Consider the following 54624-nt stretch of genomic DNA (forward strand, 5'->3'; position numbering starts at 1 on the left):
CGCTGAGTTTCTTGATATTTTGGATAACCTAAACGATTTACCAATCGTATATATTGATGAAACAGGAATCGACCGTTACCTCTATCGTCCTTATGCAGGGGCTCCTAGAGGGGAGAAAGTCTATGAAAAGATTAGCGGACGTCGTTTTGAGCGAACTTCAATTGTTGCAGGACAAGTAGACGGAGAGTTTATAGCTCCCATGATTTACAAGAACAGCAGGACAAGCGATTTCTTTGGGGAGTGATTCAAAACGCAACTTCTACCTGCTTTGAAGACACCTCGTGTTATTATCATGGACAATGCTAGTTTTGATCCCAAGAACATTTTGGATGAACTCTGCATCCAAGATAAACACTTTTTCTTACCTCTACCGCCTTATTCACCAGATTTGAATCCTATTGAGCAAGCTTGGGCTATCTTGAAAAAAGAAAGTAACAGATTTATTAAGGGAAGTCCCAACTATTTTTGAATGTTTGGAACGCTTTTTAAAACTAAATGACTATAACAGCTATTGCCCAAGGAAAGAAAACAAAGAAACAAGCCTGTGTCGAACTTAATCTTTCTGAAAGACAAATCAATCGTCTGCTACTAGTCTATCAACAGAAAGGAAAAGAAACCTTCAGACACGGAAACAGAGAATTGGAAGATTTTTTATTTGTGTCTTAAATCAGGTCTTGCGTGACATTTTCTGCTCTCCACATACCATTGTTGATTAACAGAACACCAGAATTAAAATTATGTGTATAAAAATCATCTCTAACTGCAGCTAAGGGTATATCCGTCAAGTCCAAATCCCACAGCTCATCTATCGATTTTCTTACAACAATATCTAAATCCAAATACAGTACACGAGACTCGCTTACATACTTTGGAATAAAATACCTAAAAAAGCCGCATATGAAAGTCCCTCAAAGGGGAGACGATAACCTTTCAGAATACTACTGTCAATCTAAACATTCACAATCTCACTATTCAAAGTCTCTAGTCTTTTTTCCATCAATTGGAACCATTCTCGCGGAAGGTCATCATTAAAAACATAAAACTTAAGATTATAATAGATGAACACAAAGAGATTTTATTGTTGTTTCAACTTTATCCATATAAGCATTATCTGCACCTAAGACAATCGCTTTTTTCTCTTCTTTCACTCTTTATCTCATTTCTTTTTATTCCCATCATATGTTTCTACGTAACCATTATTTTCGCCTATTCGTTCGTAAAACCATACCAGTGGAGATTTTAGATGAAGTCCCATTACGGTTTACAATTTTTACATTACGACACGGAGTTTTACAAATCGATTTCATTTGCCAAACGTAGTTAGTAAGGCAGTTAGCTAGGCTACCTACTTTCTGCTACAACGGAAAAATCCACGAATCAATATTATTCGTGGATTTTTCCTAGTGAAGCGTTTAGGTAAGCCGATTGTTATACTACGACACGTAGTTTGACCAATCGATTCTATTTGCCAAACGTAGTTAGTGAGGCAGTTAGCTAGACCGCTCACTACCAGTTACGACGTAAAGTTTTACGAATCGATATTATTCGTAAAACTTTACTAGTGGAGCGCCTAGAGTCTGGGACAAAAAGATTTTGATTTTATGAATTCTTTATTATAAGTTTTTAAAATCGATAGATTAGACAAAAAAGCAAACAAAACAGAATTCTGAGTGTCAGATAACTTGTTTTGTTCGCTTTTTATATTTAAGGTTAGACTTTTGTCCCAGACTCGTTAGTTACTTAGATTGTTACACAATCAAATAAATTTACTGAACTACGACACTGAGTTTTACAAATCAATTCCATTTGTAAAACTCAGTTAGTGAGGCAATTAGCTAGTTCGCCAAATAGCGACTAGCGTCCAACAATTAGGAACTTTAGTTCCAATTGTTGGTACTGAGTCACATCTTCTCTTCCAACTCTACATCTGGATACTTGTCCGCAAACCAACGGAGAGCAAAGTCATTTTCAAAGAGAAAGACTGATTGGTCGAAACGGTCTTTAGCCAAGATATTGCGGCTTGATGACATGCGTTCATCCAAGTCCTCAGGTTTAATCCAACGAACGGTCTTTTTACCCATTGGGCTCATGACCACTTCTGCATTGTACTCGCCTTCCATACGGTGCTTAAAGACTTCAAACTGAAGTTGACCAACAGCTCCCAGCATGTACTCGCCTGTTTGGTAATTCTTATAAAGCTGAATAGCTCCTTCTTGCACCAATTGCTCGATTCCCTTGTGGAAAGATTTTTGTTTCATAACGTTCTTAGCAGATACTTTCATGAAAATTTCAGGAGTAAAGGTTGGCAGCGGTTCAAACTCAAACTTGTTTTTTCCAACTGTCAAAGTGTCACCAACCTGATAAGTACCTGTATCGTAAACCCCGATGATATCACCTGCCACGGCATTGGTTACATTCTCACGACTTTCCGCCATAAACTGAGTCACATTCGACAGTTTAGCCCCCTTACCAGTACGAGGCAGGTTAACACTCATACCGCGCTCAAATTCACCAGATACGATACGGACAAAGGCAATGCGGTCACGGTGACGAGGGTCCATATTGGCTTGGATTTTAAAGACAAATCCTGAAAAATCCTTGTCGTAAGGATCCACAATTTCGCCATCTGTTTTCTTGTGTCCATGTGGTTCTGGAGCAAACTTAAGGAAAGTCTCAAGGAAGGTCTGCACACCAAAATTTGTCAAAGCCGAACCGAAGAAGACAGGTGTCAATTCTCCAGCAAGGATAGCTTCCTCTGAAAACTCATTTCCAGCTTCATTTAAAAGTTCAATATCATCTTTTACCTGCTCGTAGAAAGGATTGCTGCTAAAAAGCTTGTCCCCATCTTCTAAACTGGCAAAACGCTCATCCCCCTTGTAAAGTTCCAAGCGTTGGTTATAGAGGTCATAGAGCCCTTCAAAAGCTTTCCCCATCCCGATTGGCCAGTTCATCGGATAGCTCGCAATACCCAAGACTTCTTCCAATTCTTGCAAGAGGTCCAGTGGCTCACGACCGTCACGGTCTAGCTTGTTCATAAAGGTAAAGACTGGAATACCACGGTGTTTGACAACTTCAAACAATTTCTTTGTCTGCGCCTCGATACCCTTGGCAGAGTCCACGACCATGACCGCAGCATCCACCGCCATCAAGGTACGATAGGTATCTTCTGAGAAATCCTCATGCCCTGGTGTGTCAAGGATATTCACGCGCTTGCCATCGTAGTCAAACTGCATCACAGATGAAGTAACCGAAATCCCACGTTGCTTCTCGATATCCATCCAGTCAGACTTGGCAAAAGTCCCTGTTTTCTTTCCTTTTACGGTACCAGCCTCACGAATCTCGCCCCCAAAGTAGAGCAACTGCTCAGTGATGGTTGTTTTCCCCGCGTCTGGGTGAGAGATGATGGCAAAGGTACGACGTTTCTTAATTTCTTCTTGAATATTCATAAGTTCTCTTTCTTTGATTCTCTATTTTTCTTGTTTCAATAGCTAAGAATGATTTTTACATTGGATTTTACCATTCCTTTCAACACTCCATTATATCGGATTTTAGCATTTTTTTCAATTTCTATTTCTTTTCACTTCCCCCTCCCTTATTTATAGGAAAATATGGTAAAATAGAACAGACTAAAAATCATCATTTCACGAAAGGATGTAAGATGAAAATTACGCAAGAAGAGGTAACACACGTTGCCAATCTTTCAAAATTAAAATTCTCTGAAGAAGAAACTGCTGCCTTTGCAACGACCTTGTCTAAAATTGTTGACATGGTTGAATTGCTGGACGAAGTTGACACAACTGGTGTCGCACCTACTACGACCATGGCTGACCGCAAGACCGTACTCCGCCCTGATGTGGCTGAAGAAGGAACAGACCGTGATCGCTTGTTTAAAAACGTACCTGAAAAAGACAACTACTATATCAAGGTACCAGCTATCCTAGACGATGGAGGAGATGCCTAATGACTTTCAACAATAAAACCATTGAAGACTTGCACAATCTCCTTGTCTCTAAGGAAATTTCTGCAACAGAATTAACACAAGCTACGCTTGAAGATATCAAGTCTCGCGAGACAGCTATCAACGCTTTTGTTACCATCGCTGAAGAGCAAGCTCTTGTTCAAGCTAAAGCCATTGATGAAGCTGGAATTGACACTGATAATGTCCTTTCAGGAATTCCGCTTGCAGTAAAGGATAACATCTCTACAGACGGTATTCTCACAACCGCTGCCTCAAAAATGCTCTACAACTACGAGCCGATCTTTGATGCAACTGCGGTTGCTAATGCAAAAGCCAAGGGCATGATTGTCGTAGGAAAAACTAACATGGACGAATTTGCCATGGGTGGTTCTGGTGAGACTTCTCACTACGGAGCAACTAAAAATGCTTGGGACCACAGCAAGGTTCCTGGTGGTTCATCAAGTGGTTCAGCTGCAGCTGTAGCCTCAGGACAAGTCCCCTTGTCACTTGGTTCTGATACGGGTGGTTCCATCCGCCAACCTGCTGCCTTCAACGGGATCGTTGGTCTCAAACCAACCTACGGAACAGTTTCTCGTTTCGGTCTCATTGCCTTCGGTAGCTCATTAGACCAAATCGGACCTTTCGCACCAACTGTTAAGGAAAATGCCCTCTTGCTCAACGCTATTGCCAGCGAAGATGCTAAAGACTCTACTTCTGCTCCTGTCCGCATCGCCGACTTTACTTCAAAAATCGGCCAAGACATCAAGGGCATGAAAATTGCTTTGCCTAAGGAATACCTAGGCGAAGGAATTGATCCAGAGGTTAAGGAAACAATCTTAAACGCGGCCAAACACTTTGAAAAATTGGGTGCTATCGTCGAAGAAGTCAGCCTTCCTCACTCTAAATACGGTGTTGCCGTTTATTACATCATCGCTTCATCAGAAGCTTCATCAAACTTGCAACGTTTTGACGGTATCCGTTACGGCTACCGCGCAGAAGATGCGACTAATCTTGATGAAATCTATGTAAACAGCCGTAGCCAAGGTTTTGGTGAAGAAGTGAAGCGCCGTATCATGCTGGGTACTTTCAGTCTTTCATCAGGTTACTACGATGCCTACTACAAGAAGGCTGGACAGGTCCGTACACTTATCATTCAAGATTTCGAAAAAGTCTTCGCGGATTATGATTTGATTTTGGGTCCAACTGCTCCAAGTGTTGCCTATGACTTGAATTCTCTCAACCATGACCCAGTTGCCATGTACTTAGCCGACCTATTGACCATACCTGTAAACTTGGCAGGACTTCCTGGAATTTCGATTCCTGCTGGATTCTCTCAAGGTCTACCTGTCGGACTCCAATTGATTGGTCCCAAGTACTCTGAGGAAACCATTTACCAAGCTGCTGCTGCTTTTGAAGCAACAACAGACTACCACAAACAACAACCCGAGATTTTTGGAGGTGACAACTAATGAACTTTGAAACAGTCATCGGACTTGAAGTCCACGTAGAGCTCAACACCAATTCAAAAATCTTCTCACCTACTTCTGCCCACTTCGGAAATGATCAAAATGCCAACACTAACGTGATTGACTGGTCTTTCCCAGGAGTTCTGCCAGTTCTCAATAAAGGGGTTGTCGATGCCGGAATCAAGGCTGCTCTTGCCCTCAACATGGACATCCACAAAAAGATGCACTTTGACCGCAAGAGCTACTTCTATCCTGATAACCCCAAAGCCTACCAAATTTCTCAATTTGATGAACCAATCGGATATAATGGCTGGATTGAAGTCGAACTAGAAGACGGTACGACCAAGAAAATCGGTATCGAACGTGCCCACCTAGAGGAAGACGCTGGTAAAAACACCCATGGTACAGATGGCTACTCTTATGTTGACCTCAACCGCCAAGGGGTTCCCTTGATTGAGATTGTATCTGAGGCAGATATGCGTTCTCCTGAAGAAGCCTATGCTTATCTGACAGCCCTCAAGGAAGTTATCCAGTACGCTGGCATTTCTGACGTTAAGATGGAGGAAGGTTCGATGCGTGTGGATGCCAACATCTCCCTTCGTCCTTATGGTCAAGAGAAATTCGGTACCAAGACTGAATTGAAGAACCTCAACTCCTTCTCAAACGTTCGTAAAGGTCTTGAATACGAAGTCCAACGCCAGGCTGAAATTCTTCGCTCAGGTGGTCAAATCCGCCAAGAAACACGCCGTTACGATGAAGCGAATAAAGCAACCATCCTCATGCGTGTCAAGGAAGGGGCTGCTGACTACCGCTACTTCCCAGAACCAGACCTACCCCTCTTTGAAATTTCTGACGAGTGGATTGAGGAAATGCGGACTGAGTTGCCAGAGTTTCCAAAAGAACGTCGTGCGCGTTATGTATCTGACCTTGGTTTATCAGACTACGATGCTAGTCAGTTGACTGCTAATAAAGTCACTTCTGACTTCTTTGAAAAAGCTGTTGCCCTAGGTGGTGATGCCAAACAAGTCTCTAACTGGCTCCAAGGGGAAGTCGCTCAGTTCTTGAATGCTGAAGGTAAAACACTGGAACAAATCGAATTGACACCAGAAAACTTGGTTGAAATGATTGCCATCATCGAAGACGGTACTATTTCATCTAAGATTGCCAAGAAAGTCTTTGTCCATCTAGCTAAAAATGGCGGTGGCGCGCGTGAATACGTGGAAAAAGCAGGTATGGTTCAAATTTCAGATCCAGCTATCTTGATCCCAATCATCCACCAAGTCTTTGCCGATAACGAAGCTGCTGTTGCCGACTTCAAGTCAGGCAAACGTAACGCCGACAAGGCCTTTACAGGATTCCTTATGAAGGCAACCAAAGGCCAAGCCAACCCACAAGTTGCCCTTAAACTACTTGCACAGGAATTGGCGAAGTTGAAAGAAGATTAATATGTAAAAGAAACCAGCCTTGAGGTTGGTTTTTTCTCCCCTACCATCTCCCAATAACTATTTTGGCTTTATTTCCAGAAGATTTTATGGTAAAATGAAGAGTAATAATATTTATTAAAGAGGTAAAAACATGATTGAAGCAAGCAAATTGAAAGCTGGTATGACATTTGAAACTGCAGACGGAAAATTGATCCGCGTTTTGGAAGCTAGCCACCACAAACCAGGTAAAGGGAACACAATCATGCGTATGAAATTGCGTGATGTCCGTACTGGTTCTACATTTGATACAAGCTACCGTCCAGAAGAAAAATTCGAACAAGCTATTATCGAAACTGTTCCAGCTCAATACTTGTACAAAATGGATGAAACTGCCTACTTCATGAACACTGAAACTTACGACCAATACGAAATACCAGTCGTAAATGTTGAAAATGAGTTGCTTTACATCCTTGAAAACTCTGATGTGAAAATCCAATTCTACGGAACTGAAGTAATCGGTGTAACTGTACCAACTACTGTTGAATTGACAGTTGCTGAAACACAACCATCTATCAAAGGTGCTACTGTTACAGGTTCTGGTAAACCAGCAACTATGGAAACTGGACTTGTTGTCAACGTTCCTGACTTCATCGAAGCTGGACAAAAATTGATCATCAACACTGCAGAAGGAACTTACGTTTCTCGTGCCTAATCTCTAGAAAGAGGTCATTCTATGGGAATTGAAGAACAATTTGGCGAAATCGTTATCGCTCCACGTGTACTTGAAAAAATTATTGCCATCGCAACTGCTAAAGTTGAGGGTGTCCACTCATTTTCAAATAAATCCGTATCTGACACCCTATCAAAACTCTCTCTTGGTCGTGGTGTCTACTTAAAAGAAAGCAATGAAGAACTAACTGCTGACATCTACCTCTACCTTGAGTACGGTGTGAAAGTACCAAAAGTGGCTCTTGCTATTCAAAAAGCGGTCAAAGATGCTGTCCATGATATGGCTGATGTGGAACTTTCTGCTGTCAATATCCATGTTACAGGAATCGTTCCAGATAAAACACCAAAACCTGAGTTGAAAGATCTATTTAACGAGGACTTCCTCAATGACTAGTCCATTATTAGAATCTAGACGCGAACTTCGTAAATGCGCTTTTCAAGCTCTTATGAGCCTTGAATTCGGTACAGATATGGAAACGGCTTGTCGCTTTGCCTACACACATGACCGTGAAGATGCAGATGTGCAAATCCCAGCCTTTCTTCTAAACTTGGTTTCTGGTATCCAAGCTCAAAAAGAAGAGTTGGATAAACAAATCAACCAGCACCTCAAGTCAGGCTGGACAGTTGAACGTTTGACTTTGGTCGAAAAAAACTTACTACGCTTGGGTATCTTTGAAATCACATCATTTGATACACCTCAGCTGGTAGCAGTCAATGAAGCCATTGAACTTGCCAAGAATTTTTCAGATCAAAAATCAGCCCGTTTTATCAATGGATTGCTTAGTCAATTTGTAACTGAAGAAAATGAATAATCAAAAAGGTGTTTGGTCTTCCAGGCACCTTTTGACTTTCCCCTCTGCACAGAGTAAGAACCACATAAAAACTAGAACTGGCAGTCAGTTCTAGTTTTTGCGTATTCTAAAGAATTATACTCAATGAAAATCAAAGAGCAAACTAGGAAGCTAGCCGTAGGCTGCTCAAAACACGGTTTTGAGGTTGTGGATAGAACTGACGAAGTCAGTAACATATATACGGCAAGGCGAAGCTGACGTGGTTTGAATTTGATTTTCGAAGAGTATTAGTATTTTCTAAACCGTTGATAGCGCTCTTCCAACAACGCTTCTAACGGTTTTTGTGAAAGTAGAGCTAGCTCAGCTTGGAGTTCTTTTTTAACATTCTTAATCAGTTCTTTGCTAGAAAGTCCTGCTTCAGAAATCACCTTGTCTACTACGTCCATTTCTAACAGTTCGTGTGAAGTGATTTTCATCAGTTCTGCTGCTTCCATGGCACGACTGCCATCCTTCCATAGAATGGAAGCAAAGCCTTCTGGACTGAGAATAGCATAAATAGAATTTTCCAGCATCCAAACACGGTCTGCGACTGCTAGAGCCAAAGCCCCACCTGAACCACCTTCACCGATAATGATAGCGATAATAGGAACTCTCAGATCACTCATTTCCATGAGATTGCGAGCGATAGCTTCTCCTTGACCGCGTTCTTCCGCACCGACACCAGGATAGGCACCTGCTGTATTGATAAAGGTCACAACTGGACGGCCAAACTTTTCAGCCTGTTTCATCAACCGTAGGGCCTTGCGGTAGCCTTCTGGATGCGGTTGACCAAAATTCCGCTTGAGATTATCTTGTAAACTCTTGCCTTTTTGGATACCAACCATTGTTACAGCTTGGTCTCCAAGCCAGCCGATACCACCAACAACTGCACCATCGTCACGAAAAGAACGGTCACCGTGTAATTGGATAAATTCATCAAAAATGCCTGTCGCAAAGTCCAAGCTTGTCAAGCGACTCTGCTCACGCGCTTCTCTGACTATTTTTGCAATATTCATCTAGAACTCCCTCCATGCAATCTGACTAGGCTAGCAATGGTATCTGGCAAGTCTCTTCTTTTAACGATAGCATCCACAAAGCCATGTTCCAATAGGAATTCTGCCTTTTGGAAATCCTCAGGCAAGCTTTCACGAACCGTATTTTCAATGACACGACGCCCAGCAAAACCGACCAAGCTCTGTGGTTCAGCCAGAATGATATCACCTTCCATAGCGAAAGAAGCTGTCACACCACCTGTCGTTGGATCTGTCAAAATGGTCAAGTAAAAGAGACCAGCATTTGAATGCCGTTTAACTGCTGCAGAGATCTTGGCCATCTGCATGAGACTCATGATTCCTTCCTGCATACGGGCTCCACCAGAGGCTGTGAAGAGGACAACTGGCAATTTTTCGACAGTCGCATACTCAAACAAACGAGTGATTTTTTCACCTACAACCGTACCCATAGAAGCCATGATAAAGTTGGAATCCATAATCCCAAGAGCCACAGTCTGACCTTTTATAAGAGCTGTTCCTGTCACAACGGCTTCATCCAGACCTGTTTTTTCACGCATAGTTGCTAGTTTCTTTTGATAACCAGGGAAATGCAAGGGATCCTTGCTTTCAATCCCTGTAAACAATTCCTTGAAGGTTCCCATATCAATCGTCAAAGCCAAGCGTTCTTGGGCAGAAATACGAAAGGTGTAGCTACAATGTGGACAGATACGCTCACTTCCCAGATCCTTCTGATAGATGGTATGCTTACAGCCTGGACACTGGGAAAATAATTCATCTGGAACCTCTGGCTTAGCTTGAGGTTTTTCCCTAACCGAACGATTGGGATTGATTCGAATATACTTATCTTTTTTACTAAATAGAGCCATTGATTCCCCTTTTCGGTTTAAACTCTTGAAGTCATTTTATTCTTTTTCTTGATATTTGGGTAAGAAGGTTTCCATTAAGAAGGAAGTATCGTAATCTCCAGCAATGACATTGCGATCTGAAATGAGGTCAAGCTGGAAATCTGCATTGGTCTGCACCCCTTCAATCTCTAATTCATAGAGGGCACGTTGCATTTTCATCAAGGCATCAAAACGGTTTTCACCGTGTACGATGATTTTGGCAATCATACTATCATAATAAGGCGGAATGGTATAACCTGGATAAACTGCTGAATCCACGCGCAAGCCAACTCCACCACTTGGTAGATAGAGATTAGTAATCTTACCTGGACTTGGAGCAAAGTTAAAGGCTGGATTTTCTGCATTGATACGACACTCGATGGCATGACCGCGTAGGACAATATCTTCTTGCTTAACAGACAGAGGTTGACCTGCCGCAATGCGAATCTGTTCCTTAACGATATCCACACCTGAAACAAATTCTGTTACTGGATGTTCTACTTGTACACGAGTATTCATTTCCATGAAATAGAAATTGCCACTGGCTTCATCAAGAAGAAACTCAATGGTCCCTGCATTTTCATAGCCAACAGACTCCGCCGCTCGAACAGCAGCAGAACCGATTTCATGACGCAGCGTTTTCCCGATTGCAATCGAAGGACTTTCTTCCAAAACCTTTTGGTTGTTCCGTTGTAGAGAACAATCCCGTTCCCCCAAGTGGATTACATTTCCGTGTTCATCTCCTAGAATTTGAACCTCGATGTGACGAGCTGGATAGATAACCCGTTCTATGTACATGGCACCATTGCCATAATTGGCCTTGGCTTCACTAGAGGCAGTTTCAAAGGCTGAAACAAGGTCTTCTGGTTTTTCAACCTTACGAATCCCTTTACCACCACCACCTGCTGAAGCCTTGAGCATAACAGGATAGCCAATTTTTTCAGCAACAATCAAGGCCTCCTCAGAGTTATGCACTTCTCCACCTGAACCTGGAATAACAGGCACACCAGCCTTAATCATCTGAGCACGCGCATTGATTTTGTCCCCCATCATATCCATAACATGACCAGATGGACCGATAAATTTGATGCCCACTTCTTCACACATAGTTGCAAATTTGGAATTTTCACTGAGAAACCCAAAACCGGGGTGAATGGCTTCTGCCTCAGTCAAGACTGCAGCTGATAGAACCGCATTAATATTGAGATAAGACTCAGTTGCCTTACCAGGACCGATACAAACCGCTTCATCTGCCAAAAGCGTATGAAGGGCTTCCTTATCAGCAGTTGAATAGACTGCTACGGTCGCAATCCCCAATTCACGCGCCGCACGGATAATACGAACCGCAATTTCACCACGATTGGCAATTAAAATTTTTCGAAACATGGAGAACCTCCTTAGTTCCCAATTGCAAAGGTAAGAGTACCACTAGCTGCAAGCTTGCCATCCACTTCAGCCTTTGCTTCAACCACGGCTATGGTGCCACGACGTTTTACAAAAGTCGCTGTCATAACCAATTGGTCGCCTGGTACAACTTGCTTCTTGAATTTGACCTTATCCATACCAGCGTAAAAGACCAGTTTTCCTTTATTTTCAGGTTTTGACAACTCCAACACACCAGCTGTTTGCGCCAAGGCTTCCATGATCAGAACACCTGGCATAACTGGGTATTGAGGAAAGTGACCGTTAAAGAAAGGCTCGTTGATGGTCACATTTTTTATGGCAACGATGGTATCCTCGCTCACTTCCAAGACACGATCCACTAGGAGCATAGGATAACGGTGGGGAAGGGCTTCTTTGATTCCTTGAATATCGATCATTTGATTCGTACCAATCCTTTACCAAACTCAACCATTTCTTCGTTAGAAACGAGAATTTCCGTTACCACACCATCCTTAGGAGCTGGGATTTCATTCATGACTTTCATGGCTTCGATAATGACCAATGTTTGACCTTTTTTGACACTATCACCAACTGTAACGAAGGCAGGTTTATCTGGTCCAGCAGCCAAGTAAACCACTCCAACAAGTGGACTCTCTACAAGATTTCCCTCAGTAGCCACACTTGCTTCAGCTGGAGCTGGAACTTCTTCTGCTACAGTCTCTGCTGGAGCAGATGTAGGAGCTACTGGACTCGGTGTTGCTAGAACGGGTGCTGGAGCGACTTGAGTTGCAACTTCAGGCACAGGTCTCGCTTCATTCTTGCTAAACTGCAACTCATCCGTCCCATTTTTATAAGAAAATTCTCTCAAACTTGACTGGTCAAATTGAGTCATCAAGTCTTTAATATCGTTTAAATTCATACTTATCTATTCTCCCAACGTTTGAAAGCAAGAACTGCATTGTGGCCTCCAAAACCAAAAGTATTTGAAATAGCGTATGGAATTTCTTTCTCCAAGCCTTGTCCATAAACGACATTAGCTTCGATATAATCTGATACTTCACTTGTCCCAGCTGTCATTGGTACAAAGTTATGACGCATAGCTTCGATGGTGACGATAGCTTCTACTGCACCCGCAGCCCCCAGCAAATGTCCTGTAAAAGACTTGGTTGATGATACAGGTACTTCCTTACCAAGAACAGCTACGATAGCACCACTTTCTCCTTTTTCATTGGCAGGAGTTGACGTTCCGTGAGCATTGACATAGGCTACTTGCTCTGGAGAAATCTCAGCTTCTTCCAAGGCTAGTTTGATGGCCTTGATAGCTCCCTGACCTTCTGGATGTGGAGAAGTCATGTGGTAGGCATCACAAGTATTTCCGTAACCAACCACTTCAGCCAGGATAGTAGCTCCACGTTTTTCAGCGTGTTCAAGACTTTCTAGAACCAACATCCCTGAACCTTCACCCATAACAAACCCATTGCGATCCTTATCAAATGGGATCGAAGCACGAGTTGGATCCTCTGTAGTAGAGAGAGCTGTTAAGGCTTGGAAACCAGCGATGGCAAAAGGTGTGATAGAAGCTTCTGTTCCTCCCACCAACATCACATCTTGGAAACCAAACTTAATAGAGCGGAAGGCATCCCCAATCGCATCATTTGATGAAGAGCAGGCAGTATTGATAGATTTACAAACACCGTTTGCACCAAAACGCATGGCTACATTCCCAGAAGCCATATTTGGTAAAGCTTTTGGAAGAGTCATTGGTTTGACACGTTTGGGCCCTTTTTCATGAAGGCGAAGTACCTGATCTTCAATTTCCTTGATTCCACCAATACCAGATGCAACGATAACACCAAAACGATCCCTATTAAGAGCCTCTACATCAAGATTGGCATGATTTACAGCCTCTTGGGCTGCATACAAGGCATATAAAGAATAGTTATCAAAACGGTTGGTATCTTTTTTTACAAAGTATTTATCGAACGGAAAATCTTGGATTTCTGCCGCATTATGCACATCAAAATCACTATGATCAAATTTTGTAATGCCACCAATGCCGATTTTCCCAGTTGCTAAACTATTCCAAAATTCTTCTGGTGTATTTCCGATTGGAGATGTTACTCCATAACCTGTTACCACTACTCGATTTAGTTTCATTCTTTTCACCTCTAGCTTTCGCTACATACTTAAGCCACCATCAATGGCAACCACTTGACCAGTTAGATAATCTTGGCCTGCTAAAAATACTGTCAAATCTGCAACCTGCTCTGCCTGCCCAAATTCTTTCATCGGAATCTGAGCTAGTGTAGCTTCCTTAATCTTATCTGATAAGATAGCTGTCATATCAGACTCAATCATTCCTGGAGCAATCACATTGACTCGTATATTCCGACTAGCAACTTCACGTGCCACAGACTTGGTAAAGCCAATCAAGCCAGCCTTAGAAGCAGCATAGTTAGCTTGACCAATATTCCCCATCAAACCAACAACACTAGACATATTAATGATAGCACCTTCTCTAGCTTTCATCATCGGTTTCAAGACTGATTGTGTCATATTAAAGGCACCAGTCAGATTGACCTTGAGCACTTTTTCAAAATCTGCTTCTGTCATCTTGAGCATAAGAGTATCTTGGGTAATCCCTGCATTGTTGACCAAAACATCTACTGAACCCAGTTCTGCAATAGCTTGATCAATCATACGCTTAGCGTCTGCAAAATCTGATACATCTCCTGAAATGGGAACCACCTTGATACCATAGTTTGAAAACTCAGCGAGCAATTCTTCTGAGATTGCCCCACGACTGTTTAAGACAATGTTGGCTCCTGCTTGAGCAAACTTGTGGGCGATGGCAAGACCAATTCCACGACTCGAACCTGTAATAAAGATATTTTTATGTTCTAGTTTCATTTTTTTCCTTTCAAAACTTCTACTTATTTTAGCCTATTTCTCTAAAAGTGCTACTAAACTCGCTTGATCTTCCACATGAGCTAAGTGAGCAGTTTGATCAATTTTTTTAACAAAGCCTGACAAGACTTTCCCCGGTCCAATCTCGATAAAGTTGCTTATGCCTGCTTCTTGCATGACCCCAATACTTTCATAGAAACGAACGGGTTCCTTGACCTGACGCGTCAAGAGCTGAGCAATGTCCTCTTTTTGCATCACAGCAGCTTCTGTATTGCCGACTAGGGGACAAGTAAAATCTGAAAAACTTACCTGAGCTAGAGTTTCAGCTAGTTTCTGGCTAGCTGGCTCAAGGAGAGCGGTGTGAAAGGGACCTGACACCTTAAGAGGAATCAAGCGTTTGGCACCTGCTTCTTGCAAAAGTTCAACCGCTCGATCAACTGCAACCACTTCTCCAGCAATGACGATTTGTGCAGATGTGTTATAGTTGGCTGGAGTAACCACTCCAAGTTCAGAAGCTTTTTGACAGGCTTCTTCAATGACCTCTACTGGCGTATTGAGAACTGCTACCATCTTGCCAGAGTCAGCAGGAGCCGCATCTTCCATATAGGCTCCACGCTTAGCTACCAAGGCAACCGCATCTTCAAAATCCAAGGCGCCGCTTGCCACCAAGGCAGAGTATTCTCCAAGAGATAAACCAGCAACCATATCAGGCTGATAGCCCTTTTCTTGCAATAAACGGTAGATAGCAACCGAAGTCGCTAGAATGGCTGGTTGCGTATAGCGGGTCTGATTGAGTTTGTCTTCTTCCCTATCGATGAGATAACGCAAATCATAACCGAGCACCTGACTCGCTCGATCAATCGTTTCTTTGACAATAGGGTAGTGATCATAGAGATCCCGTCCCACCCCTAGATACTGGGCACCTTGACCAGCAAATAAAAAGGCTGTTTTAGTCATTTCTTACAACTCCTGCCCAGCGAGAGGCTTCTTCTTGAATTTTCTTAGCTGCTCCGTAATACAAATCTTTTAGGATTTCTTCAGCTGTTTCTTCTTTAGAAACAAGCCCTGCGATTTGACCTGCCATGATAGAGCCACCATCCACATCACCGTGAACAACTGCTTTGGCTAGGGCGCCTGCTCCCATTTGTTCAAAGATTTCTAAATCAGGATCTTCCTGCTTAAAGGCATCTTTTTCAGCCAGTTCAAAATCTCTAGTCAACTGATTTTTAATAGCACGAACAGCATGACCAAAGTGCTGAGCTGAAATCGTAGTATCAATATCCCTTGCTTTTAAAATTTTCTCCTTGTAGTTTGGATGGGCATTCGACTCTTTTGCAACTACAAACCGTGTCCCCACCTGTACAGCCTCTGCACCTAGCATAAAGCCAGCCGCAGCACCTTCACCATCCGCAATTCCTCCTGCAGCAATAACAGGAATAGATACAGCTGTGGCTACCTGTCGCACCAAGGTCATGGTTGTTAATTTACCGATATGCCCCCCAGCTTCCATTCCTTCTGCAATAACAGCGTCTGCACCGATTTTTTCCATGCGTTTAGCTAAAGCAACACTAGGAACGACAGGAATAACGATTATCCCAGCTTCATGGAAACGTTCCATGTATTTACCAGGATTTCCTGCACCTGTTGTCACTACCTTAACACCTTCCTCGATAACGAGATCTACAATATCTTCCACAAAGGGAGACAAGAGCATGATGTTGACACCAAAGGGTTTATCCGTCAATGATTTGATCTTATCAATATTTGCCTTGACAACTTCTTTCGGGGCATTTCCCCCACCGATAATCCCTAGTCCTCCAGCTTTAGAAACAGCCCCTGCCAAATCACCATCAGCAACCCAAGCCATTCCTCCTTGAAAGATAGGATAATCAATGTTCAATAATTCTGTAATACGCGTTTTCATAGTGCCTCCATCGTTTCTTGCTTACGTAATAGTTCGATACTGTCATAATTTGACAATCAAACTATTACCTAAACAAGAGGGAGCGGGTTTCCCTACTCCTTCTATCTATATTCTGCTTATACTCTTCGAAAATCAAATTCAAACCACGTCAGCGTCACCTTGCCGTACTCAAGTACAGCCTGCGGCTAGCTTCCTAGTTTGCTCTTTGATTTTCATTGAGTATTATTTTGTTTGCTCTTCAACGTAGGCAACCAAGTCACCAACTGTTTTCAAGTCATCTTTTGCTTCGATTTGGATATCAAAAGCATCTTCGATTTCTGAGATTACTTGGAACAAGTCCAATGAATCAGCGTCCAAATCATCAAAAGTTGATTCAAGTGTTACTTCTGATGCATCTTTTCCAAGTTCTTCAACGATAATTTCTTGTACTTTTTCAAATACTGCCATGATAGGACTCCTTTAAAATAAATAGTTTTTTATAACAATGTGTTCACCACATGATTACCTAAATTGTAAGAATGAGCGTGCCCCAGGTCAAGCCTCCACCGAAGCCTGATAGAAGAACAGTCTGGCTACCATCTAAAGGGATGAGACCTTGTTCTACACACTCTGAAAGTAAAATCGGGATACTGGCTGCACTGGTATTGCCATATTCCATCATATTGGCTGGAAGTTTGTCTCGGTCAACACCAATTTTTCTAGCCATCTTATCCAAAATACGGATATTAGCCTGATGCAATAGCAGATAATCCAAGTCTGTCGCCTCTATAGGAGATTCTTCAATAGTCTGCTTGATAGACTTGGCTACATCTCGAATGGCAAAATCAAAGACTGCGCGTCCATCCATCTTCAAAAATGAATCTGCACTTTCTTGATCTGAAAATGGAGAATGCAAACCTGAATGCCCATAAGTTAAACACTCACTGCGACTTCCATCGCTATTGAGACTCTCAGCTAAGAAATTCTCTTGCTCGCTAGCTTCTAACAAGACACCACCAGCACCATCTCCAAACAACACAGCTGTTGATCGATCCGACCAATCGACTGCCTTAGAGAGGGTTTCACTACCAATCACCAAGCCTTTTTGAAAGCGACCAGAAGCGATAAACTTTTCAGCAGTTGAAAGAGCAAATACAAATCCACTGCAAGCCGCGGTTAAGTCAAAAGCAAAGGCTTTATTAGCACCAATATTAGCTTGAACACGAGCAGCTGTAGAGGGCATCATCGAATCTGGAGTAATGGTAGCTAGGATGATAAAATCCAGTTCCTCTCCTATTATTCCAGCTTTTGCCATCAGTTTCTTAGCAACTTCCGTAGCCAAATCACTGGTAGATTCTGTTCTTGAAATATGCCTTTGTCGTATTCCCGTTCGACTTGAAATCCACTCATCATTGGTATCCATAATCTGAGCCAAGTCGTGATTTGTAACCACTTGCTCTGGCACATAATGAGCAACCTGGCTTATTTTTGCAAAAGCCATTATTTCAAATCCTCCAAAAATTGGTAAAGATTAGTCAACCCTTTGCTCATAACATCAATTTCTTCCTCGCTCATGCCATCAATAATTTTTTCTACCATGGCCTTGTGGAAGCGTTTATGCAGTCTATGGATCAAGCGCCCCTTCTTTGTCAAATGCAGATGCACCACACGACGATCCTGTTCTGACCGAACTCGCTCAATGTATCCCTTACGCTCTAAATTGTTCAAACTTGTCGTAACAGTTCCAAGAGTTACCATCAACTCTTTTGACACTTGACTTGGAGTCACATCTGGAGCCTTACCGATGACATCAATCGTATGCATTTCTTTGATGGAGATATCCTTAAAACGACTACCTCTCAAGTTCACTTCCTCAATTACAAGGACATTGTTAAATATAGATGTTAAATATTCATTGATTCGTTGGTAGTCCATTTTTCATATCCCTCCTTCTTCAAAAAAATTTTACAATCAAAACATTTGACAGAAAGAATTATATCAAAATTCAAAGAATGATGCAAGTATTTTTTATTTTCCTGTAAATTTAGGTCTTCTTCTCTCCGAATGAGCTCGCACTCCTTCTTTGAAATCCTCTGTTTGAGCTAAGGATTTCTGTAGGTTCAGTTCTAAAGTAGCGTAACCCTGCCAGTCTTTAAACTGGCTCTCCCAAACCAACTTCTTAATGGCAGCATAGGAATTACTTGAAGCACGTCTTAATTTTTTAAGAAGCTGTTCTCTCGTCTTTTCAAGTTTTTCAGCTTCAGAAACGCGGTAAACCAACCCCCATTCTAGGGCTTTTTCTGCCGTTAAAGCCTCTCCTGTCATAGCTAATTGAGCAGCACGCGTCACACCGATACTGCGGCTCAAGAGATGAATTCCCCCTGCATCTGGAGCCAAACCAACACCAACAAAGGCTTGGATAAACTTAGCCTTATCCGTCGCCAAACAGAAATCTGCCGCAACAGCCATATTCGCTGCGGCACCTGCAACAGCACCGTCAACTTCCATTAAAACAGGTTTGGCTATTTGCTTGATTTTATAAGAAATCGTATTGACCAACTCTGCGATTTTTGTCAATGATGGAATATCATCCTCATCCACTGCCCGCTTCATCTCTACCAAATCTCCCCCAACTGAGAAGACCTTTCCATTGGCATTGATTAAGATAAAATGCACAGCTGGATTTTCTTCTGCCAGAGTCAAGGCTTCTAAGATCTCCTCACACATGGGAATATGGAAACCATTAGCGACATCAGGACGGTTTAAAGTAATAATTGCCAAATCCTCTTCAAGCTGATAAATAATATGTTCCATCTGGACTCCTTTTTATTTTATAAGAAGTTTATACTCTTCGAAAATCTCTTCAAACTACGTCAACTTCCATCTGCAACCTCAAAGCAGTGCTTTGAGCTGACTACGGCTAGCTTCCTAGTTTGCTCTTTGATTTTCATTGAGTATTGAATTATTTTATTTTCAAAGTATATCTTTTTTAGGAACAGAAAGCAAGAAAAAATTGACTGAAAGTGTCTCAGCCGATTGGAAAGGCTCGCTTTATCCTATAAAGCATCTTATTTTCTTCATTGAAAAAAGGCTTTCTTTCTGCTATAATCGTATAAAATACTTACTTTAGGAGTTCTTATGAAAGTTGTTAAATTTGGAGGTAGCTCTCTTGCCTCTGCTGGTCAATTAGAAAAAGTTTTAAACATCGTTAAAAGCGATCCAGAGCGTCGTTTTGTAGTCGTCTCTGCGCCTGGTAAACGCAATGCTGAAGATACTAAGGTTACGGATGCCTTAATTAAATACTACCGCGACTATGTTGCTGGTAACGATATTAGCAAGAGCCAAAACTGGATTATCGACCGCTATGCTGCTATGGTTAGTGAACTAGGACTAAAACCAGCTGTGCTAGAAAAAATTTCCAAAAGCATTCGCGCCTTGGCCACTCTTCCTATCGAAGAAAATGAATTTCTCTACGACACTTTCCTAGCAGCCGGTGAAAACAACAATGCTAAATTGATTGCTGCCTACTTTAATCAAAACGGGATCGATGCACGCTATGTGCACCCTAGAGAAGCTGGTATTGTGGTCACAAGTGAACCTGGTCACGCTCGCATCATTCCATCAAGTTATGACAAGATTGAGGAATTGACAAATACAAATGAAGTCCTTGTCATTCCTGGTTTCTTTGGTGTTACCAAGGAAAATCAAATCTGTACCTTCTCCCGTGGAGGATCGGATATTACAGGTTCTATCATTGCTGCCGGTGTTAAGGCCGATCTCTATGAAAACTTTACAGACGTTGATGGTATCTTTGCAGCCCACCCTGGAATCATTCACCAACCACACTCAATCCCTGAGTTGACCTACCGTGAAATGCGTGAGTTGGCCTATGCAGGATTCTCAGTCCTTCATGACGAAGCCCTTCTACCTGCCTACCGTGGAAAAATTCCTCTCGTTATCAAGAATACCAACAACCCTGACCATCCAGGTACTCGTATCGTTCTAAAACACAGTAGTGATGAATTTCCAGTTGTGGGAATTGCTGGTGACTCAGGCTTTGTCAGCATTAACATGTCGAAATACCTCATGAACCGTGAGGTTGGATTCGGACGCAAGGTTCTTCAAATCCTTGAAGATCTTAACATCGGTTGGGAACATATGCCAACTGGTATCGACGATCTTTCGATTATCCTCCGTTCTCGCGAACTAACTCCTATCAAGGAAGAAGAAATCCTGCGTCAGTTGGTTCAAAAGGCTGAAGTAGACCATGCAGAAATCGAACACGACCTTTCAATCATTATGATTGTTGGAGAAAAAATGAAGAGCCATATTGGTGTCACTGCTACTGCAACTCGCGCTCTATCTGAAAACAAGATCAACATCCAGATGATGTCTCAAGGTTCTAGTGAAGTTTCTATTATGTTTGTTGTCAATAAAGACCAAGAGAAAGCAGCAATCAAAGCCCTCTACAATGCCTTTTTCGGAGAAAGTAAGGAAGATTAATCATGGCCCAATCTCTTAACAAAACAGTGCTTCTCAGCACGACAGGCACTTCCTACCTCTCTATCGCTGGAAAAGTTGGGAAATTCCTTGTCGGAGATCAGGCCTTAGAATTTTACCCAGACGTCAATGTCGAACAATTTATCCAGATTCCTTGGGGGCATATCAATCAGATTGGAGCCAATGTCACTGGACGAAAAATCAGTCGCCACTTCGAAGTCTTTACAGACAAAGGAAAATTCCTCTTTGCTTCAAAAGACTCAGGTGCTATTCTCAAAATTGCACGCGAAAAACTGGGTAATGACAAGGTCGTCAAACTTCCGACCCTGATTCAGACAATTAGCCAAAAATTTAAAAATCTATTTGCAAAAAAGTAGAAACTTTAGTATAATCATAGCAACGGATAAGTAGGTTATCTTCTTCTTTCAGAAAGTCTGCGGGTGCTGCGAGCAGATAGGAGGGATAGGTGAAATTCTACCGTTAGTAACAATTACATACACAATCAAGTGCACACCTGTGAAGTTGGATGGAACCGTGGCCCTGCCACTCCAACGCTTTGTCAGGTGTGCTTTTTTCATAAAGGAGTTCTTATGTTAGATATCAAACGTATTCGTACAGACTTTGATGCTGTCGCAGAAAAATTGGCTACACGTGGTGTAGATGCTACTGTCTTGAATGAGATGAAAGAAATCGATGCTAAACGTCGTGACATTTTGGTCAAGGTTGAAACTCTCAAAGCAGAACGCAACACAGTTTCTGCTGAGATTGCCCAAGCCAAACGCAACAAGGAAAATGCAGATGACAAGATTGCTGCCATGCAAAACCTATCTGCTGAGGTTAAAGCCTTGGATGCTGAATTGGCAGACATCGATGCTAAATTGACAGAATTTACAACGACTCTTCCTAACATCCCAGCTGACAGTGTTCCTGTTGGGGCTGATGAAGATGACAATGTGGAAGTTCGCCGTTGGGGGACTCCACGCGAGTTTGACTTCGAACCTAAAGCTCACTGGGATCTTGGTGAAGACCTTGGCATCCTTGACTGGGAACGCGGTGGTAAGGTAACAGGAGCTCGCTTCCTCTTCTATAAAGGCCTCGGTGCTCGTTTGGAACGTGCTATCTACAACTTTATGTTGGATGAGCATGGAAAGGAAGGCTATACGGAAGTCATCACGCCTTACATGGTTAACCATGACTCTATGTTTGGTACTGGTCAATATCCAAAATTCAAGGAAGACACTTTTGAACTCAGCGACAGCAATTATGTCCTTATTCCTACAGCTGAAGTTCCTCTGACAAACTACTACCGTGATGAAATTCTTGACGGTAAAGACCTGCCAATCTACTTCACTGCTATGAGCCCATCATTCCGTTCTGAGGCTGGTTCAGCTGGCCGTGATACTCGTGGCTTGATTCGTTTGCACCAATTCCACAAAGTTGAAATGGTTAAATTTGCCAAGCCAGAAGAATCTTACGAAGAATTGGAAAAAATGACAGCCAACGCTGAAAATATCCTTCAAAAACTCAACCTTCCATACCGTGTCGTTGCTCTCTCTACTGGAGATATGGGCTTCTCAGCTGCCAAAACTTACGACTTGGAAGTATGGATTCCAGCCCAAAATACCTACCGTGAAATCTCAAGCTGTTCAAACACAGAAGATTTCCAAGCCCGTCGTGCCCAAATCCGTTACCGTGATGAAGCAGATGGCAAAGTTAAATTGCTCCATACCTTGAACGGTTCTGGACTTGCAGTTGGACGTACAGTGGCTGCTATTCTTGAAAACTATCAAAATGAAGATGGATCTGTGACCATCCCTGAAGTTCTTCGTCCATACATGGGTGGAGCTGAAGTTATCAAACCATAAAAAATAAGGTTTAGCTATTTCTAGCTAGACCTTTTTTCGTAACCAAATCAGATAAGCGCCTAATACAAAGAATAAAATAGTGAGGCAAATAACGGTTTCAGCCACTACCAGATAATCCAGAAATGGAAGTTTCAAGATTCCCTGAGCCATCTTAAGCGAAGTAGCTGTGATAATGGTTGGGAAGGTGAGTGCTGAGAAGGCTGGTTGAAAACCTTGTTTTAAAATATTGGGCAGGCGAGTCAAAACAAAGAAAAAGAAAGATTGGGAAGCCAAGATCATGACAATCAAGAGCCAAGTCGGTAGACTGGCTCCTCCAACTCGAACTAGAGAAGCCAAGAGTAGAGAGAAGGGAGCGCAATAGATTCCTTCTTGTCCAAGCAAGGCTAGTGGGAGTGGATGTTTCTTTAAATCGCTATAAATAAGGGGATAGAGATAGAAGGTCAAGAGAAAACCAAAACTCAAGGTCGCATAGGCAATTTCGATGATGCCTACCAGAGGATAGGTCAAGGCAGCCACCGCTATCCCCACATAGAGAACCGTCCAGCTAGGAGTCGCATGAACCCTACGACCTGGACAGGCAAACTTGATGGTGAAATCAGCAATCAAGGCCAAATCCAAGAGAAATGAACACCACCAGAGTCCTTGCACAACCAAAGAAAGATGAGGGAAGACGCGAAAGACATAAGTCGATAAAATCATCCCAGCCATGGGAAAGGTCGCCATCCCTGACAAAAGAGGAGGCTTGGTCAACTCTTGCTTGCTTTCCTTCCAATTAAAAAGATGCAGAAGCAGAAAGTAAATCCACAAAATCAAACCTGTCAGACTAAAAAGATGTGACAGAACCGGCAACGTATCTAAAATAAGATTTCCAGATCCTGCTAAACCTAGCAAACAACCAGAAAATACCAAGGGGAGTTTTTTCATCCTAACCTCCAATAATCATGTTAGTTTCAGTATAGCATAAAAGCGCTTAAATGAGGGGATAAAAAACGAAGTCCGTTGATTTCAGACTTCATTTTTTACTCAGATATGAATTAAGCATAAGGTTGCAATTCTGGGTTAATTGGGGTATTGGCTAGGTTGTTGGCATAGTTACAGAGGCTTGCTAGGCTGACACCAAGAACCACATCCAAGGCATTTTGTTGGGTGTAGCCAGCTTCTAAAAACTCAGACAAGGCTTCATCTCCTACACGACCCTTGGTATTGATAACTGCCAAAGTAAACTTAGCTAGGGTATCCAATTTAGGATCTGTTTCAATTGGAGTACGATTGCGAAGAGCTTGAATCAAGTCATCATTCATCTGGATTTGTTTGATGGAAAAGGCTGTGTGACCTGCGACACAGAAGGCACAACCATTGGTCACGGCTGCCGTGATTTGCACCACTTCACGCTCAACGGGTGTCAGGCTGTTGCGACGGTTGATAGATGCGACAGTTCGGTATGCTTCTAAAGCAGTCGGTGCATTGGCCAAGAGACCGATTAGGTTGGGAATATAGCCATTGTTGTCTTTTTCTACTGTTTCAAGAACCTCTTTCACTTCTGCCGGTGCTGATTCTACTGTATGGATTGTAAATGTTGTCATAAGATACCTCTTTTCTTGTTATTGACACTAATATTATTGGAAAATCTTATAAAATCCTGATTCCTAAGTTTATTTAAGACAAAGGTTTATTCTCTCATAAGATTTTCGTTGTATATTATACTCTTCGAAAATCAAATTCAAACCGCGTCAGCGTCGCCTTACCGTACTCAAGTACAGCTTGCGGCTAGCTTCCTAGTTTGCTCTTTGATTTTCATTGAGTATTAGTTTATCACACTTCCAATCATTTGCATAATATATATTATATATCAGCTTGATAAAAATCATTTATAGGCAAAAAAATCACACGCCATGTGTGATTTCATTATTTGTCAAAATACTTTTTAGTTTCAGCAATAACGACTGGCGACAAGACTAAGAGGGCAATCAAGTTTGGCAGAACCATCAAGGCGTTGACGATATCTGCGATAATCCAGACCATATCCAACTCGATAAATCCTCCCAACAAGACCATGAGCACAAAGACCACACGGTAGAGCCAGATAAAACGAACACCAAAGAGGAACTCGAAACAGCGTTCTCCGTAATAGTTCCAACCTAGAATCGTTGTGAAGGCAAAAAGTACAAGGAAGATGGTCAAGAGGGCAGGCCCAAAGTGTGAAAAGACTGTTGAGAAGGCTGACTGAGTCAAGGCAACCCCATTTAAGTCACCACTCCAAACACCAGTCACCAAGATGGTCAAACCAGTCAGAGTACAGATAATGAGAGTATCAATAAAGGTTCCTGTCATAGAAATCAAACCTTGCTCTACTGGTTCATTTGTCTTAGCCGCAGCCGCTGCAATGGGAGCAGAACCTAGACCAGATTCATTTGAGAACACACCACGCGCCACACCATTTTGAATAGCCATCCGAACGCTAGCACCAGCAAATCCACCTACCGCAGCAAGGGGACTAAAAGCCGATGTCAAGATTAAAGCGATTGTAGAAGGAATTTTCCCGATATTAAAGAAAATAACTGTAAGAGTTCCTAAGATATAAATGATCGCCATAAAAGGAACAACAGTAGTTGAAACCTTAGAAATGGACTTGAGTCCACCAAAGACAGCAATCGCTACAAAGACAGACAAGACGAGAGCTGTGATGGCTGGTGAAATAGCCGTTGTATTTTGGATAGATTCTGTAATCGAGTTGACTTGGGTGAAGGTTCCGATTCCCAAGAGAGCAACCAATACTCCTGCTACTGCAAACAAAACAGCAAGTGGTCGCCACTTTTCTCCCATTCCTAGAAGGATATAGTGCATGGGACCTCCCGCTACTGCACCATGGTCGTCCTTGGTGCGGTATTTGATGGCCAAGAGTCCTTCCGCATACTTGGTAGCCATTCCAAAGAAAGCCGCCATCCACATCCAAAAGAGAGCTCCTGGTCCACCAACCTTGATAGCCGTCGCAACTCCTATAATATTCCCTGTTCCAACGGTTGATGCCAAGGCTGTACACAGAGCTGCAAAACTGGATACATCACCATGTCCCTTATCCTGGATAAAAATAAGCTGAAAGGCCTTGGGCAGACGCAAAACCTGCAAGAGTCCTAGCCGAATAGTTAGGTAAATCCCTGTTCCGACCAATAAAATCAAGAGGGGCGGTCCCCAAGCAAAAGCATCGATTGATTTAAGCAATTCTAACATTTCCTTCTCCTATCGTTTCAACCCCAAAAGAAAGAGCACATGCAAGATACATGTACTCTGGAATGCTTAGATAAATGCTAAAAAGCGGTCTATCCTAGCTCTGTCCTTTTACCTGAGAGTTTGAGCAGTTGCCTGCCTTGCCCCTTCGGTGCCTTTACGGTCTCTCCAGAGTTCCGTCCATTTACAGTCATGGAAAATCAAACGATTCCCCACTTCTATTAAACTTCATTCGGTGTTGGTATTTAATTGATTCTTATTTTACAAAAAATGTTGGCTTTTGTCAATGGATTTTGGGAAAATCTTATTTGACTCAGTATAAAAAGATTGAGCATTTCCATGTGCGTGAGGTGCTGTTAATTAAATCAATCTGTTTCACTCCTAGTCTACACGATATAAGAATTGTTCTGGTTTATTATGTACTGGAAATGAAGCGCGATAGAGAATTCTATCTTTACTAATATCCGAAGCGTCTGATATTAATCCATTGATGTCTCATCAGGTATTCTAACACCTGCTGGTATGAATTGAATAAAGACTCCAAAAGATGGACCTGAGTAGCGAGCTCGTAAAAAATCATTGACTATTTCTGATTCTGCAAGGTCAACCTTAAATTTCTCTGGCGCTATCAAGCCATCTTTACTAAAGACTAAATCTTCTCCTCCATGACCATTACTCCATTTTCCCTCAATACTAGAGAAATCTCCATTTTTTATGGCATTAATGTCCATTTTCCCAGAAGTATTTTGATTTGATGAAGATGCTGTTGCAGCAAATTTTTCTGTTACAGATTTCCAAGTCAGACTAGATAGATTCATTCGAGCACCAGGACTGACTTCATCCTCTGTCTTAGCTTCTTTAACCTTCTCTAGTTTGTCCCCACTACTATTCAATTTCCAAATGGTATGAATGGTCTGTGGATCTCCTGCGAACGGATTCCACTGGGTATAATGCTTCCCATCTTCTAGGAGATAGGCCTTAAAGCGTGTTCCAAGCATCTGCATTTTATTTTCAGCATTGGTGAGGCGAATAACTTTCTGATCTTTGAGTGTAAAAATATCTAAAATCTCACTACCATTTTTCGAAAAGACAATCAATTCATCAATGCCATTTTTATCCATATCAACCATTGCATAGGTGAAGGATTGACTGCGTTCTGCCATCCCTGCATAGATATTAGCAGTTAGATTGATGTTATCCTTAACCTCTGACTTATGGTCTAAAATAAATTCATAATCCTTCAAAATACTATTATAAGGACTGTAATCTACGGTTGATTTAGTTTTCTCTGTCCCTTTGTCTGCACTACTCCCGCTAGGAAGCTTATCTGAAACTGATTTCCAGCTTAAAGTCTCCAGAGAAATGGGAGAACCGACCCCAAGATCCGCTAGTTCTTGAGCTTCCTTAGCCTTTACCAAAGACTGCCCATCTTCACTAAATTGGTAGTGAGCATAGATGTGACTCGTTGCTGTACCAGCTCCACGATAGAGCAGAGAATTATCTGGCAAGATACCGACTGTCATTCTCTCACCAATCTGGTCTAAACGATTTTCTTGATTAGTCAAACGAATCACCTTTTCGTCTTTCAGCGTACGAATATCAAGTAAACTCTTTTCGCCACTCTTCATTTCAAGAGCAAGCAAGAGTTCATCGACTCCATCATTATTCAAATCCGTCTTGTGGTAAACCACATCTGTATAAAATCCTTGAGAAGATTTCACTTGACTAGCTAGGGGATTGACATCCATACCTTTCGGCAAGGTTCCTTTCGCTACTTTTTCATAGTCATCCAAAACTTTATTATAGTAACTGTAGTCTATTTCTGGACTTGCTACTTCCTCGGATGCTGGTTCCGCGCTTTTATTCCAAGGTAGATACTGACAACCTCCTAGAACTAATGTCAGTGAAAGTGTTGTGGCTAATAATAACTTTTTCATATTATTCCCTTATCTAAGTGAAAGGAATCAGCCTGTGCTAATTCCTTTCACTATTTTTATTCTATTTAACCCACTTACCTGAGCCATCTACTTTGTAGCCATCTGGAGTACGTTCGTTGACTGCCATCTTACCATTTGACTTGAGATAGTAGTCACCTACCCATGTGTTACGAGCATAGCTTCCTTCTGATGTTAGGTAATAGTAAGATTTGTAGCTACTATCATAGATCCACTCACTCTTAGCCATTTTACCATCTGATTTGAGGTAGTAGCTTCCAGCCCAAGCATTACGAGCGTAACTACCTTCTGATGTCAGGTAGTAATAAGACTTATAGTTACTATCATAAATCCACTCGCTCTTCGCCATGTAGCCACCTGACTTAAGGTAGTAATTGCCTGACCAAGCATTTTGAACAAAGTGACCTGAAGCATTTAAGTAGAAGTAAGAATTGTACTGAACATCAAAAATCCATTGATTGACTACTTTAACACCAGCTTGATAGTAAGAAGAACCTGACCAGCCAGTCTGACCTGAGGTAGAGTTAGTAGATTGTTTTGGAGTTTCAGTAGTTGTTGGTGTTGTAGATGATTGTGTTGAAGATACTAGACCAGCAAATTTACCGTCTTTAATACTAAAAATAGGAGATTCTCCTTTGTATTGATGACGAAGCTTAGTCTGAGAATCAATATAAAATTCACTTACATAGGCTTCATATTTGTATTCACCATCAGGAATCGATTCATATGAATAAGAGTCAATGCTGCTTTTTGTTAAATCATAGGATCTCAATCTAACACTTGCTCCGGTGTCATTATCCACAACCTCTTTTGTTTTAGCATTAACAAGCTTCGTTCTTACAATAATAGAATCTTGCTTACTATTCCAATTATTAACAAAATTAGGATTAACACTATCAATTGAAAAAGTGACAGAAACGCCACGATTTTTATCATAACCAACCAAACTTAGATTGACCTTGTGATCAACATTACCAACTGCAACAATGTCATCAGCATGCACTGTTTTTGCTGAAAAAGGTAGAACTCCCGCTGTGTCAATAGTTGACAATACTCCGACTGTTGAAAGTGCCAAAGCACATACTAATAATTTCTTTTTGTTCATGTTTTTAATTTCCTTTATTTTTTAGTCTTTATTTGTTTAAAGTGCAACATTTATCTATCCGACAAAACGATGATTCTTTACACGAAAGACAACAGATTGTCCATCATATACCTTACCATCTTGTCCTTTTCCTTTGATAACAAAGAGATAACTTCCATCTGGAGTTGCACTAAAGAAGTGACGAGTTTGAAAAACACGTAGACTTGGACTGTAAGTAGCAGTAAAATGAGCATCTGTAGAAACCTTACCTGTATTTACATCAATTAAGGCAAAATCATAGGCTACTTGATAAGATGAAGATGGAGTACTAGGTAGAGCAATATCGATATAGGTCATAGCATCATTGACATGGTAAAGGCTTATTCCTAATGATGTTGCTTGTGAACTGCTGGCTGTATGAGTTCCCTTAGAGCGGATCCACTTACCTGATCCATCAACTTGATAACCATCTGGTGTACGCTCATTCACTGCCATCTTACCATTTGACTTGAGATAGTAGTCACCTACCCATGTGTTACGAGCATAGCTTCCTTCTGATGTTAAGTAATAGTAAGAGCTGTAGTTACTGTCATAAATCCATTCACCTTTAGCCATCTTGCCGTTTGACTTGAGATAATAGTTACCCACCCAAGTATTACGGGCGTAACTTCCTTCCGACGTTAGGTAGTAATATGAACCATAATTCTTATCATAAATCCACTCGCTTTTAGCCATATATCCACCTGACTTGAGGTAGTAGTTTCCTACCCAAGCATTTTGAACATAATTAGCTGAAGCATCTAGGTAGAAGTAGGAATTATAGTTCTTATCAAAAATCCACTTACTGGTAACTTTGCTACCATTTTGGTAGTAGGACGAACCTGACCAGCCATCTTTTTGACTCGTTGTTGATTGGTTAAAAGTCTTTGGAGTTGAGGAAGCTGTTGTTTTACCAGTCAACTTCTTAACAGCCTCTTTAAACTCTTCTACAGTCCCCTTCCACTCTATGTAATTGGCACCAGACTTATTTTCAAGAGCTATATAATTTCGAGCAGTTTCTTCGAAATAAGATAATTCTGGAGTGGTTTTTGTAGCCCAAATAATGGGACGATTAGCAGTTCCCTTCCATCCTTTAAATACTTCTGAATCTTTTGGAACAAGAATATAATATTTAGCAGTTGGATTAAGCGTTTGTGTGTCAGCCTGCACTGTTTGCGCTGAAAAAGGTAGAACTCCTGCTGTGTCCACAAGAGAGACCAATCCAAATGTTGCAGCCGCTAGGCTAGTTACTAAAACTGTTTTTGACTTCATCATCAAAAATCTCCTTTAAAATTTTATTGTTTACGATTACAGTATAGCATGCTATTTACCTTATTTACGAAAAGCGTATCTATATTTACCTTTATTGAACAATTCCCCCCCCCCCGAAAAAGCGTAACTATATTTACTTTTTTCTAAAAATTCTCTTAAAAACTGGTAGAATTATGATAGAATGGAAAAAAGGACTTGAGGAGATTTAGGATGCAAGATGAAAGTGTTTATGGATTAGTCTATAAGGCCATCCGTGAGGAGAGAGGGTTTACACAGAAGGAAGCCGCTGGTACTACAGTGACCCCTCACTTTTTACGTCAGTTTGAGCAAGGGAAATCTCGAATAACCATTCAAAAATTTGAAGAGATTCTGTCTAATATTGGAATTGATAAGGAGACCTTTGATAGTCTCAAAACGCAGATGTTTCCAACTGAATTTCATAAATTACAGGCTCAAGTTGCTGATTTGGCCTATAAGCGTGAATTTAAAAAGATCCTTAGCTTGATTAATCAGCCTCTGGAAAATCCTGGAATCGCTGAACACTATGTGATCGCCAATCGTGTAGTCAATAAATTTGCTATCGCAAACATCATCGGCGATTCTTTTCTGACTCCAAAAGACTATCAAGAACTAGAATATATCAAGAACTATCTAAGTGAATTAGACGACTGGAACAAAATTGAGGTCAATATCTTTTCATCTATCCTGCCTCACTTTTCAATCGAATTTTTAGATTATAGACTCTACCACTTATTAGATACTCTAAAAAAACAGACTGAATACCATTCAATCCGTACTGCTGACTACTATATTGCCTGCTTAAGAACTGCTATCAAGCATTACTCTGTTAATGGCTACTATGACAAAGCTGAGAGCTTAGCTATGAAAACCTTGGAAGTGATTAATACTTTCCCTCTACTGAGCACCAAGATGACAGAGATGATTAGTCTTTCCATGGAACGGGCTAATAATTTTCTCAGAAAAGATGATGTCAGAGGTCTAGAGCTTGCTAAGCATATCTTTGCCAGTCTTGATAACTTTGAAAAGGTCTATCCAAATCAACTTCTGACTCGAATGAGAGAGGATTTCTTTGTTACTGTCACACAACTCAATCACACTGGACAACCTTTAGATGTCTAGGTTAGAAATCAAAAAGCTTGAGGAACAACATATTTCCTCAGGCTTTTCTTATCCTTTAAAAGTCACAATAGTTGCACCACTGCCTCCAGCATTTTGTGGGGCATAGCCGAAACTCTTGACATGTTTGTTTCTTTGCAAGTATTTGGTAACTCCTTCACGGATGACACCTGTTCCGATACCATGGATGATATCGACTTGGGCCATATTGTTAAGCAAGGCTTGGTCGATAAAGGCATCTAGCTCATTCATGGCTTCTTCATAGCGCTTGCCTCGAAGATCCAGTCTGGCTTGTGGGCCACGACCAGAAGTTCGTTTCACGACATTGACCTGTTTCTTCTTGACTGGTTTTTCTTGCTGGGCTTGAACAAGGTCAAACTCTTTCTCTTCCAAGGTCATCTTAATCAAGCCAACTTGGGCTTCCCAGCGGCCATCTTTGAGTTGACTGGTCAAGGTACCACGCTGACCATAACTGAGAACCACGATATCATCTCCCACCTTTGGAGCACGTTTTTTCTTGGCCTTTTGAAGAACCTTGTTTTTGGACAAATCTACTTTTTCAGGAGCCAATTTTTTCAATTTGGCCTTGGCTTCTATGATTTCGTGGGGTTTAAGTTGAGATTTGCTGTGGAGATTTTTAAGAATCTGGTCACTCTCACTTAGAGCCATGTCCACAATCTCAGCGGCCTGTTCACGCGCCTTATTAAGCTCGGTTTCCTTTTCACGATTGAGTTCGTTGTAAAGTTTTTTGAGAGCACGGTTCATCTTGAGATTTTCTTGCTCCACCTCACGGATATTGTCCAAGCGTTTGCGGCTCTCTAGCGTCTGCTCTTCCAGCTGCTCAATAATCCGATTGACATCATTGTCCTGATCGACCTGCTGGCTGGCATCCCCTACGATAACTTCAGATAGACCTAGACGTTTGGCAATTTCAAAGGCATTGCTTCGGCCAGGCACACCCTGCATAAAGCGATAGGTTGGGCGAAGAGTTGCAGTATCAAACTCCATGCTGGCATTTTGCACAAAGGCTGTCTCAATACCGTAGGCCTTGAGTTCTGGATAGTGGGTGGTCGCCATGGTCTTGACCTGACGCAGGCGAAGGTCCTCCAGAATAGCCATGGCAAGGGCTGCTCCCTCTTGGGGATCAGTACCAGCCCCCAACTCATCCAAAAGTAAGAGTGAATGTTGGTTAACCTTGCCAAGAATATCCACGATATTGGTCATGTGACTAGAGAAGGTAGACAAGCTCTGCTCAATAGACTGCTCATCTCCAATATCGGCAAAGATTTCTTCAAAAATACCAACACGACTTCCCTTGTCTGCTAAAATCGGCAAACCAGACTGAGCCATGACCTGCGTCAAGCCCAGAGTTTTAAGCATGATGGTCTTACCACCAGTATTGGGACCTGTAATAACAATGGCTGTTAAATCTTGACTAAAATGGACATCATTTGCGACGGCATTTTTGACCAGAGGATGGCAGACATGGAGCAGTTGAATCTCTTGATTTTCTGACAGCTGAGGAACGACCGCTTGTCTTTCTTGGATAAAGCGGACCTTGGCACGAATCAAGTCCAGATGACCGATAATCCAAGCATCATTGGCAATCTCAGCCGCATGAGGGCGAACACGCTCCGAGATTTCTTGGAGAATGCGAAGCATTTCATAACGCTCATCTGCTCGCAAACTGGCAATTTCTTCGCTCAGTTTGACCACCTCACGGGGTTCAATATAGACGGTATTTCCACTAGCAGAAATATCATGAACAACACCTGCAATCTTATTGCGGTAGGTGTTTTTGACTGGTAAAACCTGACGGCCGTTTCTGCTGGCAATAATCCCTTCTGTCAACATCTGCGCTTTTTGCTTGAGCAAATCCTGTAAAACATCGCGTACCTGACTCTCGCTATCATGGATTTTTCGACGGATGCGCGCCAATTCTTCACTGGCAAAATTTTCAATGAAACCTGCATCATTAAAAGCTTGGAGATTTCCTTGTAATTGCGGAAAATCATGTAATTTCTCAAACCAGAAGGCTAACTCTTCCAAGCTGACATTTTCCAGATTAGCATAAAAACTTTGCAGTTCTCGACTAGCAAGAAGCACGCGCTTCAAGAGGAGAAACTCCTCTATATTGAGGTCTGCCCCCATCTCCAACCGTTTGCAGACTCCTGCAATTTCCTTGGTTGCGAGAATGGTAAAATGCGGTTGCTCAACGAAAAGAGCCTGCATTTCCTTCATCTCAGCAAAAGCCTGTTTGATTTTATCCGCTTTGGCAGTCGGAGCTAGCTGTCTCAATTGCTCCAAGCCCTGCTCAGTCAACAAATGGGGTTCAAACAAGGCCTTGACCTTATTGAACTCTAATGTTTCTAATATTTTCTTGTTCATCTTTATTTCCTTGTCTTTGAATGTCTAGGTGTGGTAGCTTTTTACATTCTGATAGATTCGAGTCAAATCTGTAAACAAAGGGCTAGGAAAACTCCTGCCCTTTTTATCCGATTAAATTTGTCACCCAGATTTGTTTGAGCCAACTAGTTGTTACCGGTATGCTCTGGATGATGTGTTTTGCGACGATACTCTTTTCAAGAGGATTTTGTATAGCTGCCATGGGGATGGTCGCCAAGATGGTCAAGGCCATTTGCAAGACAAATAAGGTCACCAACATGGACAAGATACCTGCTGAAACTTGGAACAACTTACCACCCAATTTTTTACTAGGAATCAAGTGTAAGAGGAGACCAAGCAAACGACCGATGCTATAGACAATCCCAAATACAAGCAAGAAGCCGATCCCTGCATAAAAGACCTTATCCAACTGAAAGAGTTGATCCGATGGGAAAAAGAAAGTTCCCTGACCTTCCTGCGGATTTGCATAAGGGAGCAGCAAATGAAACTGCTCGCCAAGCCCCTTGTAAAACTGACCAGCCATAAAAGCAGATGCCAGTGCTGAAATCAGGTAATAAACCTGTAAGAGCAGGCCTCTCCGATAGCCGATATAAAATCCCCAAGCCAAGACCAATAGAAGAAGGAGTGAAATCATAAGGAGTCCTCAATCTTGCTCTGTTCTTGCTTGCAAGTCACAAGCTTGTGACGGAGTTCTTCTAGCTCTTGCTCCTTATCGTCAAATTCAATCTCACGGCTGAGCTGAGTTGATAAACAGTTGACTGCCAACAAAAGAGCGATGGTTTCATCGTCTGCACTAGGCATTTGTTCTTTAATTGCTTGGTATTTTTCTGTCGCAACCTTGGCGATTTCCTCCATAAAAAGGTTATCATGCTCGCTTGTCAAGGTTAATGATTTTTTCCCGAATGTAAATTTGAATCGATTTAGATTTGCCATAAAATTCACCTCACGATATTATACCAAAATTCGCTAATTTTGTCAGTTTTTACAAATTTGCCTGCTTTTATGGTACAATAGAAACTATGGCAAGTATAACACTCACACCAAGTGAAAAGAAGATTCAGGCTTTTCTTGAACACTATCAAACCAGTCTGGCTCCTAGTAAGAATCCCTATATCCGCTACTTTTTGAGACTGCCTCAGGCAACGGTTTCTATCTATACTTCTGGAAAGGTCTTGCTTCAGGGTGAAGGAGCTGAGAAATATGCTCGTTTCTTTGGCTATCAAGTTGTAGAGGAAACCAGCGGACAAAATCTTCCTTTGATTGGGACAGATGAGGTGGGAAATGGTTCCTACTTTGGTGGACTTGCAGTTGTGGCTTCCTTTGTCACACCTGACCAGCATGCTTTCTTGCGAAAACTCGGTGTGGGGGATTCTAAAACTCTGACCGACCAAAAGATTCGTCAGATTGCCCCTATCCTCAAGGACAAAATCCAGCACCAGGCACTGCTTCTCTCACCAAGCAAGTACAACGAGGTCATCGGAGACCGCTACAATGCTGTTTCGGTTAAGGTTGCCCTCCATAACCAGGCTATCTATCTCCTTCTTCAAAAAGGCGTTCAACCTGAGAAAATTGTGATTGATGCCTTTACCAGTGCTAAAAATTATGACAAGTACTTGGCACAAGAGGCCAATCGTTTCAGCAATCCTATCAGCTTAGAAGAAAAGGCTGAGGGCGAATACTTGGCTGTCGCAGTTTCTTCTATCATTGCGCGTGATCTCTTTCTGGAAAATCTAGAAAATCTAGGACGAGAACTGGGTTATCAACTTCCAAGTGGAGCTGGAACAGCTTCTGATAAGGTAGCTAGCCAGATTTTACAAGCCTATGGTATGCAGGGACTCAACTTCTGCGCCAAACTGCACTTTAAAAATACTGAAAAAGCGAAAAAACGCTTAGAAAGGTAAGTTATGAATTCATTTAAAAATTTCCTAAAAGAGTGGGGATTGTTCCTCCTGATTCTGTCATTACTAGCTTTGAGCCGTATCTTTTTTTGGAGTAATGTCCGCGTAGAAGGACATTCCATGGATCCGACCCTAGCGGACGGCGAAATTCTCTTTGTTGTCAAACACCTCCCTATTGACCGATTTGATATCGTGGTTGCCCATGAGGAAGATGGCAATAAGGACATCGTCAAGCGCGTGATTGGAATGCCTGGCGACACTATCCGTTACGAAAACGATAAACTTTACATCAATGATAAAGAGACGGACGAACCTTACCTAGCTGACTACATCAAACGTTTCAAGGATGACAAACTCCAAAGCACTTACTCAGGCAAGGGATTTGAAGGAAATAAAGGCACTTTCTTTAGAAGTATCGCTCAAAAAGCCCAAGCTTTCACAGTTGATGTCAACTATAACACCAACTTTAGCTTTACTGTTCCAGAAGGAGAATACCTTCTCCTCGGAGACGACCGCTTGGTTTCGAGCGACAGCCGCCACGTAGGTACTTTCAAAGCAAAAGATATCACAGGAGAAGCTAAATTCCGCTTCTGGCCAATCACCCGTATCGGAACATTTTAAGAAATCGAAGAGGCCGAGAATCACCAATCTCAGCCTCTTCTTCTATCGTGAGAAGATGATTATTTACTACTCAGTTTGATTAAGATAGAAACAAAGTTATACTCAATGAAAATCAAAGAGCAAACTAGGAAGCTAGCCGCAGGTTGCTCAAAACAGTGTTTTGAGGTTGCAGATGGAAGCTGACGTGGTTTGAAGAGATTTTCGAAGAGTATTAACTCTCACCTATTTATGCAAAGGAATCTTATGGAAGTTTATTTTTCAGGAACCATTGAACGGATTATTTTTGAAAATCCCAGCAATTTTTATCGTATCCTTCTCCTAGAAATCGACGATACAGACGCAGAAAGCTTTGATGATTTTGAAATCATTGTCACGGGCACCATGGCTGATGTGATTGAGGGAGAAGACTATACTTTTTGGGGACAAATTGTCCAGCACTCCAAGTATGGAGAACAACTGCAAATCAGCCGATATGAACGCGCAAAACCAACTAGCAAGGGCTTGGTCAAGTACTTTTCAAGTAGCCATTTCAAGGGAATTGGTCTCAAGACAGCTCAGAAAATAGTGGACACCTATGGCGACAATACCATTGACGAAATTTTGCAACACCCAGAAAAGCTAGAAGGCATCTCAGGACTCTCTGCCAAAAATCGCGAGGCTTTCGTCTCCACTCTTCGTCTCAACTACGGAACGGAGATGGTTTTGGCCAAACTGGCCAACTACGGCATTCCCAACAAACTAGCCTTCCAGATTCAAGATTTTTACAAGGAAGAAACCCTTGATGTGGTTGAAAATTATCCCTATCAACTGGTTGAGGATATTAAGGGTTTGGGATTTACCATTGCTGACCAACTAGCTGAAGAACTAGGCATCGAAAGTCAGGCTCCTGAACGCTTCCGTGCCGGTCTAGTTCATAGTCTTTTTCAGGCCTGTATGGAAACAGGGGACACCTATGTTGAAGCAAGGGATTTGCTGGAACAAACCCTTACTCTCCTTGAGTCTTCCCGTCCCGTGGAACTAGACCCCAGCCAAGTTGCCCAAGAGCTCTCCTACCTGATCGAAGAAGACAAGGTTCAGCAGATTGATACCAAGATCTTTGACAACAGCCTCTTTTTCGCTGAGGAAGGTATCCGCAGTCACTTGATTCGTATCCTTGAAAAAGGAAAACAGAAGAGCCAAGATTTAGAAACCATTCAAAAACATATCGCTACTGTCGAAGAAGATCTGGAGATTGAGTATGATAGCATTCAAAAACAAGCTATCTGTGATGCTATCCAGAATAAGGTCTTTATCCTGACAGGTGGACCTGGTACTGGTAAGACGACTGTTATCAATGGGATCATCGCTGTTTATGCCCTTTTAGAAGGACTTGACCTCAGGAAGAAAAGCAACCTACCTATTCTTCTTGCTGCTCCAACTGGACGAGCAGCTCGTCGCATGAATGAATTGACAGGCTTGCCAAGCGCGACTATACACCGTCACTTGGGAATGACAGGCGACGATGATACTAGTCATCTGGAAGATTATCTGGATGCTGACTTTATTATCGTGGATGAATTTTCCATGGTGGATACTTGGCTGGCCAATCAACTCTTCTCCAACATCTCTTCTAACAGTAAGATTCTCATCGTGGGAGATAGCGATCAGCTACCGTCTGTCAGCCCTGGACAAGTTCTAGCTGACCTCCTTCATATTCCTTTAATTCCTCAGACTCGCTTGGAAAAAATTTATCGGCAAAGCGAAGAATCAACCATCGTCACCCTAGCTAGTCAAATCCGACAGGGCATCTTGCCAGCCGATTTCACCCAGAAAAAAGCTGACCGTTCCTACTTTGAAATTGCTAGTGGCCATATTCCTGCTACGATTGAGAAAATCTTAGGCGCTGCCCTCAGAAGTGGCATTCCTGCCCGTGATATCCAAGTTCTGGCTCCCATGTACCGAGGGACGGCAGGGATTGATGCCATCAACCAACTCATGCAAGACCTCCTGAACCCACCACAAAAAGACCAACTCAGTTTTGAAGCTCCCCAGTGCCACTATCGTAAGGGAGATAAGGTCATTCACTTGGTCAACGATGCTGAAATCAATGTCTTTAATGGAGATTTAGGAGCCATCACAGACCTGATTCCTGGTAAATACACCGAGTCGAAACAAGACGAGATTGTTATTGATTTTGATGGCAATGAAGTCTCTTACCCACGTAACGAATGGTACAAGATTCGCCTGGCCTATGCCATGAGCATCCATAAATCACAGGGAAGTGAGTTCCCTGTTGTCATCCTACCGATCACCAGTGCTAGTAGGCGTATGCTGGAGCGCAATCTCATCTATACAGCCATTACACGCGCCAAAAGCAAGCTTATCTTACTAGGTGAATTGCAGGCCTTTGATTATGCTACCCAGCACATTGGAACTACCCGAAAAACCTATCTGATTGAACGCTTCAGTGATTTATTGGATAATGTTGAAGAAAAACAACAAGCGATTTCTGAAACAGCCACATCAAGTACCTCTGAACAATCCTACATCCTAACCGAAGAAAACTGGGACAGCATCCCCGCCATGATTGGGATTACAGACGCAGACCTCAAAGAGATTTTTGGAAAATAGTGCACAAGAAAACCCACCAATTCAGGTGGGCTTTTTATCTTTTAAGATTATTTTACTGTTGCTGTGCTTGTAATCAATTCAACAGCTTTTTTGATTGTGATATCGTGTTTCAACATATCAGCCGAAAGCAAGCTTTGTACTTGAGCAACTTCCATGTTGTAATCTGCTGCCAATTGCTCAACTTCTTTTTGGATTTCTTCTTCTGAAGCGTCAAACCCTTCAGCTTTGGCAACTGCTTCGATAACAAGGTTAGTCTTAGTACGTGACTCAGCTTCTCCCTCGTATTGTTTGTGAAGGTCTTCTTGAGTAGTTCCAGTGATTTGGAAGTACATGTCAGGGTTGATACCTTGACGTTGCAAGTTTCCAAGGAATTCGTTTACTGAGCGGTGAACTTCTTCGTGAATCATTTCTTCTGGAAGTTCTACGATTTCAGCGTTTTCTACAGCTTTATCGATTGCTGCACCTTCAACTGCATCTTTGTATGCTTCTTCTTTAGCAGCAGCCAATTCCTTGCGGTATTTTTCTTTCAATTCAGCAAGTGTTTCAACTTCTTCGTCAATGTCTTTTGCAAGCTCATCATCAAGAGCTGGAACTTCTTTAGCTTTTACTTCGTGGATAGTTGTTACGAATTTAGCTTCTTTACCTGCAAGGTCTTCTGCTTGGTAGTCTTCTGGGAATGTTACAACTACATCAACAGTTTCGCCAGCTGAGTGACCTACCAATTGGTCTTCAAAACCAGGGATGAATTGACCTGAACCAAGTCCAAGTGAGAAGTTTTCACCTTTTCCGCCATCAAATTCAACACCATCGATAGAACCAACGAAGTCAATAACAACAGTATCGCCGTTTTCAGCAGCAGCTTCTTTGATAACCAATTCAGCCAAGTTGTTGCGTTCGCGTTCAATACGCTCTTCAACGTCAGCGTCAGTTACTTCTTTTTCTAGATCAACTGATACTTCAAGGTTTTTGTAGTCACCCAATTTAACTTCAGGTTTTGTCACGACTTCAGCTGTGATAACCCAGTCTTGACCTTTTTCCATTGAAGTTACATCAATTTTTGGTTGAGCAACGACTTCAAGACCAGCTTCTTTTACAGCTGCTTCATAAGCATTTGGCAAAAGAGCGTTCATAACATCTTGGTAAAGTGACTCTTCACCAAATTTTTTGTCGAAGATAGGACGTGGAAGGTGACCTTTACGGAAACCTGGAACATTAAGAGATTTCTTAACTGAGTTGAAGACACGATCCAATTCTGGTTTGATTTGGTCTTGAGAGATAGTGAAAGTCAAGACACCACGGTTTGTTTCTTTGTTTTCAAATGATACAGACATTCTGTCATTTCTCCTTAAAATTTTTTAAATACAGTCTATTATAACATTTTCTATAAATAAAATCTAGAGTAATGCAGACAATTATAGACAACAAGCCTTTTTGCTAACTAATGAAAGTTCTATAATGAAGTTAGCCACCCAGCCCTCCTAAAAATTAGATGTTTTAACTAGCTGATAGCTAGCCCTCTATTTCATTTGATAAGAGGCTTGATGCTGTTAGGCTGACAAGCCAAGGCTAAGATTAGCCTTGGTTTAGCTGACAAAACTGCTTCAAGGGTTCCTCTTGTCAAATGAAAGCAAAATAATTGCCCTCAATCTCACCATTTTTTTTTGGGACATAATCACTTTCGATTGACAGTTTGTTCTACACTTTCAAGGATGGAATAGACATCAAAAAGAACCCTGCTTTTCTGAAAAAGAGGTCTTCTTGCTAAGTTTATACTCAATGAAAATCAAAGAGCAAACTAGGAAGCTAGCCACAGGTTGCTCAAAGCACCGCTTTGAGGTTGCAGATAAAACTGACACGGTTTAAAGAGATTTTCGAAGAGTATTAATTTACATAAATAGCCAGTGTTTGATAGGGTTTGAGTAGAATTTTCTCAGACACTTCTGCGTCTTCATAGTTTGAAATCAAAATTTGTCCATTTTGGTAGACTGCTGGCAAGTCGATTTCCACTTCTTTGGCATAAAAGTTATTGAGCACTAGTAACTTTTGATCCTCAAACTGGCGTTCAAAAGCATAGACTTGTTTGCTATCTTCAAAGGCTGGTTTGTAATTTCCTTCTGAAATGATTGGCATTTCCTTACGCAGTCGAATCAAGTCTTGATAGAAGGTGAAAATCGGACCCTGGATTTCATTTTCTACATTGATGTATTTATAGGATTTACCAGCTTTCAACCATGGAGTGCCTGTTGAAAATCCTGCATTTTCAGAAGTATCCCACTGCATGGGAATGCGTGAATTATCACGCGACTTAGCTTGAATAATCTGGAAGGCTTTTTCCTGACTCTTCCCTTCCTCTAAGAGCATCTGATAGGCATTGAGCGATTCGACATCCACATAATCAGCAATAGAATCATAGTCTGGGTCAATCATCCCGATTTCCTCGCCCATATAGATATAAGGTGTCCCACGTGACAGGTGAATGCTGGCTGCTAGCATAGTGGCTCCTTCCTTGCGGAAGTTTTGAATATCAACAAAACGGTTTAAAGCGCGTGGTTGGTCGTGATTGTTCCAGAAGAGAGCACTCCAACCGTCTTTATCACTCATTTCCTTACCCCAACTATGGTAAAGACTCTTCAAAATCAAAGGGAGCCAAGGTCCACTTTTGTCCATCCTTATAGTCCACCTTGAGGTGATGAAAATTAAAGGTCATGGATAATTCCTGACGATCAGGCGACGAATAGAGGACACAGTTGTCCATGGTGGTAGAAGACATTTCCCCAACTGTCATAAAGCTATCGTCTGCTCCAAAAGTGGCTTGATTCATCATACGCAAATAGTCATGAACGATAGGTTTGTCTGTATAAGCTGGCTTTCCTTCATTTTCAGGACAATCCACTAAGACTTCATCCTTGCCAATCAAATTGATCACATCAAATCGGAAACCTTTGACACCCTTGTCACGCCAGAAATTAACTACCTTGAAAAGCTCCTTACGGACATTGGGATTGCGCCAGTTAAGGTCAGCCTGGGTCTCATCAAAAAGATGAAGGTAGTATTTCCCTGTATTCCCAAAGGGCGCCCATGCAGAGCCACCAAACTTAGACTGCCAATCTGTTGGTTGGTCTTGGATGAAGAAAAAGTCTTGATAATACTTGTCCCCAGCTAAGGCTTTCTGAAACCATTCATGCTCTGTCGAACAATGATTGAGTACCATGTCCAGCATAAAGTCAATCTTGTGCTCTTGACCGACACGCACCATTTCCTCAAAATCAGCCATATCACCAAAAAGAGGATCTACTGCCATATAATCTGAAATATCGTAACCATTATCCCGTTGAGGGCTTGGATAGAATGGATTGAGCCAGACCATATCCACACCTAGTTTGGCTAAATAGGGAATTTTTTCAATAATTCCACGGAAGTCCCCAATACCATTGCCAGTGGTGTCTTTGTAAGATTTTGGATAGATTTGATAGACTACTTTTCCTTTATCAAGTGTCATCTGTTTCTCCTTTTCTGATAAAAGGGAGGAAGCAGTCTTCCGTCCCTATTTGTGCTATTTCAATTATACTCAATGAAAATCAAAGAACAAACTAGGAAGCTAGCCACAGGTTGCTCAAAACACTATTTTGAGGTTGCAGATAGAGCTGACGTAGTTTGAAGAGATTTTCGAAGAGTATTAGATTCGTGTAGCGACCATGAGAGATGCTCCAGCTTGGATCGTTGTCGGATAAGTTCCGGGAATAGTCGCTGTATAAGCATCTTGGTTGGTGATGATAACAGGAGTTTCTGTCACCAGACCTGCAGCCTTAATGACATCCATATCAAAACGAATCAGTTGCTGACCAACTGTGACATGGTCTCCTTGGGCTACAAGACTTTCAAATCCTTTGCCATCAAGACCTACTGTATCCATACCGATGTGGATGAGCAATTCCACCCCCTCGTCAGAGACAATACCAATGGCATGCTTGGTAGGAAAAAGAACCGTCACTGTCCCATTGACTGGAGAAGTCAACTCACCTTGGCTTGGTTCAATGACCAGACCTTGCCCCATGACACCTGAAGCAAAGACTGGATCCGTTGCTTGACTTAGTTCTTTCACTTGGCCAGTCAGCGGGCTAACAATTTCTACTGGAGTAAGTTCTACTGGTTCATGACTCACAAATTCTGCTTCTTCTTGAGCAACGAATTCTGCCTGCAAGTCCGTATCGTCCTCTGTTTTTGTAAAGAGACCAGCCTTACGGAAGAAGAAAGTCAAGAGCATTGGAACAAGAATAGCGACTAGCATAGTTCCTGCAAATGGCAACATGTATTGAGGTTGAATAGAGAGGATACCTGGCAAACCACCGATACCAATAGAAGCCGCAGTTACATTAAAAGTAACGGATAACATGCCTGCAAGAGCTGAACCAGTCATTCCAGCTACAAATGGATAGATGTATTTGACATTGACCCCAAAGAGGGCTGGTTCTGTAACACCGAGATAGGCTGAAATAGTGGCAGGAAGTGAAACCTGAGCCTCACGCTCATCATGACGGTGCATGAAATAATAGGCAAACACGGCTGAGCCTTGAGCAATATTAGAAAGAGCAATCATTGGCCATAGGGCAGTGCCACCAGCATCCGCAATCAATTGTGTATCAATGGCATTGGTCATATGGTGCAGACCTGTGATGACAAATGGAGCGTAGAGGGCACCAAAAATTGCACCGAAGAGCCATTTAACTGGACCAGTTAAACCTGCCAAGACAACTGATGAAAGTCCTTGTCCAATTGTCCAACCGATTGGTCCCAAAACAGTATGAGCTAAAATCAAGGCTGGAATCAATGACAAGAAAGGTACAAAAATCATAGAAATCACTTCTGGGATATGCTTGCGCCAGAAAATTTCAAGATAAGACAGACTCAAACCTGCAAGCAAGGCTGGGATAACTTGGGCTTGGTAACCGATACGATTAACAGTAAAATAGCCAAAATTCCAAACCCAGTTTGCCGCAATATCAGCTGCTGGCGTTGAAGCAACCGCATAGGCATTGAGCAACTGAGGCGATACCAAACAGATTCCGAGAACAATTCCCAAGATTTGGCTGGTTCCCATCTTACGAGAAACAGACCAGGTAATCCCCACTGGTAAGAACTGGAAGATAGCTTCACCCGGCAACCAGAGGAAGTGATTAACCCCTGCCCAAAACTGAGAAGTTTCTGTGATGGTCTTGCCATCCAACATAGACCAATGCACACCTTCCAAGACATTACGGAAACCGAGGATCAATCCACCAACAATCAAGGCTGGAATAATCGGAGTAAAGATTTCCGCCAGAGTGGTCATGACACGTTGGACCACATTTTGATTACTCTTAGCTACAGACTTGGCTGCTTCTTTGGAAACACCCTCAATACCCGAAACAGCTGTAAAATCATTATAAAAGATTGGCACGTCATTTCCAATGATTACCTGAAATTGACCTGCATTTGTAAAGGTTCCTTTAACAGCTGGAATTGACTCGATAGCCTTAACATTAGCCTTCTTATCATCTCCTAAAACAAACCGCATCCGTGTCGCACAGTGGGTTACGGCAGTCACATTTTCCTTGCCTCCAATTGCCTGAAGCAGATCCTTGGCTTCTTGTTCAAATTTTCCCATTTGATTCTCCTTATACTTGTCAAAGCAAGTTTGATTTGATAAGAATATTGTAAACGATACCAAACTTGTCTGCAACTTGTTTGATGTAAAAAGAGGATTTTTTGTCATTTTTCTAGCACTTGTATGGTAAAATAGATACAGGTGTTCATTGAACTAGACTAAAAACCTATTTAAGCAGGCAAACTGAAGAAATACCAACAATTATTTAAGCAAATCCAAGAAACCATTCAAAACGAGACTTACGCTGTCGGAGATTTCCTTCCTAGCGAGCACGACCTTATGGAGCAATATCAAGTGAGTCGTGATACCGTCCGAAAGGCCCTGTCTCTCCTCCAAGAGGAAGGATTGATCAAAAAGATAAGAGGGCAAGGTTCTCAAGTCGTCAAAGAAGAAACCGTCAATTTCCCTGTATCCAACCTAACCAGCTACCAAGAACTAGTTAAAGAACTTGGACTGCGCTCTAAAACCAACGTGGTCAGTCTGGACAAGATTATTATTGATAAAAAATCCTCACTGATAACCGGTTTCCCAGAGTTTCGGATGGTTTGGAAGGTGGTCCGCCAGCGTGTGGTGGATGATCTGGTATCCGTTCTGGATACAGACTATCTGGATATGGAACTCATCCCAAATCTCACTCGCCAAATTGCTGAGCAGTCTATCTATTCTTATATAGAAAATGGCCTCAAACTCCTTATTGATTATGCTCAGAAGGAAATCACCATTGACCACTCAAGCGACCGAGACAAGATTCTCATGGACATTGGCAAAGACCCTTATGTCGTTTCGATTAAATCAAAAGTCTATCTCCAAGACGGACGCCAATTTCAGTTTACCGAAAGTCGCCATAAGTTAGAGAAATTTAGATTTGTAGATTTTGCAAAGCGCAAGAAATAAAAGACTGAGACACCAGATCTCAGCCTTTTTCGGCTCTATAATATTTGTAGTGGGTACCCCCCTATAGATATTATGGAGCCTATTTTATTGTAGAAAAAAAGTCCCATAAGATCTATAATGAAAAGCGACAAAACAACTCATTAGAAAGAATCATATGGAACAATTACATTTTATCACAAAATTACTAGACATTAAAGACCCTAATATCCAGATTTTAGACATCATCAATAAGGATACACACAAGGAAATCATCGCCAAACTGGACTACGACGCCCCATCTTGCCCTGAGTGCGGAAACCAATTGAAGAAATATGACTTTCAAAAACCTTCTAAAATTCCTTATCTTGAAACGACTGGTATACCTACTAGAATTCTCCTTAGAAAGCGTCGATTCAAGTGCTATCACTGTTCAAAAATGATGATCGCTGAAACTTCTATCGTCAAGAAGAATCACCAAATCCCTCGTATCATCAACCAAAAGATTGCTCAAAAGTTAATTGAAAAGATTTCTATGACCGATATTGCCCATCAGCTTTCCATCTCAACTTCAACTGTCATTCGAAAGCTCAATGACTTCCACTTTGAGTGTAATTTTAGAAATCTGCCTAAGATTATGTCTTGGGACGTTGAAACAGTCCGGGGAGTGACTGTTTCAATCGGGAGATGGAGATGAGCTTTATTGCGCAAGATTTTGATAAGCTCAATATCATCACTGTTCTTGAAGGTAGAACACAAGCCGTCATTCGAGATCACTTTCTTAAATATGATAGGGTCGTCCGATGTCGAGTGAAAATTATTACTATGGATATGTTTAGTCCTTATTATGACTTAGCTAGGCAACTTTTTCCAAACGCTAAAATCGTTCTGGATCGCTTTCACATTGTGCAACATCTTAGCCGTGCTATGAGTCGTGTCCGTGTCCAAATTATGAATCAGTTTGAACGAAAATCCCATGAATACAAGGCTATTAAACGATACTGGAAACTCATTCAACAGGATAGTCGTAAACTCAGCGATAAACGTTTTTATCGCCCTACTTTTCGTATGCACTTAACGAATAAAGAGATTCTTGACAAGCTTTTGAGCTATTCAGAAGACTTGAAACACCACTACAATCTCTATCAGCTCTTACTTTTTCACTTCCAGAACAAGGAGCCTGACAAATTTTTCGGACTTATTGAGGACAATCTAAAGCAGGTTCATCCTCTTTTTCAGACTGTCTTTAAAACCTTTCTAAAGGATAAAGAAAAGATTGTCAATGCCCTTCAACTACACTATTCTAACGCCAAATTAGAAGCAACCAATAATCTCATTAAGCTTATCAAACGAAATGCCTTTGGATTTCGGAACTTTGAAAACTTCAAAAAACGGATTTTTATCGCTCTGAACATCAAAAAAGAAAGGACGAAATTTGTCCTTTCTCGAGCTTAGCTGACTTCAACCCACTACAGTTGACAAAGAGCCTAAAAATTGACATGGAAATTATAAAACCATTACTAGTTTAGTCCTTTTTGATAACGTGCCAATTCGGCTTGGTTCGCCCAAATATAGTGACCTGGACGGATTTCAACCATGGATGGTTTATCAGTCTCATAGTCGTGTTGACTTGGGTCGTAAACCTTCAAGACCTTCTTACGTTCCAAGATTGGGTCTGGAATTGGTACCGCTGAAAGCAAGGCTTGAGTATATGGGTGAATTGGATTGTTAAACAATTCTTCTGTCTCTGCAACCTCTACAATAACACCCTTGTAAATAACTGCGATACGATCTGAAATAAAACGAACAACCGACAAGTCATGGGCGATAAAGAGATAGGTCAAGCCAAGTTCTTTTTGGAATTTTTTGAGCAAGTTCAAGACTTGGGCTCGCACAGAAACGTCCAAGGCTGAAATTGGTTCATCCGCAATAACAAAGTCTGGTTGCATGACCAAGGCACGGGCAATACCGATACGTTGACGTTGACCACCTGAAAACTCATGAGGGTAACGAGTCAAATGCTCAGCAAGCAGACCCACTTCACGGATAATATTTTGAACTTTCTCTTCACGCTCTGCTTCATCCTTAAACAAATGGTGATTGTAAAGACCTTCAGAAATAATATAATCAACAGTCGCACGTTCATTCAAACTTGCCGCAGGGTCTTGGAAAATCATCTGGATACGACGAATCAATTCCGCAGCTTGTTCACGCGATTTCTTACCATTAATCTTTTGACCCTCAAAAATGATATCTCCATTACTTGTATCATTGAGACCGATGATAGCACGACCAATAGTTGTTTTCCCACTACCTGACTCACCAACAAGCGAGAACGTTTCTCCCTTGTTGATAAAGAAGTTAGCATTTTTAACCGCGACAAACTTCTTACTTCCTTCACCGAAGGAAATTTCTAAATCTTTAATTTCTACTAATTTTTCAGACATTTCCTTCCTCCTAGTCAGCCAGATGGGCAAATCCCATTTTTTCACGGATCTTATCATGGAGATTTGCAATCACAGCTGGTTTTTCTACTTTTGGAGCATCCTCATGAAGAAGCCAAGTTTTAGCCCAATGTGTCTCTGATACTGAGAATTGAGGAGCTTTTTGTTCGAAGTCAATCTGCATTGCATAGTCAGAACGCAAGGCAAAGGCATCCCCTTTCAAGTCAGTATAAAGTGACGGAGGTGTTCCTGGGATTGAGTAAAGATCCCCTTTATCATCAGCAAGCTGAGGCAAGCTAGACAAGAGACTCCATGTATATGGATGGCAAGCGTCATAGAAGACTTCCTCAACAGTTCCATACTCAACGATTTCTCCTGCATACATAACCGCTACCTTATCCGCAATACTTGCTACCACACCAAGGTCGTGAGTGATAAAGATTGTTGTGAAATGATACTCGTTTTGTAAAGATTTTAGCAAATCAATAATCTGAGCTTGAATGGTTACATCCAAGGCAGTTGTTGGCTCATCACAGATCAAGACATCAGGTCGGCAGGCAAGGGCAATCGCAATAACGATACGTTGACGCATTCCTCCAGAATATTGGAATGGGTATTCATCAAAACGTCTATCTGCGTCTGGGATTCCAACTTTATTCATGTAGTCAATGGCCAATTCTTTTGCTTCCTTGGCTGTTTTTCCTTGGTGTTTTACAATAACTTCTGTAATCTGGCTACCAATTGTTTTAATGGGGTCCAAACTAGTCATTGGATCCTGGAAGATAGTCGCAATCTTAGCACCACGAATTTGTTCCCAATCCTTGTGAGAAGATAGATTTGTCAAATCCTGACCACGGTAGTCAATACTACCTTGGGCAATGCGACCATTTTCTTCGAGCATACCTGTGAAGGTCTTTGTCAAAACAGATTTTCCTGATCCTGACTCACCTACCAAGGCTAATACTTCTCCTTCAACTAGTTCAAGGGAAACGCCGCGAATGGCTGTCAATACTTTGTCACGAACGTCAAATTCCACGACAATATCGCGAGCAGTCAAAATTACATTTTTTTCTTTTGTCATTTCTACTCCTATCTATGTGTACGTGGATCACTAGCATCCGCTAAGTTTTGACCAACTACGAAAAGGGACAAGGATACCAAAACAAGGGTTGTCAATGGAATCCAGAACAAGTAAGCATTGGTTGTTACGTTTTGTGAATAATCCGAAATCAAACGACCCAAACTTGGCACTGTAATCGGCAATCCAAGACCGAAGAAAGACAAGAAGGCTTCGTATGAGATAAAGCTTGGAAGCATTTGAGTCATCGTTGTCACAATAACAGATACCAATTGTGGCATAATGTTTTTGGCAACAATCTTCAAGGTTGGTGTTCCCAAAGTACGTGACGCCAAGTTGTATTCCAAATCACGATAACGCAAGATTTGCACACGGATCATGAAGGCAATCCCAATCCATGTCGTCACACTCATAGCAAAAATCAGATTCCAGAATCCAGCTCCGATTGAGTAAGTCAAGACAATGACAATCAAAAGAGATGGGATGTTTGAGATGACGTTATAAACTTCCATCATGACACGGTCAACTGATTTTGAAATTCCCCAAATACCACCGACAAAAACACCGATAACCAAGTTAATCACTGTCGCAATCACAGAAATAAGGATAGAGTTACGAGCTCCAAACCAGACACCGTCAAAGAGTGATTTACCGTTACTGTCTGTACCGAACCAATGCTCAGCATTTGGCTTGATATAACGAGCACTAAAGTCGTTTACCTTGCTGACATCATTGAAATCAAACTTAGAAAACATTGGGTAGATGAAACTCATCAAAATGATGGCTACCAAGATTCCCAACATGACTACAGTTGATTTTTTCTTCATAAATTGTCTAAACACTGATTTCCAGTAAGAATATGCTGGCGCATCAATAGTTTCAGAGGCAAAATCGTCACGTTTTACAAACTGAAATTTTTCTTTATCGATTGTAGACATTATTTGCCTCCTTTCTCAGTCAATTTAATACGTGGGTCAATAATAGTCATCCAAATATCTCCCAAAAGACGTGAGAAGATAGAAATACATGTAAAGATGAAGACAAGACCAACGACCATAGAGTTATTAGATGCTTTTACAGAGTCAATCAACATTTTACCCATACCTGGGAAGGCGAAGACTGTTTCAGTAAGGGTTGCACCACCGATAACCCCAATAATGGCACCAGGAATTCCTGAAACCAGCGGAACCATGGCATTTTTAAAGATGTGTTTGTTTGAAATTTCTTTTTCAGACAAACCTTTTGCACGAGCGAAACGAACAAAGTCTTGAGATTGCAAGTCAATCATGTAACGACGAATCCAAATGGCTGTAACAGGAGCACCCAACAAACCAAGGATGACTGCTGGTAAAACGTAAGAACGCCAATCTCCAGCTCCCAAGATAGGGAATGAATCTGGAAGGGCAATAGATGATCCAATCAATCGAACGATGTAAACCAAGGCAATGGTTGGAAGAGCAAGCAAGAAGGTCAAAGTCCCTGTTGAGAGGCTATCAATCCAAGTGTTCTTGAAACGAGCCATGGCTGAACCAAGTGGCACGGCAAGAGCATAGGCAAGAACCAAACCAATCAAACCAGTAATAGCAGAGCTGACAATCATAGATGGATATTGGTAATTACTTTCAGTCGCTGTATAAGGATCATCTTTCCCATAGCTAGCTACTTCACGAGAGTCAGCCTGACTAGGTGACTTGTAGGTTCTTGAGTAAATATTTACAGAAGACGTTTTCTTACCTGTTGGGAACTGAACTTGGGCAGTTTTGGTTTGTCCTTGACCTTGAGTAATAACCTGAAGAACTGGTGTATTAGCATAGGTTGGGTAAGAGTCACCTAAATTCAAGTTCACAAAGTTTTGATGAACAAATGGGAACTGACTGTTAAAGTACAAGAGATATTTATGTTTAGTTCCTGAACCGACCAATGACCATCCGATAGCTGGATCATTTTCAAAACGAAGGTAGCGTTTCAAGTCTGGATTTTCAGGGTCTTGGATTTTATTTGTATGGTCAATGTCAATCAAGTTAGCATAGAAGTGAAAAACACGTTCAAAAATTGGAATTTCACGAGTAGCATAGAATTGACCACTTTCAGTAAATTCTCCTAAAGTCCAACCATGACCTAATTGATTGATGTACTTTTCATAAATAGCTTTATTGGTCGCATTTGCTTCTACTGTTACAGAAGAATCCATGCTACTTGCCTTTTCTTGCAACTCTTTAGTATCGTAATACTCAATGTAGCCCATACGCTCAAACACAGTATTTTCATAGTTATCACGTTTATCAGCCGTTGTCGCAATTTTATTATAGTTAGGATCCTGCTTGAAAATCAATTTTCGAGGAACCAAGGTATAGATAATCGTGTAGGTCAAAGTCGTTACTAAGAAAATCGAAACCAATGACCGCAAAACACGCATAAAAATATATTTTTTCATATTATTTCCTTTAAAAATCCCAAAAGAACCTTCTCCTCATGGAGAGAAAGTTCTATTAGAAATTATTTACTTCACATGACTTGCCAATTCTTTTTGAGCTTTCTCATTTGATTCAGCTTTTTCTTTCAACCATTTTTCACGAGCTTTTTCATACTCTTCCTTAGTCACCACTTTATCTTGTAATTTCAAATATTTGAAGTAAACATCTGACCCCTTAGAGCCTGTTTGCGCAGAAGCTCCAGTAAATGGAACAATTCGTGAAAGCACTGGTGCTGCACCAGAAGAAGCCATAGCAGGAATAAAGAGTGAACTATCTGTCAACCATGCTTGAGCCGCTGCATATTTTTCATAACGGACATTCAAGTCGCTTGTCTCTCTGGCAGCTTCATCAACTAATTTATCGTATTCTTTCAAACCAACTTGAACTACTGAAGGGCTATTTGGATTATCAAATCCTAAATATGTTTTTGTAGTTTCACTGCTAGTTGTTTTTAAAATATCCAGGTAAGTAGATGGGTCTTGATAGTCTGGACCCCATGAAACTCCTCCTGATACATCCCAATCCTCAGATGAAGCATTGGCAGCATAGTAAGTAATATTAAGGAATTCATCACTTGTCATTTGTTGAATATCAACAACGACATTTTCAACACCAAGAACTGTTTCTACAGATTGTTTAAAAGACTGAATACGAGATATGTAGTTTTTTGATGCTTGGTCTACTGGAACGTCCAGATGAATAGGAAACTGAACGCCGTCTGCTTCTAAAGCTTTCTTAGCTTTCGCAAACTCTGCCTTGGCCTTGTCAGCATTGAATAAACCATCCTGCCCATCAGCTAAATTCACACCTTTCCACTCATCACCATAAGCAGGAAGTTGAGCAGCGACTAAATCACCAAAGGTCTTCTCACCAGCTGAAACAAAGTCTGGTTTTACAAATAAATTACGAACTGCTAAAGCTGCTCCATCTTTACCATTGATTTGAGCTGAGTAAGCTGAGCGATCAAGAGCAAAATTCAAGGCTTGACGGAAATCTTTGTTAAGCAATGCCTTCTTAGTAGCTACTTTCTCTGAATCTGTAGTTTTAGAAGTATAGTTGTAACTTTGGCGATCAATATTCACACCCAGACCAGCAATCCCAGAGCCTGATTGTGTGTAATAGATATTGTCCTTGTATTCTTCTGCAACCTTAGAATAGTTGGAGCTGGTAGGGTAAAGACGGGCATAACTATAAGCTCCACTAGTGAAGTTACGCTCTAGCGACTCCTGATCTGATCCATCATAGTAAGCTAGATTGATAGTATCTAGGTGGACATTTTCTTTATCCCAATATTGCTCATTTTTTACAAACTCTACAGAAGATTTTGCAGTCAACCCTTTCAACAAGAATGGACCATTATAAAGCAAGGATGTCGGATCTGTTGGTTTAGCAAAATCGCTTCCTTTTGATGTTTCGAATTCTTCATTCAGAGGCCAGAAAATAGAATAAGTCAACTTAGAGTTCCAGAACGGTTCAGGCTGGTTCAAAGTGTATTGTAACGTATAATCATCAACCGCCTTGACACCAACTGTTGAAAAATCTGTTGAAGTTCCTGATAGATAATCTGCCAAGCCTTTAACCGAATTTTCAGCTAAATACATAGCTTCTGATTTTTTATCTGCTGCGTGTTTTAAACCGTTCACGAAATCTTTAGCCGTCACCTCTGCATATTCTTCTCCATCAGAGGTAAACCATTTAACCCCTTTACGAATCTTATAAGTGTAGGTCAAACCATCCTTAGAGACTTCCCAATCCTCTGCAACTGCAGGAGCAAGATTACCGTAATTATCGTTAGTGAATAAACCATCAATCCCATTTGAAGTCACTACTGTTGTACTATTTTTACTTGAAATCAGGTAGTCCAAGGTTTCTGGGTCTGCTGTATAAACATAGCCATAAGCTTTAGGGGCTGATGAATCAGATGATTTTGAAGAACTGCATGCTGCAAGTACACCTGCTGCTAATAAAACAAGACCTGCTGTAGCAAATACACGATTTTTTTTCATTTTCTACTCCTCTGTTTATGTGAATTATAGATTGACAACCATTATATCACATTATCCATTAAAAATCAAACAAATTTTCAGAATATTTAGGCTTGTTGGCACAAATTTTTCATTTTTTTTGAATATATGATTCAAATTGTCGTTCGAAGTGTCAAAGACTACAGTGAAAATAGGAAATTTGACGCAGAAACTTTGGAGTTTAGGAAGACATACAGTAAAATGAAATACGGACGGAACAATGTGATTTTGGAATTCAAATCATTTTATAACAATATTAGACTTCCTGCAAAAGAGGATATAGCTTCATGAGTCCTTGATAACCATTGTCAGCCAAGATTTTACCAGCTTGTCCGATATTTCTGCGACTCGTTTTGAACAACTTCATATCATGACAATAGTTCACAGCGATATCCAAAGAAACTTCTCCCTTGACTTGTGACAATCGCTTGAGCCTTCATAGCGTGGCATTTCTTTTTATAGTCATTTAGTTTTTAAAAAGCGTTCCAAACATTCAAAAATAGTTGGGACTTCCCTTAATAAATCTGTTACTTTCTTTTTCAAGATAGCCCAAGCTTGCTCAATAGGATTCAAATCTGGTGAATAAGGCGGTAGAGGTAAGAAAAAGTGTTTATCTTGGATGCAGAGTTCATCCAAAATGTTCTTGGGATCAAAACTAGCATTGTCCATGATAATAACATGAGGTGTCTTCAAAGCAGGCAGGAGTTGCGTTTTGAACCACTCCACAAAGAAATCGCTTGTCCTGCTGTTCTTGTAAATCATGGGAGCTATAAACTCTCCGTCTACTTGTCCTGCAACAATTGAAGTTCGCTCAAAACGACGTCCGCTAATCTTTTCATAGACTTTCTCCCCTCTAGGAGCCCCTGCATAAGGACGATAGAGATAGCGGTCGATTCCTGTTTCATCAATATATACGATTGGTAAATCTTTTAGGTTATCCAAAATATCAAGAAACTCAGATACTTTCTCTGGGTCTTGTTC

At 41.5% G+C, this 54624-nt stretch carries 49 protein-coding genes, 4 pseudogenes and 1 riboswitch; of the genes and pseudogenes, 18 read left to right on the forward strand and 35 right to left on the reverse strand.

The genetic code is table 11. The annotated features are described in order from the left end of the window. Positions 1 to 491 (forward strand): annotated as a pseudogene (locus B4W83_RS13305) (IS630 family transposase); the annotation flags it as partial. A gap of 4 nt (positions 492 to 495) precedes the next feature. Then, a pseudogene (locus B4W83_RS12295) lies at positions 496 to 636 on the forward strand (helix-turn-helix domain-containing protein); the annotation flags it as partial. 26 nt (positions 637 to 662) lie between these two features. Here B4W83_RS12295 and B4W83_RS03770 read toward each other — a convergent pair. From B4W83_RS03770 to B4W83_RS03780, 3 genes are all read right to left on the reverse strand, one after another. Then, positions 663 to 899 carry a glycosyltransferase gene (locus tag B4W83_RS03770; protein ID WP_255209663.1) on the reverse strand — a complete coding sequence of 79 codons (237 nt, stop codon included), beginning with the start codon at positions 897 to 899 and terminating at the stop codon, positions 663 to 665. Positions 900 to 1049: 150 nt separating this feature from the next. Then, positions 1050 to 1148, reverse strand: coding sequence for a hypothetical protein (locus tag B4W83_RS13310; RefSeq protein ID WP_001810144.1), 99 nt, complete (start codon positions 1146 to 1148; stop codon positions 1050 to 1052). 753 nt (positions 1149 to 1901) lie between these two features. After that, positions 1902 to 3446 (reverse strand): peptide chain release factor 3, encoded by a 1545-nt coding sequence (locus B4W83_RS03780; protein ID WP_001025442.1) that lies wholly within the window; start codon positions 3444 to 3446, stop codon positions 1902 to 1904. Positions 3447 to 3658: 212 nt separating this feature from the next. On the opposite strand from B4W83_RS03780, the gene gatC reads away from it, so the two are divergent. The 6 genes from gatC to nusB all read left to right on the forward strand — a co-directional run bounded on the left by gatC (position 3659) and on the right by nusB (position 8389). After that, complete coding sequence (gene gatC, locus B4W83_RS03785) at positions 3659 to 3961, forward strand: Asp-tRNA(Asn)/Glu-tRNA(Gln) amidotransferase subunit GatC (RefSeq protein WP_000705410.1); 303 nt, start codon at positions 3659 to 3661, stop codon at positions 3959 to 3961. Continuing rightward, positions 3961 to 5427, forward strand: coding sequence for an Asp-tRNA(Asn)/Glu-tRNA(Gln) amidotransferase subunit GatA (gene gatA, locus B4W83_RS03790; protein WP_000143715.1), 1467 nt, complete (start codon positions 3961 to 3963; stop codon positions 5425 to 5427). The genes gatC and gatA overlap by 1 nt, the downstream gene beginning before the upstream one ends. Continuing rightward, entirely contained in the window at positions 5427 to 6869 is a 1443-nt protein-coding gene (gene gatB, locus B4W83_RS03795; RefSeq protein WP_001008685.1) for an Asp-tRNA(Asn)/Glu-tRNA(Gln) amidotransferase subunit GatB, read from the forward strand. Before gatA ends, gatB begins: the two co-directional genes overlap by 1 nt. A 130-nt stretch (positions 6870 to 6999) precedes the next feature. Beyond that, positions 7000 to 7560 (forward strand): elongation factor P, encoded by a 561-nt coding sequence (gene efp, locus B4W83_RS03800; protein WP_000568643.1) that lies wholly within the window; start codon positions 7000 to 7002, stop codon positions 7558 to 7560. Positions 7561 to 7581: 21 nt separating this feature from the next. Then, positions 7582 to 7971 carry an Asp23/Gls24 family envelope stress response protein gene (locus tag B4W83_RS03805; protein WP_000510576.1) on the forward strand — a complete coding sequence of 130 codons (390 nt, stop codon included), beginning with the start codon at positions 7582 to 7584 and terminating at the stop codon, positions 7969 to 7971. After that, on the forward strand, positions 7964 to 8389 hold the full coding sequence (gene nusB / locus B4W83_RS03810) for a transcription antitermination factor NusB (protein WP_000203641.1): 426 nt from the start codon (positions 7964 to 7966) through the stop codon (positions 8387 to 8389). Before B4W83_RS03805 ends, nusB begins: the two co-directional genes overlap by 8 nt. Before the next feature lie 266 nt (positions 8390 to 8655). Here nusB and B4W83_RS03815 read toward each other — a convergent pair whose 3' ends face one another. The 13 genes from B4W83_RS03815 to B4W83_RS03875 all read right to left on the reverse strand — a co-directional run bounded on the left by B4W83_RS03815 (position 8656) and on the right by B4W83_RS03875 (position 19311). Continuing rightward, positions 8656 to 9423 carry an acetyl-CoA carboxylase carboxyl transferase subunit alpha gene (locus B4W83_RS03815; RefSeq protein WP_001017387.1) on the reverse strand — a complete coding sequence of 256 codons (768 nt, stop codon included), beginning with the start codon at positions 9421 to 9423 and terminating at the stop codon, positions 8656 to 8658. After that, complete coding sequence (gene accD, locus B4W83_RS03820; RefSeq protein ID WP_001173359.1) at positions 9420 to 10286, reverse strand: acetyl-CoA carboxylase, carboxyltransferase subunit beta; 867 nt, start codon at positions 10284 to 10286, stop codon at positions 9420 to 9422. The genes B4W83_RS03815 and accD overlap by 4 nt, the downstream gene beginning before the upstream one ends. A gap of 36 nt (positions 10287 to 10322) precedes the next feature. Continuing rightward, entirely contained in the window at positions 10323 to 11690 is a 1368-nt protein-coding gene (accC, locus tag B4W83_RS03825) for an acetyl-CoA carboxylase biotin carboxylase subunit (protein WP_000488684.1), read from the reverse strand. Between the two features lie 11 nt (positions 11691 to 11701). Next, complete coding sequence (gene fabZ, locus B4W83_RS03830; RefSeq protein WP_000565515.1) at positions 11702 to 12124, reverse strand: 3-hydroxyacyl-ACP dehydratase FabZ; 423 nt, start codon at positions 12122 to 12124, stop codon at positions 11702 to 11704. Continuing rightward, complete coding sequence (accB, locus tag B4W83_RS03835) at positions 12121 to 12606, reverse strand: acetyl-CoA carboxylase biotin carboxyl carrier protein (RefSeq protein WP_001052244.1); 486 nt, start codon at positions 12604 to 12606, stop codon at positions 12121 to 12123. Before accB ends, fabZ begins: the two co-directional genes overlap by 4 nt. A gap of 2 nt (positions 12607 to 12608) precedes the next feature. Further along, a complete protein-coding gene (gene fabF, locus B4W83_RS03840; protein ID WP_000774063.1) occupies positions 12609 to 13844 on the reverse strand; it encodes a beta-ketoacyl-ACP synthase II in 1236 nt (411 codons plus the stop codon). A 21-nt stretch (positions 13845 to 13865) separates the two neighbouring features. Then, positions 13866 to 14597 (reverse strand): 3-oxoacyl-[acyl-carrier-protein] reductase, encoded by a 732-nt coding sequence (gene fabG / locus B4W83_RS03845; RefSeq protein ID WP_000763053.1) that lies wholly within the window; start codon positions 14595 to 14597, stop codon positions 13866 to 13868. Positions 14598 to 14630: 33 nt separating this feature from the next. Then, positions 14631 to 15551 (reverse strand): ACP S-malonyltransferase, encoded by a 921-nt coding sequence (fabD, locus tag B4W83_RS03850; protein WP_000167658.1) that lies wholly within the window; start codon positions 15549 to 15551, stop codon positions 14631 to 14633. Beyond that, the gene (gene fabK, locus B4W83_RS03855) at positions 15544 to 16518 is read right to left on the reverse strand and encodes an enoyl-[acyl-carrier-protein] reductase FabK (protein WP_000857438.1); all 975 of its coding nucleotides are present in this window, start codon (positions 16516 to 16518) and stop codon (positions 15544 to 15546) included. The genes fabD and fabK overlap by 8 nt, the downstream gene beginning before the upstream one ends. Before the next feature lie 222 nt (positions 16519 to 16740). Beyond that, positions 16741 to 16965: an acyl carrier protein gene (locus B4W83_RS03860; protein ID WP_000257843.1), complete on the reverse strand. Its 225-nt coding sequence runs from the start codon at positions 16963 to 16965 to the stop codon at positions 16741 to 16743. 58 nt (positions 16966 to 17023) lie between these two features. Continuing rightward, positions 17024 to 17998, reverse strand: a complete 975-nt coding sequence (locus tag B4W83_RS03865; protein WP_000852944.1) for a beta-ketoacyl-ACP synthase III — start codon at positions 17996 to 17998, stop codon at positions 17024 to 17026. After that, positions 17998 to 18432: a fatty acid biosynthesis transcriptional regulator FabT gene (gene fabT, locus B4W83_RS03870; protein ID WP_000386348.1), complete on the reverse strand. Its 435-nt coding sequence runs from the start codon at positions 18430 to 18432 to the stop codon at positions 17998 to 18000. Before fabT ends, B4W83_RS03865 begins: the two co-directional genes overlap by 1 nt. A 93-nt stretch (positions 18433 to 18525) precedes the next feature. Beyond that, entirely contained in the window at positions 18526 to 19311 is a 786-nt protein-coding gene (locus tag B4W83_RS03875) for an enoyl-CoA hydratase (RefSeq protein ID WP_000400065.1), read from the reverse strand. Between the two features lie 324 nt (positions 19312 to 19635). Here B4W83_RS03875 and B4W83_RS03890 point away from each other — a divergent pair, with 324 nt between their 5' ends. The 3 genes from B4W83_RS03890 to serS all read left to right on the forward strand — a co-directional run bounded on the left by B4W83_RS03890 (position 19636) and on the right by serS (position 22862). Next, positions 19636 to 21000 carry an aspartate kinase gene (locus B4W83_RS03890; RefSeq protein ID WP_000869641.1) on the forward strand — a complete coding sequence of 455 codons (1365 nt, stop codon included), beginning with the start codon at positions 19636 to 19638 and terminating at the stop codon, positions 20998 to 21000. A gap of 2 nt (positions 21001 to 21002) precedes the next feature. Continuing rightward, on the forward strand, positions 21003 to 21374 hold the full coding sequence (locus tag B4W83_RS03895; RefSeq protein ID WP_000079353.1) for a DUF956 family protein: 372 nt from the start codon (positions 21003 to 21005) through the stop codon (positions 21372 to 21374). Between the two features lie 213 nt (positions 21375 to 21587). Continuing rightward, positions 21588 to 22862: a serine--tRNA ligase gene (gene serS, locus B4W83_RS03900; protein ID WP_000884237.1), complete on the forward strand. Its 1275-nt coding sequence runs from the start codon at positions 21588 to 21590 to the stop codon at positions 22860 to 22862. Positions 22863 to 22886: 24 nt separating this feature from the next. On the opposite strand, the gene B4W83_RS03905 is transcribed toward serS, so the two are convergent. From B4W83_RS03905 to B4W83_RS03935, 6 genes are all read right to left on the reverse strand, one after another. Beyond that, on the reverse strand, positions 22887 to 23786 hold the full coding sequence (locus B4W83_RS03905) for a TDT family transporter (protein ID WP_000735987.1): 900 nt from the start codon (positions 23784 to 23786) through the stop codon (positions 22887 to 22889). Between the two features lie 110 nt (positions 23787 to 23896). Next, entirely contained in the window at positions 23897 to 24445 is a 549-nt protein-coding gene (locus B4W83_RS03910) for a carboxymuconolactone decarboxylase family protein (protein WP_000206765.1), read from the reverse strand. Positions 24446 to 24767: 322 nt separating this feature from the next. Next, positions 24768 to 26090 carry an alanine/glycine:cation symporter family protein gene (locus B4W83_RS03920; protein ID WP_000891475.1) on the reverse strand — a complete coding sequence of 441 codons (1323 nt, stop codon included), beginning with the start codon at positions 26088 to 26090 and terminating at the stop codon, positions 24768 to 24770. Between the two features lie 90 nt (positions 26091 to 26180). Then, positions 26181 to 26269, reverse strand: a riboswitch (glycine riboswitch). Positions 26270 to 26566: 297 nt separating this feature from the next. Beyond that, complete coding sequence (locus B4W83_RS03925) at positions 26567 to 28024, reverse strand: DUF6287 domain-containing protein (protein ID WP_007284891.1); 1458 nt, start codon at positions 28022 to 28024, stop codon at positions 26567 to 26569. Between the two features lie 61 nt (positions 28025 to 28085). After that, positions 28086 to 29147, reverse strand: coding sequence for a hypothetical protein (locus B4W83_RS03930; protein ID WP_001035286.1), 1062 nt, complete (start codon positions 29145 to 29147; stop codon positions 28086 to 28088). A 54-nt stretch (positions 29148 to 29201) separates the two neighbouring features. After that, entirely contained in the window at positions 29202 to 30437 is a 1236-nt protein-coding gene (locus B4W83_RS03935) for an endo-beta-N-acetylglucosaminidase (RefSeq protein WP_025172093.1), read from the reverse strand. Between the two features lie 210 nt (positions 30438 to 30647). On the opposite strand from B4W83_RS03935, the gene B4W83_RS03940 reads away from it, so the two are divergent. Further along, on the forward strand, positions 30648 to 31577 hold the full coding sequence (locus B4W83_RS03940) for a helix-turn-helix domain-containing protein (protein ID WP_001150390.1): 930 nt from the start codon (positions 30648 to 30650) through the stop codon (positions 31575 to 31577). Positions 31578 to 31625: 48 nt separating this feature from the next. Here B4W83_RS03940 and B4W83_RS03945 read toward each other — a convergent pair whose 3' ends face one another. The 3 genes from B4W83_RS03945 to zapA form a co-directional block, all read right to left on the reverse strand. Further along, a complete protein-coding gene (locus tag B4W83_RS03945; RefSeq protein WP_001035045.1) occupies positions 31626 to 33962 on the reverse strand; it encodes an endonuclease MutS2 in 2337 nt (778 codons plus the stop codon). 103 nt (positions 33963 to 34065) lie between these two features. Beyond that, positions 34066 to 34614: a CvpA family protein gene (locus B4W83_RS03950; protein ID WP_000624504.1), complete on the reverse strand. Its 549-nt coding sequence runs from the start codon at positions 34612 to 34614 to the stop codon at positions 34066 to 34068. Beyond that, positions 34611 to 34913 carry a cell division protein ZapA gene (gene zapA / locus B4W83_RS03955; protein WP_000002019.1) on the reverse strand — a complete coding sequence of 101 codons (303 nt, stop codon included), beginning with the start codon at positions 34911 to 34913 and terminating at the stop codon, positions 34611 to 34613. Before zapA ends, B4W83_RS03950 begins: the two co-directional genes overlap by 4 nt. 86 nt (positions 34914 to 34999) lie before the next feature. On the opposite strand from zapA, the gene rnhC reads away from it, so the two are divergent. The 3 genes from rnhC to recD2 all read left to right on the forward strand — a co-directional run bounded on the left by rnhC (position 35000) and on the right by recD2 (position 39109). Beyond that, complete coding sequence (gene rnhC, locus B4W83_RS03960) at positions 35000 to 35881, forward strand: ribonuclease HIII (protein WP_000146891.1); 882 nt, start codon at positions 35000 to 35002, stop codon at positions 35879 to 35881. 3 nt (positions 35882 to 35884) lie between these two features. Then, positions 35885 to 36499, forward strand: coding sequence for a signal peptidase I (gene lepB / locus B4W83_RS03965; RefSeq protein ID WP_001083986.1), 615 nt, complete (start codon positions 35885 to 35887; stop codon positions 36497 to 36499). 243 nt (positions 36500 to 36742) lie between these two features. After that, positions 36743 to 39109, forward strand: coding sequence for an SF1B family DNA helicase RecD2 (gene recD2, locus B4W83_RS03975; protein ID WP_000454520.1), 2367 nt, complete (start codon positions 36743 to 36745; stop codon positions 39107 to 39109). Between the two features lie 47 nt (positions 39110 to 39156). Here the strand turns inward: recD2 and tig are convergent, their stop codons facing one another. From tig to treP, 3 genes and pseudogenes are all read right to left on the reverse strand, one after another. Next, a complete protein-coding gene (gene tig, locus B4W83_RS03980) occupies positions 39157 to 40440 on the reverse strand; it encodes a trigger factor (RefSeq protein WP_000116484.1) in 1284 nt (427 codons plus the stop codon). Between the two features lie 550 nt (positions 40441 to 40990). Next, positions 40991 to 42608 (reverse strand): annotated as a pseudogene (treC, locus tag B4W83_RS03985) (alpha,alpha-phosphotrehalase). Between the two features lie 177 nt (positions 42609 to 42785). Next, positions 42786 to 44753: a PTS system trehalose-specific EIIBC component gene (gene treP, locus B4W83_RS03995; protein ID WP_000514338.1), complete on the reverse strand. Its 1968-nt coding sequence runs from the start codon at positions 44751 to 44753 to the stop codon at positions 42786 to 42788. Between the two features lie 183 nt (positions 44754 to 44936). Between treP and treR the strand changes: the two genes are divergently transcribed. Continuing rightward, on the forward strand, positions 44937 to 45647 hold the full coding sequence (gene treR / locus B4W83_RS04000) for a trehalose operon repressor (protein ID WP_000760673.1): 711 nt from the start codon (positions 44937 to 44939) through the stop codon (positions 45645 to 45647). Positions 45648 to 45801: 154 nt separating this feature from the next. After that, a protein-coding gene (locus B4W83_RS04005; RefSeq protein ID WP_372236652.1) for an ISL3 family transposase occupies positions 45802 to 47078 on the forward strand; the annotation gives its coding sequence in 2 pieces (ribosomal slippage) (positions 45802 to 46315 and positions 46315 to 47078; 1278 coding nt in all). A gap of 65 nt (positions 47079 to 47143) precedes the next feature. Here the strand turns inward: B4W83_RS04005 and B4W83_RS04010 are convergent. The 5 genes from B4W83_RS04010 to B4W83_RS04030 form a co-directional block, all read right to left on the reverse strand. Continuing rightward, positions 47144 to 48070, reverse strand: a complete 927-nt coding sequence (locus B4W83_RS04010; RefSeq protein ID WP_001291299.1) for an ATP-binding cassette domain-containing protein — start codon at positions 48068 to 48070, stop codon at positions 47144 to 47146. Between the two features lie 10 nt (positions 48071 to 48080). Beyond that, positions 48081 to 49148, reverse strand: a complete 1068-nt coding sequence (locus tag B4W83_RS04015) for an ABC transporter ATP-binding protein (RefSeq protein ID WP_000159563.1) — start codon at positions 49146 to 49148, stop codon at positions 48081 to 48083. 8 nt (positions 49149 to 49156) lie between these two features. Beyond that, positions 49157 to 50083: an oligopeptide ABC transporter permease OppC gene (oppC, locus tag B4W83_RS04020; RefSeq protein ID WP_000103703.1), complete on the reverse strand. Its 927-nt coding sequence runs from the start codon at positions 50081 to 50083 to the stop codon at positions 49157 to 49159. Next, positions 50083 to 51579: an ABC transporter permease gene (locus B4W83_RS04025; RefSeq protein WP_000759905.1), complete on the reverse strand. Its 1497-nt coding sequence runs from the start codon at positions 51577 to 51579 to the stop codon at positions 50083 to 50085. The genes oppC and B4W83_RS04025 overlap by 1 nt, the downstream gene beginning before the upstream one ends. A gap of 66 nt (positions 51580 to 51645) precedes the next feature. Next, positions 51646 to 53625, reverse strand: coding sequence for a peptide ABC transporter substrate-binding protein (locus B4W83_RS04030; protein WP_000742234.1), 1980 nt, complete (start codon positions 53623 to 53625; stop codon positions 51646 to 51648). Between the two features lie 126 nt (positions 53626 to 53751). Between B4W83_RS04030 and B4W83_RS13315 the strand changes: the two genes are divergently transcribed. Then, positions 53752 to 53934, forward strand: coding sequence for a hypothetical protein (locus tag B4W83_RS13315; RefSeq protein ID WP_079247630.1), 183 nt, complete (start codon positions 53752 to 53754; stop codon positions 53932 to 53934). Here B4W83_RS13315 and B4W83_RS04040 read toward each other — a convergent pair. Together B4W83_RS04040 and B4W83_RS04045 are read right to left on the reverse strand one after the other, a co-directional pair. Continuing rightward, positions 53909 to 54101 (reverse strand): annotated as a pseudogene (locus B4W83_RS04040) (IS5/IS1182 family transposase); the annotation flags it as partial. The gene B4W83_RS13315 and the pseudogene B4W83_RS04040 overlap by 26 nt on opposite strands. Positions 54102 to 54105: 4 nt before the next feature. Further along, on the reverse strand, positions 54106 to 54624 hold a 519-nt coding region (locus B4W83_RS04045), incomplete at its 5' end, for a transposase (protein ID WP_083022227.1).

This window comes from Streptococcus pseudopneumoniae ATCC BAA-960 = CCUG 49455 (assembly GCF_002087075.1).
Lineage (GTDB): Bacteria > Bacillota > Bacilli > Lactobacillales > Streptococcaceae > Streptococcus > Streptococcus pseudopneumoniae.

Bases quoted from the DNA above. Each gene is read 5' to 3' on its own strand.
- B4W83_RS03805 (WP_000510576.1), top strand. From the start codon at position 7,582: ATGGGAATTGAAGAACAATTTGGCGAAATCGTTATCGCTCCACGTGTA.
- B4W83_RS03930 (WP_001035286.1), bottom strand. From the start codon at position 29,147: ATGAACAAAAAGAAATTATTAGTATGTGCTTTGGCACTTTCAACAGTC.
- fabT (WP_000386348.1), bottom strand. From the start codon at position 18,432: ATGGACTACCAACGAATCAATGAATATTTAACATCTATATTTAACAAT.
- gatB (WP_001008685.1), top strand. From the start codon at position 5,427: ATGAACTTTGAAACAGTCATCGGACTTGAAGTCCACGTAGAGCTCAAC.
- B4W83_RS03875 (WP_000400065.1), bottom strand. From the start codon at position 19,311: ATGGAACATATTATTTATCAGCTTGAAGAGGATTTGGCAATTATTACT.
- gatC (WP_000705410.1), top strand. From the start codon at position 3,659: ATGAAAATTACGCAAGAAGAGGTAACACACGTTGCCAATCTTTCAAAA.
- accD (WP_001173359.1), bottom strand. From the start codon at position 10,286: ATGGCTCTATTTAGTAAAAAAGATAAGTATATTCGAATCAATCCCAAT.
- efp (WP_000568643.1), top strand. From the start codon at position 7,000: ATGATTGAAGCAAGCAAATTGAAAGCTGGTATGACATTTGAAACTGCA.
- fabK (WP_000857438.1), bottom strand. From the start codon at position 16,518: ATGAAAACGCGTATTACAGAATTATTGAACATTGATTATCCTATCTTT.
- B4W83_RS03935 (WP_025172093.1), bottom strand. From the start codon at position 30,437: ATGAAGTCAAAAACAGTTTTAGTAACTAGCCTAGCGGCTGCAACATTT.
- gatA (WP_000143715.1), top strand. From the start codon at position 3,961: ATGACTTTCAACAATAAAACCATTGAAGACTTGCACAATCTCCTTGTC.
- lepB (WP_001083986.1), top strand. From the start codon at position 35,885: ATGAATTCATTTAAAAATTTCCTAAAAGAGTGGGGATTGTTCCTCCTG.
- B4W83_RS04030 (WP_000742234.1), bottom strand. From the start codon at position 53,625: ATGAAAAAAAATCGTGTATTTGCTACAGCAGGTCTTGTTTTATTAGCA.
- nusB (WP_000203641.1), top strand. From the start codon at position 7,964: ATGACTAGTCCATTATTAGAATCTAGACGCGAACTTCGTAAATGCGCT.
- rnhC (WP_000146891.1), top strand. From the start codon at position 35,000: ATGGCAAGTATAACACTCACACCAAGTGAAAAGAAGATTCAGGCTTTT.
- B4W83_RS03945 (WP_001035045.1), bottom strand. From the start codon at position 33,962: ATGAACAAGAAAATATTAGAAACATTAGAGTTCAATAAGGTCAAGGCC.
- B4W83_RS13315 (WP_079247630.1), top strand. From the start codon at position 53,752: ATGATTCAAATTGTCGTTCGAAGTGTCAAAGACTACAGTGAAAATAGG.
- oppC (WP_000103703.1), bottom strand. From the start codon at position 50,083: ATGTCTACAATCGATAAAGAAAAATTTCAGTTTGTAAAACGTGACGAT.
- B4W83_RS03910 (WP_000206765.1), bottom strand. From the start codon at position 24,445: ATGACAACATTTACAATCCATACAGTAGAATCAGCACCGGCAGAAGTG.
- recD2 (WP_000454520.1), top strand. From the start codon at position 36,743: ATGGAAGTTTATTTTTCAGGAACCATTGAACGGATTATTTTTGAAAAT.
- B4W83_RS03890 (WP_000869641.1), top strand. From the start codon at position 19,636: ATGAAAGTTGTTAAATTTGGAGGTAGCTCTCTTGCCTCTGCTGGTCAA.
- B4W83_RS04010 (WP_001291299.1), bottom strand. From the start codon at position 48,070: ATGTCTGAAAAATTAGTAGAAATTAAAGATTTAGAAATTTCCTTCGGT.
- accB (WP_001052244.1), bottom strand. From the start codon at position 12,606: ATGAATTTAAACGATATTAAAGACTTGATGACTCAATTTGACCAGTCA.
- B4W83_RS03895 (WP_000079353.1), top strand. From the start codon at position 21,003: ATGGCCCAATCTCTTAACAAAACAGTGCTTCTCAGCACGACAGGCACT.
- fabD (WP_000167658.1), bottom strand. From the start codon at position 15,551: ATGACTAAAACAGCCTTTTTATTTGCTGGTCAAGGTGCCCAGTATCTA.
- B4W83_RS04015 (WP_000159563.1), bottom strand. From the start codon at position 49,148: ATGACAAAAGAAAAAAATGTAATTTTGACTGCTCGCGATATTGTCGTG.
- B4W83_RS03925 (WP_007284891.1), bottom strand. From the start codon at position 28,024: ATGAAAAAGTTATTATTAGCCACAACACTTTCACTGACATTAGTTCTA.
- serS (WP_000884237.1), top strand. From the start codon at position 21,588: ATGTTAGATATCAAACGTATTCGTACAGACTTTGATGCTGTCGCAGAA.
- fabF (WP_000774063.1), bottom strand. From the start codon at position 13,844: ATGAAACTAAATCGAGTAGTGGTAACAGGTTATGGAGTAACATCTCCA.
- B4W83_RS03920 (WP_000891475.1), bottom strand. From the start codon at position 26,090: ATGTTAGAATTGCTTAAATCAATCGATGCTTTTGCTTGGGGACCGCCC.
- B4W83_RS03780 (WP_001025442.1), bottom strand. From the start codon at position 3,446: ATGAATATTCAAGAAGAAATTAAGAAACGTCGTACCTTTGCCATCATC.
- zapA (WP_000002019.1), bottom strand. From the start codon at position 34,913: ATGGCAAATCTAAATCGATTCAAATTTACATTCGGGAAAAAATCATTA.
- fabG (WP_000763053.1), bottom strand. From the start codon at position 14,597: ATGAAACTAGAACATAAAAATATCTTTATTACAGGTTCGAGTCGTGGA.
- B4W83_RS03905 (WP_000735987.1), bottom strand. From the start codon at position 23,786: ATGAAAAAACTCCCCTTGGTATTTTCTGGTTGTTTGCTAGGTTTAGCA.
- accC (WP_000488684.1), bottom strand. From the start codon at position 11,690: ATGTTTCGAAAAATTTTAATTGCCAATCGTGGTGAAATTGCGGTTCGT.
- B4W83_RS03860 (WP_000257843.1), bottom strand. From the start codon at position 16,965: ATGGCAGTATTTGAAAAAGTACAAGAAATTATCGTTGAAGAACTTGGA.
- fabZ (WP_000565515.1), bottom strand. From the start codon at position 12,124: ATGATCGATATTCAAGGAATCAAAGAAGCCCTTCCCCACCGTTATCCT.
- B4W83_RS03815 (WP_001017387.1), bottom strand. From the start codon at position 9,423: ATGAATATTGCAAAAATAGTCAGAGAAGCGCGTGAGCAGAGTCGCTTG.
- B4W83_RS03865 (WP_000852944.1), bottom strand. From the start codon at position 17,998: ATGGCTTTTGCAAAAATAAGCCAGGTTGCTCATTATGTGCCAGAGCAA.
- B4W83_RS04025 (WP_000759905.1), bottom strand. From the start codon at position 51,579: ATGAAAAAATATATTTTTATGCGTGTTTTGCGGTCATTGGTTTCGATT.
- B4W83_RS03940 (WP_001150390.1), top strand. From the start codon at position 30,648: ATGCAAGATGAAAGTGTTTATGGATTAGTCTATAAGGCCATCCGTGAG.
- tig (WP_000116484.1), bottom strand. From the start codon at position 40,440: ATGTCTGTATCATTTGAAAACAAAGAAACAAACCGTGGTGTCTTGACT.
- treP (WP_000514338.1), bottom strand. From the start codon at position 44,753: ATGGGAAAATTTGAACAAGAAGCCAAGGATCTGCTTCAGGCAATTGGA.
- B4W83_RS03950 (WP_000624504.1), bottom strand. From the start codon at position 34,614: ATGATTTCACTCCTTCTTCTATTGGTCTTGGCTTGGGGATTTTATATC.